At 65.1% G+C, this 41,066-nt stretch carries 24 protein-coding genes and 1 pseudogene; 20 read left to right on the top strand and 5 right to left on the bottom strand.

Annotation, left to right across the window (positions count from 1 at the left end; genetic code table 11):
* Positions 1–88: 88 nt before the first annotated feature.
* The 3 genes from lepB (at position 89) to EMO90_RS11540 (ending at position 3,066) form a co-directional block, all read left to right on the top strand.
* Entirely contained in the window at positions 89–913 is an 825-nt protein-coding gene (gene lepB / locus EMO90_RS11550; RefSeq protein WP_150354880.1) for a signal peptidase I, read from the top strand.
* Between the two features lie 56 nt (positions 914–969).
* Complete coding sequence (locus tag EMO90_RS11545; RefSeq protein WP_190972099.1) at positions 970–1,740, top strand: ribonuclease HII; 771 nt, start codon at positions 970–972, stop codon at positions 1,738–1,740.
* A gap of 210 nt (positions 1,741–1,950) precedes the next feature.
* Positions 1,951–3,066: a LacI family DNA-binding transcriptional regulator gene (locus tag EMO90_RS11540; RefSeq protein WP_223849844.1), complete on the top strand. Its 1,116-nt coding sequence runs from the start codon at positions 1,951–1,953 to the stop codon at positions 3,064–3,066.
* Between the two features lie 129 nt (positions 3,067–3,195).
* Here the strand turns inward: EMO90_RS11540 and rplS are convergent, their stop codons facing one another.
* Positions 3,196–3,564 (bottom strand): 50S ribosomal protein L19, encoded by a 369-nt coding sequence (gene rplS / locus EMO90_RS11535; protein ID WP_150354878.1) that lies wholly within the window; start codon positions 3,562–3,564, stop codon positions 3,196–3,198.
* A 533-nt stretch (positions 3,565–4,097) separates the two neighbouring features.
* Between rplS and EMO90_RS11530 the strand changes: the two genes are divergently transcribed.
* The 8 genes from EMO90_RS11530 (at position 4,098) to EMO90_RS11495 (ending at position 16,089) form a co-directional block, all read left to right on the top strand.
* A complete protein-coding gene (locus EMO90_RS11530) occupies positions 4,098–5,477 on the top strand; it encodes a sugar porter family MFS transporter (protein ID WP_150354877.1) in 1,380 nt (459 codons plus the stop codon).
* A gap of 321 nt (positions 5,478–5,798) precedes the next feature.
* A complete protein-coding gene (locus tag EMO90_RS11525) occupies positions 5,799–7,433 on the top strand; it encodes a xylulokinase (protein WP_150354876.1) in 1,635 nt (544 codons plus the stop codon).
* A gap of 50 nt (positions 7,434–7,483) precedes the next feature.
* Complete coding sequence (locus EMO90_RS11520; protein ID WP_150354875.1) at positions 7,484–8,176, top strand: L-ribulose-5-phosphate 4-epimerase; 693 nt, start codon at positions 7,484–7,486, stop codon at positions 8,174–8,176.
* A 95-nt stretch (positions 8,177–8,271) separates the two neighbouring features.
* A complete protein-coding gene (gene araA / locus EMO90_RS11515) occupies positions 8,272–9,789 on the top strand; it encodes an L-arabinose isomerase (protein ID WP_150354874.1) in 1,518 nt (505 codons plus the stop codon).
* A 392-nt stretch (positions 9,790–10,181) separates the two neighbouring features.
* Complete coding sequence (locus tag EMO90_RS11510; protein ID WP_150354873.1) at positions 10,182–12,749, top strand: SpaA isopeptide-forming pilin-related protein; 2,568 nt, start codon at positions 10,182–10,184, stop codon at positions 12,747–12,749.
* A gap of 144 nt (positions 12,750–12,893) precedes the next feature.
* Positions 12,894–14,666: an isopeptide-forming domain-containing fimbrial protein gene (locus EMO90_RS11505; RefSeq protein WP_150354883.1), complete on the top strand. Its 1,773-nt coding sequence runs from the start codon at positions 12,894–12,896 to the stop codon at positions 14,664–14,666.
* A 117-nt stretch (positions 14,667–14,783) separates the two neighbouring features.
* Entirely contained in the window at positions 14,784–15,641 is an 858-nt protein-coding gene (locus EMO90_RS11500; protein WP_223849843.1) for a class C sortase, read from the top strand.
* Positions 15,622–16,089: a hypothetical protein gene (locus EMO90_RS11495; RefSeq protein WP_150354872.1), complete on the top strand. Its 468-nt coding sequence runs from the start codon at positions 15,622–15,624 to the stop codon at positions 16,087–16,089. Before EMO90_RS11500 ends, EMO90_RS11495 begins: the two co-directional genes overlap by 20 nt.
* A gap of 81 nt (positions 16,090–16,170) precedes the next feature.
* On the opposite strand, the pseudogene EMO90_RS11490 reads toward EMO90_RS11495, so the two are convergent.
* The 4 genes and pseudogenes from EMO90_RS11490 to EMO90_RS11475 form a co-directional block, all read right to left on the bottom strand.
* Positions 16,171–17,993: pseudogene (locus EMO90_RS11490) on the bottom strand (AMP-dependent synthetase/ligase).
* Positions 17,994–18,140: 147 nt separating this feature from the next.
* Positions 18,141–19,745, bottom strand: coding sequence for an ABC transporter ATP-binding protein (locus tag EMO90_RS11485; RefSeq protein WP_150354870.1), 1,605 nt, complete (start codon positions 19,743–19,745; stop codon positions 18,141–18,143).
* A 27-nt stretch (positions 19,746–19,772) separates the two neighbouring features.
* Entirely contained in the window at positions 19,773–20,501 is a 729-nt protein-coding gene (locus EMO90_RS11480) for an energy-coupling factor transporter transmembrane component T (RefSeq protein WP_150354869.1), read from the bottom strand.
* A gap of 18 nt (positions 20,502–20,519) precedes the next feature.
* Positions 20,520–21,137, bottom strand: coding sequence for an MptD family putative ECF transporter S component (locus EMO90_RS11475; RefSeq protein ID WP_150354868.1), 618 nt, complete (start codon positions 21,135–21,137; stop codon positions 20,520–20,522).
* A gap of 248 nt (positions 21,138–21,385) precedes the next feature.
* Between EMO90_RS11475 and EMO90_RS11470 the strand changes: the two genes are divergently transcribed.
* The 9 genes from EMO90_RS11470 to EMO90_RS11430 form a co-directional block, all read left to right on the top strand.
* Entirely contained in the window at positions 21,386–21,895 is a 510-nt protein-coding gene (locus EMO90_RS11470; protein WP_150354867.1) for a hypothetical protein, read from the top strand.
* A gap of 65 nt (positions 21,896–21,960) precedes the next feature.
* On the top strand, positions 21,961–22,830 hold the full coding sequence (locus EMO90_RS11465) for an aldo/keto reductase (RefSeq protein ID WP_150354866.1): 870 nt from the start codon (positions 21,961–21,963) through the stop codon (positions 22,828–22,830).
* 31 nt (positions 22,831–22,861) lie between these two features.
* Positions 22,862–23,662, top strand: coding sequence for an HNH endonuclease family protein (locus EMO90_RS11460; RefSeq protein WP_150354865.1), 801 nt, complete (start codon positions 22,862–22,864; stop codon positions 23,660–23,662).
* A 121-nt stretch (positions 23,663–23,783) separates the two neighbouring features.
* Positions 23,784–25,196 carry an Nramp family divalent metal transporter gene (locus EMO90_RS11455; protein WP_395953359.1) on the top strand — a complete coding sequence of 471 codons (1,413 nt, stop codon included), beginning with the start codon at positions 23,784–23,786 and terminating at the stop codon, positions 25,194–25,196.
* Between the two features lie 1,705 nt (positions 25,197–26,901).
* Positions 26,902–28,425 (top strand): sucrose phosphorylase, encoded by a 1,524-nt coding sequence (gtfA, locus tag EMO90_RS11450; RefSeq protein ID WP_150354864.1) that lies wholly within the window; start codon positions 26,902–26,904, stop codon positions 28,423–28,425.
* A gap of 201 nt (positions 28,426–28,626) precedes the next feature.
* Positions 28,627–30,186, top strand: a complete 1,560-nt coding sequence (locus EMO90_RS11445) for an MFS transporter (protein WP_150354863.1) — start codon at positions 28,627–28,629, stop codon at positions 30,184–30,186.
* Between the two features lie 187 nt (positions 30,187–30,373).
* Positions 30,374–32,068: an MFS transporter gene (locus EMO90_RS11440; RefSeq protein WP_150354862.1), complete on the top strand. Its 1,695-nt coding sequence runs from the start codon at positions 30,374–30,376 to the stop codon at positions 32,066–32,068.
* 119 nt (positions 32,069–32,187) lie between these two features.
* Positions 32,188–33,339: a glycoside hydrolase family 88 protein gene (locus EMO90_RS11435; RefSeq protein ID WP_150354861.1), complete on the top strand. Its 1,152-nt coding sequence runs from the start codon at positions 32,188–32,190 to the stop codon at positions 33,337–33,339.
* Between the two features lie 942 nt (positions 33,340–34,281).
* The coding region (locus EMO90_RS11430; RefSeq protein WP_150395003.1) for an immunoglobulin-like domain-containing protein at positions 34,282–41,066 on the top strand (6,785 nt) is incomplete at its 3' end.

Genomic DNA, 41,066 nt, shown 5'->3' with positions numbered 1-41,066 from the left:
AGTATAGAGGACACAGCGCACATCAGTGACGCGCAACCGGCCTCCCCGCCACCCCGCGCGTATGATGGGAACAACACCAAGGAGGGACATGCAGTCTGATCAGCCTCAGCAGCCCTACGGCCCGGCCGCCGCGGAGCGCGACACCCATACGTTCGCCGTCGCCGACCATGGCGTCGACCCCACTCCGCTGCCCGCCGCGAAAGCCGCCGGATCCGGCCCGGCCCATGCCAAGCCGGGGAGCCGCATCCGAGCCGCGAAGTCCGCGAAGCCCGACAACGCGAATAGCGACAAGTTCGGTTTCAGGGACTTCCTGATCTGGTGCGGCATCCCCGTGGTGGTGGTGCTGCTCATCAGGCTGTTCATCCTGCCGTTGTACTGGATCCCGTCGTCGTCCATGATGAACACGATCCTCAAGAACGATCGCGTGGCCACACTGAGCACGCACATCAGCCCGGCGTCCAAGCTGCAGCGCGGGGACATCATCGTGTTCAAGGATCCGGCCAACTGGCTGGGGCAGGAGGATACAAGCGGGCACAACGGCTACCTGATCAAGCGTCTGATCGGTCTGCCCGGCGATGTGGTGGAGTGCGCCGGAGCCGGTTCCCCGATCACCGTCAACGGCGTGGCGGTGGACGAGAGCTCCTATGTGGCGGAGGGCAGCGATCCGAGCGCCTTCGCGTTCAAGGTCACAGTGACCGAAGGCAACCTGTTCGTGATGGGGGACAATCGCGCGCATTCCGCCGACTCCCGCTTCCATCTGGACGACGGAAACAACGGCCTGGTGCCCATGGCCAACGTGTCCGGCAGGGCGTGGCTGATCTACTGGCCGCTGGGGCGGTTCGGCCTGCTTGATTCACACCATGAAGTCTTCGCCTCGGTGCCATCGGCATCGGCGTCCGGAAGCACCGTCTGATGCCCGAACGCACAACGGAGCGCGCGGGCGGACGCGCAGGGCGCAAAGCCGCCCCGATCCCTGTCCCCACACTGGACATGGAACGCGATCTGGCCGCCGGGGGAGCGGACTACATCGTGGGCTTCGATGAGGTGGGGCGCGGCGCGCTGGCTGGCCCTGCCATGGTGGGCGCGGCGGTGATCCGGTCGGCCGATCTGCTGGCCGGCCGCGTGGACGTGCCGGCTGGTGTGGCCGATTCCAAGCTGCTCACCGAGCGCAAGCGTGAGGCGATCTACGATGAGCTGACCGATTGGTGCGCGGCGTGGGCCGTCGGCTCCGCGTCGAACGAAGAGATCGACGAGTGGGGCATCGGCTACGCGCTGGGCGTGGCGGCGCTGCGGGCGCTTGATGAGGCCGAACGAGCGCTGGGGCTGGGCGACGACACTCAAGCCGGCCGGGAGCGCCAAAACGACCAGGGACATCAAAGCGGCCCGGAATCCCAGAAAGCCCCCAGCATCGGCGCGATTCTGGATGGCCCGTACGACTACATCACCAAAACCGTGGGCACGTTCGATGCCCCGGTGGTTCCCGTGGTCCCGCATGTGGTCACGCGCGTCAAGGGCGACAGGCATTGCGCCACGGTGGCCACGGCGGCCGTGATCGCCAAGGTCACCAGGGATCGCCTGATGGCCGGCATCGCGCACGATCATCCCGAATGGGAGGCGTATGGCTGGGCCGGCAACAAGGGCTATGGGTCGGCGGCGCACCGGGCGGCGATCGCCGAACTGGGCCCGACCCCGCTGCATCGCGTGAGCTGGCATCTGACCGACAACCGGGCCGCCGACTGACTCGCCGGGCGGTCGATTGATTCGCCGGGCGGTCGGCGTACGGCGGACGGGTCATGCGAGCGTTCACGATTCGCCCTGCAAGTATGGTTCAAATGAAAGCGTTTTCTTGGGTTTTCGCTGCCAGCCACGGCAGTGAACGCTCACGAAAAACGTTTGCCGTATGGTATGCTTGAACGTCAATACGCAAGCACACGGAAGAAGTAGTGAACCATGAGCGGTGCCAGCGCAGGACGCGGCGGCAATAAGCGTCCATCCATGTTCGAGGTGGCCCGTCTTGCGGGCGTTTCCCATCAGACGGTGTCGAGGGTGATCAACAATTCCCCGGACGTCTCCGATGCCACACGCGCCAAAGTGGAGAAGGCCATCGCGCAGCTGGGATACCGCCGTTCAAACTCGGCCAGGGCCCTCGCGTCGCAGCGCTCCCGGACCGTGGGCCTGATCGCCTGCTCCATCGACTATTACGGCCCCATCAGCACGCTTGCCTCCATAGAGACCGGCGTGCGCCACCATGACATGTTCCTGTCCGTGGTGATCGTGCCGGAGGAGGAGTTCATCCGTCAGGGCTTCGATTCCGCCGCTCGCAGCCTGAACGAGCAGGATGTGGACGCTCTGGTGTTCATCGCCCCCACCGATGCGACGCTGCTGGCCGCGCTGCGCATGGAGACCGTGGTGCCGCGCGTGATCATCACCTCCACGCACGGGGCGATCACCGTGGAGGAGGCCAAGGCGCTCAGCGGCGCCAAGTCGCCGGTCGTGTTCCTGGGCATGGACCAGTGGACCGCGACCCATGAGGTGGTGCAGATGCTGTACGATCTGGGACACCGCGACACGCTGTATCTGAACGGTCCGTCCAATTGGCGCGATGCAACCACACGACGCCTGGCTTGGGAGCACTACTGCGGCAAGCTCGGCATGGCCACGCGCGCCCTCGACGTGGATTCCTGGGAGGCCAAGGACGCCTACCGTGTGGTGACCACCCTGCTGGATGAGAAGCGGTCCGCCGGTGAGGCTTTGCCCACGGCGATTGTGGCCGCGAACGACAATCAGGCCGCCGCCGCCATGCGCGCGCTCCACGAGCACGGGCTGCGCATCCCGCAGGATGTGAGCGTGGTGGGCTTCGACGACATTCCCAGTGCGGACAACCTCTACCCGCCGCTGACCACCGTGCACCCGCGATTCAGGCAGGTGGGCGTGCTGGCCACGGAATGCCTGCTCGCATTGCTGGGCGAGGCCGAGGCTCCGAAGTTCGATCGGACCGAGCATGGCACCGGATTGGTGACGGCGGAACTGGTCAGGCGCGATTCGGTGGGGCTGGCGAGTCGGTAACTCCGGCAGCCATGGCGGAGGCGTCTGCGGGAACACTCGCAGCCGCCCCACGCAAACGACCCGGTCTCCATGGCGGAGGACCGGGTCGTTGGATATGCGGCGAAGCCGCGAAGGCTAATCGGCCTGGAATCAGGCGTTGGCCTTGTTGTCGCGACGCTCGACGATGCGGGCGGCCTTACCGCGCAGGTTGCGCAGGTAGTACAGCTTGGCGCGACGGACGCGGCCCTTGCGCACGAGCTTGATGGAGTCGATGGACGGGGAGTGCAGCGGGAAGCGGCGCTCCACGCCGGTGCCGAAGCTGATCTTGCGCACGACGAAGGTCTCGCGCACGCCCTCGCCGGAGCGGGCGATCACAACGCCGGTGAAGGTCTGGATACGGGAGTTGTTGCCTTCCTTGATCTTCACGTTGACGTCGACGGTGTCACCGGGACGGAAGGCCGGGATCTCCTCGGCCGGCTTCATGTGCTTGGCGTCGAAGGCCTCGATGTAGTTGACCATGTTGTTCCTCCGCACTGCCGCATGTCAGCGCTGATCAGTGGCCGGGCGGGCGCGGTGGCGCCGGACGGCCGAAGCGAAATCCCCTTGGTTTGCCTTGGGGAAGCCTGCCAATCCGCCGGGAGACGGGGGCTCCCGTATGCGAGCTCCGCCCGGCTGGACCTGTTGAACCATGGGATCATGCGGCCACCCACGGCTCGGCACAGCAACCCATCAATATAGCGACGCGGGTGGACAGCTGTGTGGTCGGCGGTCGGCTCGCGCGGGTGAACGCAGGGTTACGTGTTCAATGATCGTTAATGATTAATCATTTGATGAGAGCGCTGACAATATGCAAGACACGCCGTAGAAACCTTGCGTTTTCAGCGGTTTTTTATCAAATTGACAGTACGAATAGTGAGCGCTAACATAACTGTCGGCTGTTGGGAGTGATCGTACTTGAGCGATCATGATCGATTGCTCGCGGACTCCGGCTCAAGGGCATGGCAGGCTCTCGCGGGGTCCGTGCAAAGGGTGAAACGAATCAAGGAAGAACTATGTCTCAGACTGCTCAGTCGGGCGCTGTTGAGAAGCAGGGCTCTATGAAATACGTGGTCATTCTGGCGGTGAGCGCCGGTCTGGCCGGTCTGCTGTATGGCTACGACACCGTCAGCATCTCGGGCGCCATCGTGTACCTGTCCGCGCTGTGGAATCTCTCCGCGGCCATGGAGGGCTTCATCATCTCCTCCATCATGATCGGCGGCGTCATCGGCGTCGGTGTCTCCGGCTTCATCTCCGATCGCATCGGCCGTCGCCCGGTCCTGCTGATCGGCGCCGCGGCCTTCTTCGTGGCCGCGCTGTGGTCCGCCATGGTCAACGATCCGACCTCCATGATCGTCGCCCGCATTCTGGGCGGTTTGGGCATCGGCCTGGCCTCCTCGCTGGCCATCACCTACATCACCGAATGCGCGCCGGCCAAGTACCGTGGCACGCTTTCCTCCATGTACCAGCTGCTCACCATCCTGGGCATCTTCCTGACCAACCTCATCAACTTCTGGATCGCCGGCATGGGCGGCATCCACTCCGACTTCGCCGACAGCGCTTGGCGCTGGATGCTGGGCATCGGTGCCATCCCGGCCCTGATCCTGTTCGTCGCGCTGGCCCTTTCGCCCGAATCCCCGCGCTTCCTGCTGCAGTCCGGCAACAAGGAGAAGGGCTTTGCCGTGCTTGAGCGCATCGGCGGCACCGCCTCCGCCAAGAAGGAGGCCTCCGAGATCGAGGCCTCCATCGCCGAGAACGCCAAGGGCAAGCTGTCCGACCTGTTCCGCGCCCCGCTGGCCCACGCCATGCTCGTGGGCATCTTCCTGGCCATCTTCAACCAGGCCGTGGGCCAGAACGCCATCTCCTACTACGCGCCCACCATCTTCAAGCCCATCTTCCAGGGCGACACCGCCTCCTTCCTGTGCTCCACCCTGATCGGCCTCGTCGAGCTGGTCTTCACCTTCGTGGGCATGTACCTCATCGACCGTCTGGGCCGAAAGCCGCTGATGCTCGCCGGCTCCCTCGGCATGTGCGTCTTCTACTTCCTCATGGGCCTGTCCATGCTGCTGAACTGGCCCGGCGTCCTCACGCTGATCTTCGCCTGCCTGGTCATCGCGTCCTTCGCGTTCTCCATGGGCCCGGTCACGTGGGTCATGATCTCCGAGCTGTTCCCGACTTATCTGCGCGGCCGTGCGGCCGGTCTGTGCACCGTGTTCCTGTGGGGCGCCAACTTCCTGGTCGCCCAGTTCACCCCGGTCATGTTCTCCGCTTGGGGCGGCGGCACCTTCATCTTCTGGGCCGTGATGGATCTCATCGCGTTCCTGGGCGTGCGGTTCCTCGTTCCGGAGACCAAGGGCAAGACCTTGGAGGAGATCCAGAGCTTCTGGACCAAGTGATCCGATCGGCCCGATCATCCTGTTGCCGCCTCGGCGCGAACGGGGTGGTCGGGCCGATTTTCCCGGCGAATCGAAGACTCGCCGATGCGATTCAAAGCGTTATAAGGTATCCTAATAACTAGGAATTGTGAGCGCTCACAACAACAATGGCGTCTATTGGCGTAATTCGGGAAATCAAGGAGCGCGCAAGGTCTGGGCTATGGCGGAAACGGTCCGTCCGGCAAGGCCTTGCAGCTCCTTGCGATTGTCTGTTAGCGCACACGGTTTCGCATTCCGTGACAGCCCGCCCGCCGCGGGCAACATATAAGGAGTTGAGCGCAGATGGCTGCAAACGCAGAGCCGGTTTCGCCGCAGGAGTTCGCCGAGAAGATCCGCGGTGGCCGCACGTCCCTTGGCATCGAATTCGGTTCCACCCGCATCAAGGCGGTGCTGATCGACGACGAATACCGTACCATCGCCTCCGGCGACTACCAGTGGGCGAGCCACCTTGTGGATGGCCTGTGGAGCTACGATCTGGACGAGGTCTGGAAGGGCCTGCAGACGGCCTACGCCAAGATGGCCAACGACGTGTTCAACGCCTACGGCGAGCGTCTGACCCGCATCGGCCACATCGGCTTCTCCGCCATGATGCACGGCTACCTCGCGTTCGACGCCGAAGGCAACCTGCTCGTGCCGTTCCGCACCTGGCAGAACACCAACACGCACGAGGCCCACCTCAAGCTCTCCGACCTGTTCCAGTACAACATCCCCGAGCGCTGGTCCGTGGCGCACCTGTACCAGGCCGTGCTCAACAAGGAGGAGCACGTCTCCAAGGTCGCGTTCCTCACCACCCTCGCCGGCTACGTCCACTGGAAGCTCACCGGCAAGAAGGTGCTCGGCGTGGGCGACGCCTCCGGCATGTTTCCCATCGACCCCGTCACCAAGACCTACGAGGCCGAATTCATCCGCAAGTTCGACGCGCTGCCCCAGATCGAGGCCCAGCCCTGGAAGATCGAGGACCTGCTGCCCACCCCGCTCGTGGCGGGCACCCCGGCCGGCGAACTCACCGAGGAGGGCGCCAAGCTCCTCGACGTGGACGGCTACCTCCAGCCCGGCATCGTGCTGGCTCCGCCGGAAGGCGACGCCGGCACCGGCATGGTCGCCACCAACTCCGTGCGCGTGCGCACCGGCAACGTCTCCGCCGGCACCTCCATCTTCGCCATGGTCGTGCTCGAGAAGAAGCTCGCCCGCCTGCACCCCGAAGTGGATCTGGTCACCACCCCGGCCGGCGATCTGGCCGGCATGAGCCATGCCAACAACTTCACATCCGACCTCAACGCGTGGGTCGGCCTGTTCGGCGACTTCGCCAAGGCCATCGACCAGCCCATCAGCACCGGCGCCCTGTACGGCACGCTGTTCCGCGCGGCCATCAGCGACGAGGCGGATGCCAACGCCGGCGGCTTGCTTAACTACCCGTTCCGCTCCGGCGAGTTCCTGGCCGGCCTCGAAGAGGGCCGCCCGCTGTTCGCCCGCAGCCCCGAGGCCCACATGAACCTCGCGAACTTCATGCGCGCCCAGCTGTTCAGCGCCTTCAGCCCGGTCAAGATCGGCATGGACGTCATGACCAAGGACGAGGAAGTCAAGATCGACTCCCTCGTGGGCCACGGCGGCATCTTCACCACCCCGAAGGTGGCGCAGAAGATCCTCGCCGCCGCGTTCAACACCCCCATCAAGGTCATGTCCACCGCTGCCGAGGGCGGCGCCTGGGGCATGGCCGTGCTGGCCGACTACCTGTGGCACACCCCGTGGCCGCTGGCCGACTACCTCGACCAGCGCGTCTTCAAGGACGCCCAGTCCACCACCGAGGAGCCCGATCCCACGGACGTCGAGGGCTTCGAGAACTTCTTCGCCCGCTTCCAGTCCGGCCTTGCGATCGAGAAGAGCGCCGTGCGCAACATCGAGCTCGAGAGCAAGTGACTGTCCAAAACTCAACCACATCAACAAACAACGTAGAAAGGTAGCCGAATATGGCAACGTTGGCTGATTACGGTCCCGAAGTGCGGGCCGAGGTCAAGCAGGTGCGCGAGGTCGTCGCGACCCTGCACGAGCAGCTGATCAAGTGGAATCTGGTCGTGTGGACGGCCGGCAACGTGTCGCAGCGCCTGCGCACGGCCGACCTGTTCGTGATCAAGCCCTCCGGCGTGCGCTACGAGTACCTGACCCCGGGCTCCATGGTCGTGTGCGATCTGGACGGCAACGTGGTCGACGGCACCGAGGCCCCGAGCTCGGACACCGCGTCGCACGCGTACATCTACCGCAACATGCCGGACGTGTACGGCGTGGTCCACACGCACTCCACCTACGCGACCGCGTGGGCGGCCACGGGCCAGAACATCCCGTGCGGCCTGACGATGATGGGCGACGAGTTCGGCGGCCCGGTGCCGGTTGGCCCGTTCCGTCTGATCGGCTCCGAGGCGATCGGCGAGGGCGTGGTGGAGACGCTGAAGAAGTACCCGAAGTCCCCGGCGGTGCTGATGCAGAACCATGGCCCGTTCACGATCGGCAAGGACGCGGAGGCCGCGGTCAAGGCCGCCGCGATGACCGAGGAGGTCGCGCACACGATGTGGGCGGCGCGCCAGCTTGGCGACATCATCGAGATCCCGCAGGCGGATATCGATAAGCTGAACGATCGTTATCAAAATGTGTATGGTCAGCACTGAGCTGATCTGAGATCGAACCGGGACTCCCTCCTTTGGGGGTCCCGCCAAATACTTAACGCGAAACAAACCACAACGAAGTAAATAAGGAGCCAATTATGGCAATCGAGAACCCCTTCGAGGGCAAGGAAATCTGGTTCGGCGTCGGTTCGCAGGACCTGTACGGTGAGGAAGCTCTGCGCCAGGTGGCCGCCAACGCCGCCGAGATGGTGGACTACCTCAACAACACCGGCAAGATCCCGGCGAAGATCATCCTCAAGCCCACCCTGAAGTCCTCCGACGGCGTCAAGTCCTTCATGGTCGAGGCCTCCGCCAACCCGAACGTCATCGGCGTCATCGCCTGGTGCCACACCTTCTCCCCGGCCAAGATGTGGATCCGCGGCCTCGAAGTGCTCACCAAGCCGCTCATGCAGCTGGCCACCCAGCACCACAAGGAGATCCCGTGGGAGACCATCGACATGGACTTCATGAACCTGAACCAGGCCGCCCACGGCGACCGTGAGTTCGGTTACATCGTCTCCCGCCTTGGCATCCCGCGCAAGATCGTCGTCGGCCACTACACCGATCCGGACGTCGCCGCTCAGATCGGCACCTGGGCCCGCGCCTGCGCCGGCTGGGACGCCTCCAACAACATGAAGGTCATGCGCTGGGGCGACAACATGCGCAACGTCGCCGTCACCGAGGGCGACAAGACCGAGGCCGAGCGCGTCTTCGGCGCCTCCATCAACACCTGGTCCGTCAACGAGCTCGTCGCCGCCTACGAGGCCGTCAAGGACGATCAGGTCAAGGACCTCATCGAGGACTACAAGGCCAAGTACGACGTCGACCCGGCTCTGCTCGACTCCAAGTACGACTCCCTGTTCATCGCCGCCAAGGAAGAGGCCGCGATGGTCAACATGATGAAGGCCAACGGCTGCACCGCCGCCGTCGACAACTTCGAGGACCTCGGCACCCTGCCGCAGCTCCCGGGCGTCGGCGCCCAGCGCCTGCCCTCCGAGTACGGCTACGGCTTCTCCGCCGAAGGCGACTGGAAGACCTCCGTCCTCGTCCGCATCGGCGCCGTCATGGGCTACGGCCTCGAGGGTGGCGCCTCCCTCATGGAGGACTACTCCTACAACTTCACCGAGGGCAACGAGCTTGACATGGGCTCCCACATGCTCGAGGTCTCCCCGTCCATCGGCACCATCGCCAAGCCGAAGCTGGAGATCCACCCGCTCGGCATCGGCGGCAAGGCCGACCCGGTCCGCCTGGTCTTCTCCGGCAAGCCGAAGGAAGGCGCCGTCGTCGTCTCCATGGCCGACGAGCGCGAGCGCTTCCGTCTCCTCATGGACGTCGTCGACGTCGTCGAGCCTCAGGGCTCCCTCAAGGTCCTGCCCTGCGCCCGCGCCGTCTGGAAGCCGCGTCCGTCCCTGAAGACCGCCGTCAAGTGCTGGATCACCGCCGGCGGCTCCCACCACACCTGCATGACCACCTCCGTCGGCCGTGAGGCTTGGGAGGACTTCGCCCGCATCGCCGGCGTCGAGCTCGCCGTCATCGACGAGAACACCAACGCCTCTCAGTTCGAGAAGGAACTGCAGCTGAGCGAGATGTACCACCGTCTCAACAACCAGCACTGAAATTTTCGCGGTGACGGAGCGTCCTCGGCGTTGTTCCTCGGTCGGCGTACTTAGTACGCCTTCCCTCGGTACGCCTTGAGGCCGCACGCGTCACCGCGAAAATTTCCGTGTCGGTTTGGGGTTATTGAACCCGTTTGGAAACCGCCTGCCCCTGTGGGGTGGGCGGTTTCTTGCGTTTTGGGGGCGTTCGGCGTGTCGTGAAGGGGATAGGGGGTGATGGGGAAGGAAGGGAATCATGGGGCCGATCATGGGGGATCGGGGACGATGATGGAACCCCCTTTGTGAAGGGGATGTGTCACAGGGGCGGTTGATTATGGTGACCAAGGATTTCCGGCGTTGAGGGATAGCCAGGGAACCCAGAATCGGCGCAAGCAGAAGGGGTAGGGATTACCATGCCGACGGCTATCCACATCAACGCACAGAACCATCGCGAGGAACCGGCCCAGGAGCCATACGGGCCTCCCACTCCCGGACCGGAGCCCATCTGGACCGGACTGTCGGACCTCATCGGAGAAATCATCAAGGACGTCCTCAGACGGGTACTCATTGTCATCTCGACCATCCTGCTGATCAGCGGGCTGATCCTCACCCTCGGCAAGGACAAGGCGGAAGCCGCGATTCTGGTCGCCGAGGAAAGCAGCACTCTCCTTCCCGCCACCTGGGAGAACGATCTGCGCGAACTCGTGCCGGACGAAACGCTCCGCGCACTCATCACCAACGAAGTCAAGCGGGAGAACCCCGGCGGCGATCTCAGCGGCACCCCCACCAAGGACGTGCTCAAGGGCTTCACCGGGGACGGTCGCACCAGCGAAGGACGACTGGTATGGGACCTTGGAACCGCATACCGCAGCAGTGGGCTCAAACCCATCCGCATGCTCAACGGCGTGCAATATCTGGGGCGGCTGTACCAGATCAACGCCGAAGGACTCGGACTTGAACTGCTGGCCATGCCCGGCGTGCCCGCGGAAACCAGGATTCCGAACCTGCTGCTGGGTGGCAACGCGTTCCACATCATGCCGGCGAAGCTGTATGAGAAGAACTTTCCGACGACGCGAACTGCAGCGATTACTCCTAATCAGGACTATTACCATCACGCCGGCGTTACCTACGTGCGCGCGGGCGAAGCCCATCCCAAAACCGTGAGGCTGGAAGCGGGTATCCAGCGTCTCAAGGAGGATCCAACTGCCGAACTCGTCACCGAACCGATCTTGGATCAGACCAGGTTCGAGGAGGATCGGAGTTTCAGCACGGCCGTTGGCGCAACCGTGTCGGAACCCGATGCGAGCGCATGGACGGTCTCCGGCTTCGACGCGCAATCCAAGGATGGCGTCATCGTGAAGATGGCCCAATACAGCTACGTCGTGCAGCATACGGATGTCAATAATTCCCCCGACAGCGTCTCCCTCGCCTACTTCTACGGCCTGGGCGTCCGCTTCCTCAGCACCGTCAAGCACACCGCCACAGCCACGGTGCTGGCCGACTTCTCGTTCAGGAAGGTCAGCGCATCCACGCCCTCCCAGGGTCTGGCCGGTGCCAAGTATCTGCTGCAGACCACGGACGGCGCCTATGTGAAGAGTGCCGCGGACTCGGACAATACAGACTCGGACAATACGGGCTCAAACAACACGGCCGCGGTGAACCCCGACGGTACGCTGCAGACCGCCGCCGCGCCCAACGAGGCCGGGGTCATGACGCTCATCACCGGGCCGGATGGCGGTTTCACGGTCCACGGTCTGCCCGCCAGCCCCGAAGGCGTGCCCTATACGCTGACGGAGATCGAAGCCCCAGCGGGCTATCAGCGCGACTCCACGCCCATCCCCATCACGGTCCGGTCGCATGACGTCACCGTGGAAGGCACAGCCGGTGGCGGCGAAGGCACCGAGGCCATCGTGACCAAGGACAGCGTCACCGCGACCGCGGACCGCTGGACCCAGGTGTCCACGCAGAGCACACTGGACGAAAACAACGACTGGCAGGTCGACTACGCCCAATCCGGCGAGGCTATGACGCTCACCGCGCAGGACGGTTCCGAAGCCACGGAGACACGCGCCGCATCCAGCTACGGTGACGCTGACGTGTTCATCGCGAACGGCGGCAAGCAACTCACGCTGGCCGTGGAGGAGTCGGACGCCTCATGGACGCCGGTCAACTCCGTCAGCCGGCTGACCATTGGCACGAGGGCGGACGAGGCGCAGACGTTCTCCGGCGAGGCCTTGGACTCCGTCGCGCAGGTGCAGCGGGCCATCAATGGCATCATCGAACGCGGCGGTATGGAACGGGACGACGATTACTACACGGTGGACACCTCGGTGGTCTACAGGGATGAAGGCAGCATCGAGCTCAACGCCTTCAGCCAGGCCGACGGATTCAACCCCGTGGAAGTGACCGTGCAGGCGGACAAGCACCTCAACGACGCATCCGGTCCGCAACCCGTGGAACAGGGCCGTTTCCGCTTCACACTCGAACCGCAGGGCGGTGCACCGAAGCCGGTGGAAGGAACGACCGTGGACGTGGACGGCGACGGCACCGCCTTCTGGACGTTGCCGCAGCTGGACTGGCAGACCTATCTGCAGTCCGCCAAAAACGATCAGGGCGAGGCGACGCTGACCTACCGGGTGCTCGAGGAGGACACCGGCGAACCCGGCATTGTGTACGACGACACCGTGCACACGCTGGAGATCCGCATGCGCGAGCGCGAGAGCGAACCGGGAACCGGCGTCACCAACGGTCTGACGGTCAGCGCGCTGGTGGACGGCCGCGAAGTCGCCACCGGCGACGGCACGCGAACCGCGGTGATCCTCCCCACAGACAGCCTTCCCTTCACCAACACCGTCCAAAGCCCGGAGCGTCTGCCCGTCACCGGCGGCGGAGGCATCCTCGCCTTTTCGCTGATCGGCGGCCTGCTGTTCGCAGGCGGCGCGGCGGCGTTGATCATCACCGTAAGGAGGCGACACCGGTAGACGGCACAGACACATACGGACGGGCGGCCATTGGGGGAGCTCGCTGCCGCCCGTCGCGGATTCCGTCTTTCTCCGCCCCATGGGCGAGCGCACGAAGCAGTGCACCAGATCACAATCACGCAACCGTCTTGAGAAGGAGACATCATGCGTAACCACACCATCGCAACCATCCAGACCATCATCCGCGCGGGCGCGCGCACCGTTGCAGCGGGCCTCGCCGCAGCCGCAGCCACCGCCGTCGCGCTCGCGGGCCTCACCGCGCCGGCCATGGCCATCGGCCACGACGACACCGCAACCATCACCATCAACAACGTGGAACCGGGGGCCGTAGTCACGGTCCACAAGGTCATCGACGTCCACTACGATTTCGACGCCAACCGGCCCATCCAGCCCCAGTACACGTGGGTCGGAGGCGTCGCCGAATGGGTGAAGGCCAACCATGCCGGATACGCGGATGACGCCGGCGCCGTGGCGGATCCATACGCGGACCTTGAGGACGATCCGGTGGCCGATCCCGCCAACGCCACGGACATCGCCACGTTCGCCGACGGTCTGTCCGCCGCCATCGCTCAGGGCACGGCCACGGCCGAAGCCGCCGGGGAAAAGACCGTGGGGGAGCAGGACGATTCAGCCGTTTTTAATCTGCCCATGGGTGGCTACCTGATTCACATCACCAACGGCACCTACGTGTACCGCGCGGTGATGGCGAGCATCGCGCCTGGACTCGACGATCCCAAGGCCGGCTGGCAGCTCAAGCCGGTGACGATCGATGCGAAGCGATCGCTGCCGGGCATCGACAAGTCCGTGAACGAGCAGACCGAGGGGCATGTGAGTGGCAGGGGCAGCAAAGGCACCGGCTCCGATTCGGCGGGCATCGGCGAGACGGTGACGTTCGATCTGCGCGCCGATGTGCCCGTATTCCCAGCCAAGGCCCTCAGCAAGCGATTCGTGATCGCCGATCGGCTGGATGCGGGTCTTACGCTCAATCCGGATTCGATCGCTGTATACGGTTCGGCCGGCCGGACGGGCGGCCAGGACAACGGCGGCCAGGCGGACAGCGGCGAGACCAAGCTCGAATCGGACGCATACGGGCTCACCGTCACCGATGCCAAGGATCTGGACGGCAACCCGGTCAGCTTCCTTGTGGATCTGGGCGGCGATCATTATGCGTCGGTGCGGGGCTTTAAGACCGTGCATGTGCGCTACACCGCCACCGTGAACAAGTCGGCGGTGATCGGTCCGGGCGGCAACCGCAACGAGGTGAAGCTCCAGTATTCCAACAACCCCTACAAGGCTGAAGGCCACAGGAACGAGGACGATGAGGTGGTGGTGTACGCCTACGGCCTGCGTCTGCTCAAAACCGGTGCCAGTGGCGAGCCGCTGACCGGCGTGACGTTCTCGCTCGCCACCGTCGATGGTCAGGCACTGCAGGTGGTGGAAGTGGATGGGGTGAAGGGCCACTATCGGATGCCGGAACCCGGCGAGACCGGCGATGCGGGCGATGCCGGGGAATCCGGGGCCCCGGGCGGAATCGTGCTGGTGGACGAGCTGGCCGTGTCCTCCGATCTGGCGAATCTGGGCCGTCTGACCATCGACGGTTTGGATCAGGGCGGATACACGCTCACCGAGCAGCAGGCCCCGGACGGCTATGTGATCGCCTCCACCGCCGTGTCCTTCACCATCACGGACACCGGCGCCACCGGGGACGGCTCCGGCGAGCTCACCGGTTCGGTGGCGAACGAGGAGAAGGGCCATCCGGGCTACGCGTTCGGCAGCGTGGCGAATTTCAGGGGCGGTCTGCCGAACACCGGCGGCGTGGGCACCGTGATGTTCGTGGCGGTCGGTCTGCTGCTGGTCTCCGGCGGCATGATCCTGATCGCCACCCGGATCAGGCGCAACGGCCCGGCTCGCGCCTGATTTCGCGCAACGGCATGGATGGAAGCGGCGATGACGGGACGGCATGCGCGCCGGATGCATCGGAACCGGCGCAACGGCGGAACGACGCTTAGCCGCGTACGCCGCATGCTGCCCGTCATGGCCGCCATCCTGCTTATCATGCTGGGCGCGGGCGTGGCCCTGTACCCGATGGCGGCGAACTTCGTCGCGCAACGGGCACAGGCGGCGGCCATCGCCGACTACGGCAATGCCGTCGCCCATCTGGGTCGCGACGATCTGGATGAGCAATGGCGGCTGGCGCGGGCATACAACGATTCGCTGGCAGCTGGCGGCGGCGCGGGCGGAAGGGACGGTGCGGGCGCTGCGATTGGGTACGGTTCCGTGCTCAACATCGACGGCAGCGGCGTGATGGGGTATCTTACCATTCCACGGATCGGCGCACGTTTGCCCATCCGCCACGGCACCGGCGAAACCGTGCTGGCCGAGGGTGCAGGGCACCTGGAGGCAAGCGCGCTGCCGGTGGGCGGTCCGGGGCTGCACAGCGTGCTGACCGGGCACCGGGGGCTGCCCTCGGCAGAATTGTTCACCCGGCTGGACGAACTGGAACGCGGCGACGCATTCACGGTCACGGTATTGAACGAATCGCATCGCTACCGGGTGAGCGACATTCAGGTGGTGGAACCGGACGATGTGGCGAAACTCGCCGCGCAACCTGGCCGTGATCTCATCACACTCGTCACCTGCACGCCCTACGGCATCAACACGCATCGGCTGCTCGTCACCGGCGAGCGGGACGGCGATGCGGCGGAAACCAACAGCGCAATATCCGGTGGCGTGACCGTGCGGCGGCAGGCGGATCCGGTCGGCGTATGGCTGCGCCGGGTAGGACTGGCGTTTGCCGCGCTGGCCGCAGTGGGATCGGCCGCCGCAGTCGGCGCACTATCCATAAGCAAGAAATCACAAGCAAGGAAGCACAATGAACACCGAATTCGATGACGAACAAATGGCACTGCTCAACCGCATCCCCGCGGTGCGCATGGTGTCGCGCCGGCGCATCTACTACACGGATGCATTCCGCGAGGAAATCCGGAGGAGATCGAAGGCCGGCGAGTCGGCCAAGGCGATCTTCGAGTCCGCCGGTCTTGGGCCGCGCGTGATCGGCCTCAAACGGATCGAACGCTGCGCGGCGCGATGGCTGCAGGAGGACGATGAGGACGAGAGTGAGCCGGGTGCGGAGGACTCGGGCATCGCATGCGGCCACGGATTGGGCGCGGACGAACGGCAGTCGCCGCCGATGCCGCCGTATCCGCCCTACAGGCCCCGCGTCACCTCCAAATACTCGGTGGAGGCGGTGCTGCTCGCCTATCGCGAGCGGATCGACCGGCTGGAGAAGCGGGTCGAGGAGCTGGAACGAGTCGCCCTGGCGCGCACGGCCGCGAGGTGAACGCCGACGTGCGCGCCAAAGCACTGACGGGTCAGCACGTCGGCGCCGATCGTCCCAGTTCTGGCCGGGGCATGCCGATTCTTACCGCTTGCCGCCGTAGATCTCCTTGTCGATCACTTCGGCGAACACGCGGTTGACGGCCGGGCGCACCACCTTGAGCGACGGGGTCAGGCAGCCGTTGTCCTGCGTGAACCGGCGGTCCAGCACCACGAACTTGCGCACGGATTCCGCGCGGGAGACGGTGGCGTCGGCCTTGTCTACATAGGTCTGGATTTCGGCGCGCACCTCGTCGTTCACGGCGGCTTCGTCGATCGGCATGTCCGCGGGCAGGCGGCGGGTGGGCAGCCAAGCCGCCAGGCCCTCCGGATCGAGCGTGACCAGCGCGCCCACGAACGGGCGGGCGTCGCCCACCACCACCGCATGCTCCACGATCGGGCACTTGGTGATCTCCTCCTCCAGCGGGATGGGCGAGACGTTCTTGCCGCCGGCCGTGATGATGATGTCCTTCTTGCGGCCGGTGATCGTGATGCGGCCCTCGTCGTCGATCGACGCGAGATCGCCGGTCTTGAGCCATCCATCCGGCGCGAACGCCTCGGCGGTCTTCTCCGGCAGATTGTGGTAGCCGCGGAACACGTTCGGGCCCTTGACCTCCAGCTCGCCGTCGGCCGCGAGCCGCACCGAGGAACCGGGCGCGGGCTGGCCCACCGTGCCGATCACGTTGTCCGTGACGCGGGTGGCGGCAAAGGGGGCGCAGGTTTCGGTCATGCCATAGCCCTGAATCATGGGCAGGCCGATGCCGTTGAAGAAGTGCGCCAGATCGGCGGACAGGGGTGCGCCGCCGCACGCCACGTACCGGATCTTCGGACCCAGGGCGCCGCGGACGGTGCGGTAGACCAGCGCCTCGTACATCGCGTGCTCGCTGATCTGCTTGGCGGTGTGCTTTTCGCCGGCCTGCTCGGTGCGCGACCAGACGCGCGCGGCCTCGGCGGCCTTGGCGAACAGACGGCCCTTGACGCCGGTGCCGGCCTTGCGGGAGGCCGCGTTATAGACCTTTTCGAACACGCGCGGCACGCCCAGCAGGTAGGTGGGCTGGAAGGATCGCAGGTCGGGCAGCAGCGAGTGCGTGTCCGGCAGGTATCCCACCACGCCGTCATCGGTGCCGATCGACACGTACTGGATGAAGCGTGCGAAGCAGTGCGCGAGCGGCAGGAACAGCAGCAGACGGGGGTGGTCGTCGGCCACCATCTCGTGCAGGCACTCGGTGGCCGCGCGCACGATCGACAGGAAGTTGCGGTGGGTCAGCTCCGCGCCCTTGGGGGCGCCGGTGGACCCGGAGGTGTAGACGATCGTGGCCAGATCGTCGGCGCGGCCGGCCGCGATGCGCTCGTCGAGTTCGGCGTCGGTGATGGAGGCGCCCAGTCCCTGCAGCGCGCCCATCGCGTTGTTGTCCAGCATGAGGATGCGGCGCAGTGCGGGGCAGTCGTCCATCACCGTGTACAGGCGGTGGAATCGCTCGGCGTTGTCCGCAATGGCGAGTTTGACGGTCGAATCGTTGAGGATGCGCTTGGCCTGCTCGGCGGAGTCCGTGTCGTAGATTGGCACGCTGACCGCGCCGATCGCCGCCAGCGCGAAGTCCAGCACGCCCCACTCCCAGCGGGTGGGGGAGAAGATCGTCACGGCGTCGCCGCGTTCGATGCCGAACGCCATGAAGCCCTTGGCGGCCTGACGCACCAGTGCCAGAAACTCGCCGGAGGTGATGTTGGCCCATGAGCCGGGGCCGGTTTTGCGGCTTGCGATCACCGTGTCCTCGCCGGTGCGCGCGATGCGCTCGGTGAGCAGCGAGAACAGCGTCTCGTCATCCTTGACGATCATCGACTCGCCCGGGTGGTGTATTCCTGCAGCATGCCTGTCATTCCTTCGATTCGGAAGCTATACGGTTATCCACACTCAAGCATAGGGGAGGATGGGCGCGCGCGCATTGTGGAAACCTACAAAAAATGCACGGTTGGGTTGGCGCGGCGCGGTTGGCCGCTTGCCGCGATCGCCCCGCGTCACACCTTCGCGGTGAGGAACCCGGCCAGCCGCACGGCTCCGGCGGCGTCGAGCGGATAGGCGTCCACCACCCGGCCCTTGTCGATCGCAAGCACGTCATCGGCGCAGGCCAGCGCGAATTCCGGATCGTGCGTGACCACCACCACGGTTTTGCCGTCGTCCGCGAGCTGGCGGATCAGTCCGGCCACCTCGCGCATGTGGCGCATATCGAGACCGCTGGTCGGCTCGTCGAAGATGATCACGTCACGGCCGGAGGCCAGTGCGGCCGCGATCGCCACGCGCTGCTTCTGCCCGCCGGACAGCGACAGCGGATGGCGATCGGCCACCTCCGCCAGATCCAGACTGGCCAGGATCTCGCGGACGCGTGCCTCGCGATCAGCCTCGCTGCCGAGTTCGCCGTCCTCCGGCATGGCGAGCAGCACCTCGTCGAGCACCGATTCGGTGAACAACTCGCAGTTGACGTCCTGCAGCACGGTGAAGCAGGCGTTGAGTCGGGCCTTGCGATCGAGCGGCTTGGCGGAAGCGGCGGGCGGCACCAGATCGCCCTTGCAGCGGCGGTCCAGCCCCTGCAGGCAGCGCACGAACGTGGACTTGCCGGCGCCGTTGAACCCGGTGACGGCCGTGACACGGTCCGCGGGGATGCGTGCCTCCGGGACGTCCAGCGTGGGGGCCTTGGCGTGGCGGTACGTGTAGGAGAAATGGTCGATGGCGTATGAGGCACCGGGCATGGAAAGTGCGTGCGCGTCGCCGGCGGCCTGCGTGGAGCCGGCTCGTGTGGCGTCATTCCGCGTGAGGCCTGCCCGCGTGGATCCGGCTGGAGACGCGATGCCGGCCATTCGTGCGGCGCCGGCGATCTGCTCGGCCCTCACCGGTCGCAGACCCAAGGCGCGGCGCTCGTCGTCCGGCAGATTGCGCAGTTCGTCACCACTCATTTCGCGCTCAAGTCGCCCGCCACGCAGATACCAGGCGCGGTCGATCAGCCCGTCGAGCCAGTACAGGCGGTGCTCGGCGATCACCACGGTCTTGCCCTGTCGCTTCCACAGGGCGATGATCGCGCGCAGCTCGGCGATCGCCCGCGCGTCCAGATTGCTGCTCGGCTCGTCCAGCACCAGCACGTCGGGTCCGGCCGTGGACACCGACGCGCAGGCCACCTTCTGCTTCTGGCCGCCGGACAGGTTGGTGATCGGACGGTCCAGCAGGTCCTCCATATGGAAGTCTTTGGCCACTGCGGCGATGCGCTCGCGGATCTCCTCCGGCGGCATCTGGAAATTCTCGCAGGCGAAGGCGAGCTCGCCGGTCACGTCAAGGGTGAAGAACTGGCTTTTCGGATTCTGGAACACCGACCCCACATGCCTGGCGATCGCGGCCAGACCGCCCGGCGCGGCGGCGGTGTCCAGTCCGGCAACGGTCACATGCCCGGTCAGCTCGCCGTCGAAGTAGTGCGGGGCGAGGCCGTTGATCAGGCGGGTCACGGTGGTCTTGCCGCAGCCCGAATCGCCGCACAGCAGCACGGTCTGGCCGGCGTGGATCTCCCCGTTGAGGCCGTAGACGCCGGTGTGCGTGCCGCCGGCATACTCGAACGTCACGTTTTCAAAGCGAATCATGGTCGTTCCTCTTTTCCGCGGGGGACTTTAGAACAGGCCCTGCGCCGCAAGGGCCGCGAAGCAGGCCGCGCAGCCGGCGATCAGCAGCCAGTCGGCCCATCCGAAGCCGATGCGCGCGATGGATGTGCGCGTGGGGGCCGCGCCGAGCCCGCGCGTGAGTGCGGCCTGGCTCAGCTCGTCGGCGATCTTGACCGAATTGGTGACCATCGGCACCACGCGGTATTCGAACATCTCCGATGCCTTGCCGCCGCCCAGATGCACGCCTCGCATGCGCATGGCATCGTTGATCTGACGGACCTCGGAGACCACGGTGGGGAAGAATCGGAACATCACGGCCAGTGGGATGGTGACCGACTGGGGGACGCGGGCCCGCTGCAGGGCGGCGATCAGCTCACCGGCCGTGGTGGTGAACAGCAGCCAGTACGAGGCGACCGCGCTGGGCAGCGTCTGCGTGGTCATGCCCAGCGTCGCATAGATGAACCAGCCCAGAAAGCCGCCAACATGGGGCAGCACCCATTCCGCCGCCGCCCAGGCCAGAGCGAACCAGAGCAGGAACACCATGGCCGACCTGGGGCGTCCGCTCACGGCGAGCAGCACGAACGAGACGGCCGTGAGCACGCTTCTGATCACCGTGGCCGCGGCGCCCGATCCGCCGAGCATGGTCAGGCAGAACGCGCCCACGGTGAGGGTGAACAGGATCTTGGTGCGCGGGTCCAGCCGCAGGATGCCGCGGTAGCTGGCGGTGGCGAAGTTCATGGGGCGCCGGAACCGCGATCAGACCAGACCGGCCCGCTGGAAGTGCTTGCGCATGAGCAGCTTGGCGATCCACGCGCCCACGAAGCCGCCGACCACGCCCATGATGATGATCACCGGCAGCATCCAGGTGGGGAACAGGTTGGCCATGTTCTCGGCCCATTCGGCGCCCTTCTTGGCGGCTTGCGCGGCGAGGTAGTCGTTACGGCCGATGTAGAACGGCAGGAACAGGCCCAGATTCCACAGGTTGAACACACCAGCGGACAGCACGTTGAGGGAGAGCTTGCGGTAGCCGCCGGCGCGGGCGATCAGATCGGCAACCACGCCGGAGACCACGGCGGTCACGATGGTGTACCAGTTGCCGTGGATGACGCCCATGATCAGGGCGAGCAGGACGCCCACGATCGTCACCGCGCCGAAGTGGCGGGACTTCATGAGCACCAGCATGTACGGCACGCCGCCCAAGATGCCGCACGCGAGGCCCATGAACAGTTGGCCGCCGGGAATGAGGTTCGCGATCATGGCGGCCACGCAGATGAGCACGAAGTAGAGGACGGTGTAGACGCCGATGTAGATGTAGTCGCGGGTGTTCAGCTTGCCCTCGCCGGACTTGGCCGCGGGCGCAGTGGTATTGGTCATGGTTGCTCGTTTCGTTTCGCTGGATTGAATGGAAAAAGGCGTACTGAAACCAAACTGTAGGGGAACGGGAAGTAAAAGTCACTACTTGTTTTTGACGGATTTTTATGCTACGCGAGTCGCGGTGCGGCGGGCTTTCGACTTGCGGCGCGGTGGGCTGTCGACGGGCGGTCCCGCGCGCCGCCCGGTATGAGGGGCCGGCATATAATCGCATCCGGAACCGTGGTGAGACTTGAGCTAAGGGGAGACCAATGACCGATCATCTGTCCGATGTGCTGGCGAACATCGCGCCGAATACGCCCGCCCGCGATCTGGGCCTGCTGCTGTCCGGCGTCACCAGCGGCACGCCGATGCGCATCGTGCCCGAAAGCGCCCTGCCCCACACCGTCGCGTTCCCCGAGTCCGTGCCCGAAGACTGGCGTGAGCTGGCCGATGATCGCGCCCGCAGGTACGGCGCCACGGAGGACGACATCCAGGCCGCCAACCGCTTCGAGCATGATCTGGACGAGCACCGCGCGTGGGGCCTGTGCTTCTTCGGCTGGTCCAACGCCGCCGGCTACGGCTACACGGACGATCACGACACGCACGCGACCGCCGAGGACGGCTGGAACGCCTACGCCCACTTCGCCGCGCTGCCCTTCGGCGCGCAGACCGTGATGGCCACGCGCGTGCTTATGGGCGACACCGACGCCGATCGCGTCTCCGCCTGGTGCTTCATGAAGCACGAGCGCCACATCACCTGGGACGTCGACTACCGCTGAACCGGCGCTGAACGACCGTCGCCGGAACCGTTGAAACCGCTGGAACCGTTGAAAAGGAGCAGAGCATGAGCGAACTGGACAAGGACGCGGCCAAGGTGCCGATGATCGAACTCGCCGACGGCAACCGCATCCCGCAGGTGGGACTGGGCGTGCTGCGCATCGACGACGAGGGCGTGGTCCCGGTCGTCGAATCGGCGCTTGCGGCCGGCTACCGCCACATCGACGGCGCTGCCGGGTACAACAACGAGGGCGGCGTGGGCCGTGCGCTTCAGGCCGCCGGCTTCACATCCGGCGAGGCGCGCAAGTCCCTGTGGGTCACCACCAAGCTGCGCGACTCCGAGCAGGGCTACGATTCCGCGCTCAGGGCGTTCGATCGTCAGATCGGCCTGCTCAGGCTCGACTACGTGGACATGTACATGATCCACTGGCCCACCCCGTTCGACTGGCGCAGCGACACCAGCTGGAAGGCCATGGCCAGGCTGCGCGACGAGGGCCGCATCAGGACGCTCGGCGTGTGCAACTTCCTGCCCGAGCATCTGGAGCGCCTGCACGAGGAGACCGGCGAATGGCCGGCCATCAACCAGCTGGAGATCCACCCCACCTGGCAGCAGCGCGAGACCGTCGCCTATTGCAAGGAGCACGGGATCGCCGTGGAGGCCTACTCGCCCATGGCCCGCGGCAAGGATCTCGAGGCCGGGAACGGCACGATCGAACGCATCGCCGCCTCCCACGGCAAGAGCCCGGCGCAGGTGATCCTGCGCTGGCACATCGAGAACGGTACGATCATCATCCCCAAGTCCGTGCACGCGGAACGCCAGCGCGAGAACATCGAACTGTTCGATTTCGCGCTGAGCGCCGAGGAACATGCGGCGATCAGCGCCCTGGACGGCGACGGACGCATGGGCCATGATCCGATGACGTTCTCCTACGCCTGACAGCCTGCATCGGCATGCGGCGGCTGGGATCATGACCGGGCGGTTCGGCGGCGGACGGGATCGCTGGCCATCCGGGCGATCGCCTAGGCGTCCGTCCGGGCGATCGGCCCGATACCGCCGCGCCCCGTGGGGGACCACGCCCGTCGAACGCCTGCTGATCCTCATGCTTGCCGCCGCGATCGTGGGCGTTCTGGCCGGTCTGCTGCTGCCCAGGATCAGCCCCCAAATCGGCGCGATCACCGGACGGTACGCGGCCACGGGCGAGGCGGCCGACCGCCTGTCCACGCTGAAGGTGGCGGATGATCCACGGCCTGCGGCGCAATACGATCGCGATGCGTTCGGATTCCGATCCACGGATGCCGACGGCGACGGATGCGATGTGCGCGAGGCCGTGCTCAAGCGGGACATGACCGACGTGACCACCACACCGGGCGGCTGCAAGGTCAACACCGGTCTGCTGGCGGACCCGTACACCGGCCGGATCATCCGGTTCACGCGCGGCGCGGGCAGCAGCGCGGCCGTGCAGATCGACCACGTGGTGGCCCTCGAGAATGCTTGGAAGTCCGGGGCGAGCGACTGGTCCGCGGCCAGGCGCATCCAATTCGGCAACGATCCGTACAACCTGCTCGCCGTGGACGGTCAGGCCAACGAGGACAAGGGCAGCGCGTCGGCCGCGTACTGGCTGCCGGAGAACCGGGCGTACCGATGCGCGTACGTGGCGCGGCAGATCGGCGTCAAGGCCAAATACGGGCTGAGCGTGACGAGCGCGGAGAAGCGGGCCATGCTGGGCGTGCTGCACGGGTGCCCTGGGCAGACGGTGCCGAAGGACTGAGGACTGGAGGATACGCGCGCGAACACGCGCCCGGGTTACACATTTGCATTCAAGGTGCGGTACAACAGGGGCAGCACTGGGAAGGAAGCGATCGGAATCAGGTATGGAGAGCGAGAATAACATCACGAACAGAACGGTCGACGGGGAAGGCGAGACCGAGCAGTTCCCCAAGCAGCGCAGGCGTTCCCGTGGCAATCGGGCGGACCGCATCGTGCTGGCCAGTTCGGGAAGCCAGCTGGGCGTGGACGTGGGCGTGGAGGGGCACGCTGCGGAGATCGACGTGGAGCGAGGCCGTGCGGGTGAGGCCGGCGAGGGGAAGCACAAGGGTCACGCGCTCGCCAGCATTCTGGGACCGGCCTTCGTGGCGGCCGTGGCCTACGTGGATCCGGGCAATGTGGCCGCGAACATCACGTCGGGCGCGCGGTACGGGTTCCTGCTGGTGTGGGTGCTGGTGCTCGCCAACATGATGAGCGTGCTCATCCAGTACCAGTCCGCCAAACTGGGCATCGTGACCGGCAAATCGCTGCCGCAGATCCTGGGCGAGCGGATGAGCGACGCCGGACGGTTCATGTTCTTCATGCAGGCCGAGGTCATCGCCATCGCCACCGATCTGGCCGAGGTGATCGGCGGCGCGATCGCGCTCAGCCTGCTGTTCAATCTGCCCCTGTTCGTTGGCGGCTGCGTGATCGGCGCCGTGTCTACCGTCATGCTCATGTTCGAGGGCGGCAAGACCCAGCGCGTGTTCGAGAAGATCGTGATCTCGCTGCTGCTGGTGATCACGTTCGGATTCATCGCCGGTCTGGTGATCGCTCCGCCCGATCCCGGCGAGGTGCTGGGCGGGCTGGTCCCGCATTTCAGCGGCACGGACTCGGTGCTCATGGCGTCCTCCATGCTGGGCGCCACGGTGATGCCGCACGCGATCTACCTGCATTCCACGCTGGTCAACGACCACTACGCGGGCGGTCAGGAGAAGCCGAGCGTGCGCAGACTGCTCAACGGCTCCAAGGTCGATGTGGTGTGGGCCCTGCTGCTGGCCGGCACCGTGAACCTCTCGCTGCTACTGATCGCCGCGAACAGCCTGTACGGCATGCAGGGCACCGATTCGATCGAAGGCGCGCAGCGTGCGATCGTCACGGTTCTGGGGCCCACGGTGGGCGTGATCTTCTCGATCGGCCTGCTCGCCTCCTCGCTGAGCTCCACGTCGGTGGGCACGTATGCGGGCGCGGAGATCATGCGCGGCCTGTTGCACGTCAAGGCGCCCATGTGGGCGTGCCGCGTGGTGACGCTGGTGCCCGCGCTGGTGGTGCTGTGGTTCGCGCCGAATCCGACGATGGCGCTGGTGGTGGGCCAGGTGATCCTGTCGATCGGCATCCCGTTCGCGATCATCCCGCTCATGCGGTACACGCACGATCGCGCGCTGATGGGCGAGTATGTGGACGGCATGGTGAAGCATGTGATCTTCATTGTGGTGGCGGTGCTGATCATCGCGCTCAACGTGCTGCTGGTGTTCCTGACCATGACCGGCCGCGCGTAGGACCGGGTGGCGGTGTGGCCTTTCCGCCCGTGGGGCTTTTCGCCATCCTGCCTGAACGGAGCGGGGCCTCTTTCGTCATCCTGAGCGTAGCCTGGTAGGGCGAAGCCGAAGGATCCTTAATCCTCTCGCTCCGATCGATACTGGTCGTAGATCGGGCGTCACATGGCGCGGTGGGCATCACATGGTGCGAACGCGGCGTCACGGGGTGCGAACAAATCGTCACGGGGCGCGACTTGCGTCACTTGGCGCGGCCTGAACGTCACGCGGCGCGATCGCTCCCGGTGACGCGGTCCAGAAGGCCTTGTGCCGCAACGGTTTTCGAGGCCCGTCACCGGGCGCGCCCGCTCCGCGTGACGTGATTCGCTCCAGGTGACGGGGTGCCCGCTCCCGGTGACGCTCCGATGGCCTCGGCCTCGGGAGTCGTGCTCGGGCCGTTTTCGCGTTGGTGTCCTGTTCTGCCCGGTCGTCCCGGTCGGCCCGGTCCTGTTTGGCCCGGTCCTGTTCGGTCCGGTTCCGTTTGGCCTGGTTCTGTTTGGCCTGGTTCTGTTTGGCCCGGTCCTGTTCGGTCCGGTTCCGTTTGGCCTGGTTCTGTTCTGCCCGGTTCCGTTCGGTCCGGTCCTGTTCTGCCCAGTTTGGGGGAAGGACGATTCCAGTGTGCCCAGTTTGTGCCCGGTTTCCGACGCCAACTGGGCAGATCGGGATCTCCGCTGTGCAAACTGGGCAGATCCGTCCTTCTGGAGGTCGATTTTGGGCTCCAAATGACCGGATCTGCCCAGTTTGCGAATTCAGCGTCCGGATCTGCCCAGTTTGCGAATTCAGCGTCCGGATCTGCCCAGTTTGCGAATTCAGCGTCCGGATTTGCCCAGTTTGCGATATAGGCTGGGTCAATCCGGTCGCAGATCTGGGTGCATATCCGGTCGCGGAGACGTCGATCGTCCCTCTGCCGCATCCGATTTGCTCATCCTGCGTACGATCGGACTCAGAATGAGTAAATCGGATGTGCTGCGCCATGAATGATGCTTGTGCCGTATCCGATTTGCTCATTCTGTGTCTGCCCAATCTCAGAGTGAGCGAATCCGATGTGCTGCGCCATGAATTAGGTCCCTACCGCAATGGATTTGCTCATCCTGCGTACGATCGGCCGCAGAATGATCGGATTCGATGTCTTAAGTGCCGCATGGGGCCGGCATGGGGCTGGCCCGCATCAGCCCCGCGCTTTCCATCATCCGCGGGTGTTCGCGGTCGTCCGCGGAACTCGAATTTCCCGATTCGACCGTTGAAATCAAGCCGGTCCTGGGAAGAAATTCGAGTTCCGTTGACAGAGGGCGGACAGAGGGGCGCCCGCCAGGGGCGTGCACGTCATGGTCGACGAAATTCGCGTTCCGCGGACAGGGGCGTCAGCGGCCCCCGCACAGCCCCGATCCGCGACACGCCCGGGCGCCACGATTTGCTCTGATCGGCGTGTCCGCGGTATTATCGAACCGGTTCGATACACAAGGGTGTGTCAGTCACAAGCAGTACCCAAAACCGAAGCCGCAGAAAGCTTCGGACGATTGCCTGCCCCTGTCATCGAACCGGTTTGATACGATTGTCCGCACGCATCGCACGCCTGGGCGCGTCGGATCGGGCCAAAGGCCGCCAAGGCCAACAACTCAAGACTTCCAAACAACCATCCACCAAACCCATCACCAATGGAGGAGATGCCATGAAGAACAAGGTCCAGCTCATCACCTACGCGGACCGTCTGGGCGACGGCACCCTGAAGTCGATGACGGACATCCTGCGCACCCGCTTCGACGGCGTGTACGACGGTGTCCACATCCTGCCCTTCTTCACCCCGTTCGACGGCGCCGATGCCGGCTTCGACCCGATCGACCACACCCAGGTCGATTCCCGCCTCGGCTCGTGGGACGACGTGGCCGAACTGAGCCGCACCCACAACATCATGGTCGACGCGATCGTCAACCACATGAGCTGGGAATCCAAGCAGTTCCAGGACGTTCTGGCCAAGGGCGAGGAATCCGAGTACTACCCGATGTTCCTCACCATGAGCTCCGTCTTCCCGAACGGAGCCACCGAGGAGGATCTGGCCGGCATCTACCGCCCGCGCCCGGGTCTGCCCTTCACCCACTACAAGTTCGCCGGCAAGACCCGTCTGGTGTGGGTGAGCTTCACCCCGCAGCAGGTGGACATCGACACCGACTCGGACAAGGGCTGGGAATACCTCATGTCCATCTTCGACCAGATGGCCGCCAGCCACGTGAGCTACATCCGCCTCGACGCGGTGGGCTATGGCGCCAAGGAGGCCGGCACCAGCTGCTTCATGACTCCCAAGACCTTCAACCTCATCTCCCGCCTGCGCGAGGAGGGCGTCAAGCGCGGCCTGGAGATCCTGATCGAGGTGCATTCCTACTACAAGAAGCAGGTCGAGATCGCCTCCAAGGTCGATCGCGTCTACGACTTCGCGCTGCCGCCGCTGCTGCTGCACTCCATCTTCTCCGGCGACGTCAAGCCGCTCGCCGAGTGGACCCGCATCCGCCCGAACAACGCCGTCACCGTGCTGGACACGCACGATGGCATCGGCGTGATCGACATCGGCTCCGACCAGCTGGACCGCAGCCTCAAGGGCCTCATCCCCGACGAGGACGTGGACCGCCTGGTCGAGACGATCCACGCGAACACCCATGGCGAGTCCAAGGCCGCCACGGGTGCCGCGGCGAGCAACCTGGACCTCTACCAGGTCAACTCCACGTACTACTCGGCCCTCGGCTGCAACGACCAGCACTATCTGGCCGCCCGCGCCGTGCAGTTCTTCCTGCCCGGCGTCCCGCAGGTCTACTACGTGGGCGCGCTCGCCGGCTCCAACGACATGGAGCTGCTGCGCCGCACCAACAACGGCCGCGACATCAACCGCCACTACTACTCCACCGCGGAGATCGACGAGAATCTGGCCCGCCCGGTCGTCAAGGCCCTGAGCGCCCTCGCGAAGTTCCGCAACGATCTGGACGCCTTCGACGGCGAGTTCTCCTACGAGCTCAAGGACGACGGCAAGGCGATCGTCCTGCGCTGGAACAACGCAGACTCCGGCACCGCCGCCGAGCTCACGTTCGAGCCGTCGGCCGGCATGGGTGCGGACAACACCGCCCCCGTCGCCGCCTTGGCTTGGACCGACGCCGCCGGCAGCCACGAGACGCGCGATCTGCTGGCCGAGCCCCCGGTCGCGGCCTGAGCCCGATCGGGCACGATCGCCCGGCCAGATCCGGCCAAGTCCGATCAAGCCCGATCGCATCCGGCGGCCATCGCGCCGCCACAAACCTGTACCGTCGCCCCGACCCGCGCCACAGCGGCCGGGGCGGCGGACCGGGGATGCCCGCGGCAGCCCGCACCGCCCGGAACCGACAATGCAGTCAACACAAGAGAAGGAACCCCAATGACTGAAGAGAACAAGCCCGGTCAGGGTCTGCCCGGGGACAAGTTCGTACGCCCCGGCATCGACGACCGACCGGATCTCAATAAGGCGCTCACCCCCGAGCAGAAGGCCGCCGTGGAACGTCTGGCCATGCAGCCGAGCGACACCAAGAACATCGAGGGCAGCTCCACCGAGGCCAACGTGGCCACCGCGCAGGCCAGCGCGGCCAATCTCGCCACCGCCGTCGCATCCGTGGACGCCGCCGCCCCGGACCTGAATTCCGCGTTCAACGACATGCGCGACCCGATGGTCTCCGCGGACGGCCACCGTCCCACCAAGGCGGAGATCGTCCGACTGGGCGTCGGCTTCACGCTGTCCGCCGTGGCCTGCGCCATCTCGTGGGTGGCCCTGAGCTCGCTGATCCTGCCCGAGCTGCTCGACCAGATCGACCCGTCCTCGCGCGACGCCATGATCGGCTCCCTGAACGCGGTCGGCTCCGTGGTGGCCCTGCTCGCCAACGTGATCTTCGGCACGTTCTCCGACCTGACCCGCTCCCGCTTCGGCCGCCGCACCCCGTGGATCATCGCCGGCGGCGTGGTCACCGGCCTGTGCGCGCTGCTGCTGGGCGCCACGCACTCGCACGCCGTGATCATGGTGGCCTGGTGCGGCATGCAGCTGGGCTACAACGTGATGCTCGCCCCGTTCGTCGCCACCATGTCCGACCGCGTGCCGGACAAGGTCCGCGGCACGGTCTCCGGCTTCTACGGCGCCGGCATCGCCTGTGGCCAGACCCTCGGCTCCCTGGTGGGCGCGCAGGTCATCAAGGCCGCCGGCCTGTCCACCGGCTTCATGATGGCCGCCATCATCTTCGGTTGCATCGGTCTGGTGACCGTGGTGGTCTGGCCGCGCGAGAAGTCCAGCAGGGATCTGCCGCGCGAGCCGTTCAGCGCCAAGATGCTGCTCATGAGCTTCCGCCCGCCGCGCAACGCCCCGGACTTCTACTACGCCCTGTTCGGCCGCACCATGATGATGGCCGGCTACAACATGATCGTCATGTACCAGCTGTACATCGTCAAGTACTACACGCTGGCCGATTCCGGGCTCAAGGAGCAGGCGCTGGCCGACGAGGCCGCGAACATCATCGCCATCATGGCCACGATCACCCTGGTCGTCTCGCTGATCGCCGCCCTGATCGCCGGCCCGCTGACGGACAAGATCGGCATGCGCAAGGTGCCGGTCGCCATCGCCAGCTGCCTGTATGCGGTGGGCGTGCTCATGCCGTGGCTCATCCCGAGCGCCATGGGCATGTACCTGTTCGCCGCGATCGCCGGCTTCGGCTACGGCGTATACAACGCGATCGACCAGGCCCTTAACGTCTCCGTCCTGCCCAACCCGGACGAGGCCGGCAAGGATCTGGGCATCCTGAATCTGGCGAACACGCTGTGCACGGTCCTCGGATCGTTGCTTGGCTCCATCGTGGTGGTGATCTCCGGCCAGAACTACATGTGGATCTTCCCGGTCGCCATTGTTCTGGTGCTCGTGGCCGCGTTCCTGATCATGCGCATCAAGAACGTGAAGTAATGCTTGCGTGAGTAAGCTCACGCACTCCTTGGTTTCCCGTCCCGAGGCCCCGGCCGATGGTTTCCCTTCCATCGGCCGGGGCCTTTTGCGTGCGCCGGGGCGAGCGGGGTGATCGGGGCGATCGGGGCGCTGTCTGAATCGGCTCCTAGGCTCGGGGCTGGAAGAGGAATCATAGAGAGGAACCATCATGACCGAGGAATCTCCGAAGCCGGCCGAACAGCCCGATGAATCGTCTCAGACGCCGGCTGGGCGACCCGCCGAACAGCCCGCCGAGCCGAAGCAACCCGCACAGACGCCCGCCCCGCAGCCGCGCAAGTTCGTCATGCCCGGCGACGTGTACATCCGTCCCGGCATCGACGACCGCCCCGATCCGGACAAGGTCCTGTCCGCCGAGGACAAGGCCGCCATCGCCCGCTTGGCCGTCCGCATGCCGCAGCAGAAGAACGAGACCTCGCTGTCCCAGGCCGATCTGCAGGCCACGCGCATGGCCACCGAGGGCACGCCCGCCGTGGCCGCGGCCACCATCGACGCCGCCGTCCCGGACCCCGAATCCGCCTACATGGACATGCGCGACCCCATGGTCGCCGCCGACGGCACCCGCCCCGACAAGGCGGACGTCCTGCGCCTCAAGATCGGCTTCGTGGTGGCCGCGCTGATGTGCTCCGTGCCGTGGGCCGCCGCCACCGGCATCTTCCTGCCCGAACTGCTCGCCCGCATGAACGGCGGCCTGCCGGCCTTCGCGGTCCTGTGTCTGCTCAATGCGCTGGGGGCGATCGTGGCCTTCTTCTCGCAGAACTTCTTCGCCGCCGCCTCGGACGACACCCGCTCCCGCTTTGGCCGCCGCACCATCTGGATCATCGCGGGCGGTCTGCTCACCGGTCTGGTGATGTGGTGGATGAGCGCGCTGGGCGGCGACGCGATCCACCTTGCCTCGCACTTCGTGATGATCGTCTGGCTGGTGGCCCAGCTGTGCTACGGCCTTATGCTCGGCCCGCTGGTGAGCGCCATGTCCGATCGCATGCCGGACAAGTTCCGTCCCAGCGCCGACGCCTGGTACGGCACCGCCCTTGCCGTGGGCCAGATGCTCGGCGGCTTCGCGGGCGCCCTGTTCGTCGCCAATCTGCCCAAGGGCTTCACGTGGGGCGCGGCCGTGCTGGCGCTCGCCGGCATTGTGACCGTGGCGGTCTGGCCGCGAGAGAAGTCCAGTCTGGAGATGCGCCTGCCCGGCAACACCATGGACGACGCCTTCGCCTCCCTGCGTCTGGGGCAGATGGCCCCGGGCTTCCGCCGCGTGTTCTGGTCCCGCATGTTCATGATGGCCTCGGTGGCCAGCATCACGATGGTCGCGTTCTACCTGGTCAAGTACGGCGTGTACGCGATGTTCAGCCTTTCGGGCGTGTTCACCAGCATGCCGGCATCCGTGCCCTCCGCGATGCTCGTGGCATGGATGGGCCTTATCGCGATGATCGTCTCGCTGCTCGCCGCGTGGCTGTCCGGCCCCATCTCCGACCGCTTCGGCGCGTGGGGCCCGTCGCTCGCCGCCGCCGGATGCGTGGCGCTGGGCGCGCTGATGCCGATCCTCATGCCGGCCACCGCGCTCGGTCTGCTGCTGTTCTCCGCCTTTTCCGGATTCGGATTCGGCCTGTTCAACGCGGTGGGCCAGGAACTCGCCACGGCCGTGCTGACCGATCCGCGCGATGCCGGCCACGCGCTGGGCACGCTGAACCTCGCCTCCACGCTGGGTGTGGTTCTGGCCGCCGTCGTGACCGGCATCGCGACCACCGTGGGCGGCTGGGCGTGGCTGTTCGCCGGGTCGATCGTGATGGCAGCGGCGGCCGCCGGATTCGTGGCCAGCGTCCGGGGTGTGATCGCCGACCGGTAGCGAATGGTCGCAGCGGACGATCATGCCGTGCGCCTAAACTGCGGGTAAGGAGATAAGCGCCGTCCCGGGCCGCGCGACGTTGCCGCGAGACCCGGGCGGCACCCAAGGAAAGGGTTCCCATGAGCAGTGCGATCTGTGATCAGCTCACCCCCGAAGACGCCCAGTGGGCGGCTGTGACCGCCGCCAAGCTGGAGGCCAAGTTCGCCGCCGAGCGAGACCGCGAGGGCGCCAAAATCCCGTACATCGCCGTCGACGGCAGGTACGAGGAGAATCTGGCCGAAACGTTCCCCAGCTGGTGGACCAATGGGTTCTGGCCGGGCATCCTGTGGCAGATGTTCCATGCCACCGGAGATCCCGGCTACATGGCCACCGCGCGTACCATCGAGGAGACCACGCTGGACGGCGTGATCTCCGCGTACGAGAAGCTGGACCACGACGTCGGCTTCCTGTGGCTGCTGTCCGCCGTGGCCGATTGGAAGCTCACCCGCAACGAGGCCTCCCGCACGCGCGGCTTGCATGTGGCTACCGTGCTCGCCGGCCGGTTCAACCCGATCGGGCGGTTCATCCGCGCCTGGAACGAGATGGGCCGCGAGGGCTGGGCGATCGTCGACTCGATGATGAACGTGCCGCTGCTGTTCTGGGCCACCGATGAGACCGGCGACCCGCGCTTCGCCGAGGTGGCTCGTCTGCATGCGGACACGATGCTGAAGAACGTGGTGCGCGCCGATGGGTCGTGCAACCACATCGTGTGCTTCGATCCGGCCACCGGCGAGTTCGAGGAGGCTCCGGCCGGCCAGGGCTATGAGGCCGGTTCCAGCTGGAGCCGCGGGCAGGCGTGGGGCATCTTCGGCTTCGCGCGCGCCTACCGCCACACCGGCGACGAGCGGTATCTGGATGCCGCCAAGCGCATCGCGCACTACTTCTGCTCGCAGGTCGCGCTGACCGGCGGCATCGCGCTGGTGGACTTCCGTCAGCCCGCCGAGCCGAAGGTGTTCGACGCGATCGCCTCCTGCGTGGCCGCCGACGGTCTGATCGAACTGGCCGAGCTGGTGCCCGAGGCCGAGCGCGCGTTCTACCGCCAGTGGGCGATGCTGATCCTCAGGGCCGTGGCGGACAAGGCCTGCGACTTCGATCCCGCTCGCGACGGTCTGGTCCAGCTGTGCTCGGACAAGTACCACGACGGCCGCATCCACGTGCCGATCGTCTACGCCGACTACTTCTTCCTCGAATCCGTGCTGCGCCTGCAGGGCCGCGCGGTGGATATGTGGTGACGCGCCGGGGCATAGTGCGTTCGCGGGGCTGGTGACAATGGGTGCACAATGTGCCCACGATGTGCACCCATTGTCACCACCGGCTTTGCCGGTATGCCGTCGTTCGGTTGAGCGCTGTCATCCTGAGCGAGCGCGATGGTCCTTCCCATCCTGAGCGGAGCGCGATGGTCCTTCCGTCATCCTGAGCGGAGCGTAGCGGAGTCGAAGGATCCTTCGTCATTTCGCATTGGTCATTGACACGCAAGGTTAAGGATCCTTCGCTGCGCTCAGGATGACCGAGGTGGCCTGCTCGGGATGACGTTGGAAGACGCGAGATCGCGCCAAACTGGGCAGATCGGGACGTTTGTTTTGCAAACTGGGCAGATCGGTTCATCTGGAGGCCTAAATCGGGCTGCAAATGTGCGGATCTGCCCAGTTTGCGAAAAATGCGTCCGGATCTGCCCAGTTTGCGGGGCTTGGCGTCACGGGGAGCGGGCCGACCGTCACGGGGCGCGAACTGGCCGTCACACGGCGCGGATGGCGTCACCGGACCCGGCCGCACCGCGTGACGCAAGTCGCTCCCTGTGGCGCGCCTCACTCGAGTACATCAACATCATCCTGAGCGAAGCGAAGGATCCTTCGTCATTTCCCATTGGTTCATTCGTTGGTGGGGGAGGTGTAGGGACCCTTCGCTGCGGAACGCCCTCGCTACCTTTTCTGGGTCGTTTCATGTATTCCCAATGCGCACAATCCATCATCTGCCAACGTTTTCATCCCTGCATGATCGTTTCTGATCATTTGCGCTCAACATCGTTCATGGTCTATTCTGTGCATATCGGCAGGTTTTCCCAAGGTTGGGGTGCCGGCCGATCCGCATCGTAACAGCTGCTGGGGCGCGTAGGGGCGTACGTCGACTGGGGCGAGGCGGCACAAGGTAGTGATGGAAATAGGAAGTAGGAGCATATGGAACAAGGGAAGAGTTTCTTCCGCCGAAACAGCGGGGGAGGTGGATTCGTCAAGAAGGCGACCGTGGCGGTTGCGGCCATGGCTATGTTCGCACCTTTCGTGGTTTCGGGCACCGCGGCCTATGCGGCTCCGACCGATCCGGTCGAGGTCGTGGTCAATGGCGCTGACGTAGATGCAGCCAAGGACAAGCCCAATGGCTTGAGCTTCAAAGGCTTCGGCGTGCTGAGCGCCAACTCCACCAGTTCTCTGCTGATGGACTACAAGGCCCAGAATCCGGAAGCCTATTGGCAGATGATCAACGTGCTGTTCGGCGGGGACAACCCGATCATGAACACCGTCAAGATCGAGATGGGCAACGACCAGAACACGTCCACCGGCCCGAACGCCGCTACCATGCGTTCCGCGGACGAGTACCCGAATGTGGCACACGAGCCCGGTTTCCAGTTGGCCGCCGATGCTCTGAAAGTCAACCCGAATGTCAAGGTGAGTATTTTGCGCTGGCGCGCGCCCGCCTGGGTCAAGAGCAACGACGATGTGTACCACTGGTACAAGAATACGATTCTTGCCGTCTATCGCCAGTATGGCTACATGGTAGACTCCGTCAACCCGCACATCAACGAATCCGGCCCCAATCTTGCGTGGACCAAGGACTTTGCCAATCGCGTGAAGACGGATGATGCGGGCTTCATTGGAACCAGCGAGGATGATCCGAACGCCGGGTTCAAGAGCACCACCGAAAAGGAGCTCTTCCACAAGATCCGCACCATCATCTCCGACGAGGTGGGCACCGGTTCCTTCGGTGACGACATGCTCAAGGATAAGGATCTGCTGGCTGCGGTCGACATCGCCGGCTACCACTACAACACCGCCGATCAGGGCAACAACTTCAAGACTCTGGCCGACCAGTACGACAAGGAGATTTGGAATTCCGAGGCGCAGGCCTCCTTCTCCGTGACGGCCGATCGTCCGAACAACACCATGAACCTCGGTTCCGGTGAAGGCAATGGCACCAACAATGGCCAGAACAATGGCACGTCCGGCACCGGCATCGGTGGCATCAACTCCGCCTTGGAGATGGCCAACACCTATGTGAAGGGCTTCACCAGCTCCCGCCGCACCAACTTCGTATATCAGCCGGCCATCTCCGCGTTCTACGATGGTTTCCAGTATTCCTCCAAGGAAGTCATCACCATGCATGATCCGTGGAGCGGCGCGATCACTTGGGATGGCGCACTCGCAGTGCTCGAGCAGGTTTCCCGCTTCGCGAAGACGGGCTACGACACCGCCAACAACAACGCGGACATCTGGCGTGGCGTCCCGCAGGCATCCCGCAGCGACATCACCGACGGCAACCCGCCGGGACGCGGCAACGGTGCGAACAGCTCTCGTGGTGGTGCGACCAGCTACATGACGCTGGCCGCCCCGGACAAGTCCGACTTCTCCACGGTAATCGTCAACGACTCCCAGTACGTCAAGACGTACCGCATCAAGGCCCAGGATCTCAACCTCGGCACCGATACGACCATGGAGCTGTGGGAGACCCGTGCCGCGGACAACGGCCAGGCCTACAACGCCAACTACGTCAAGCCGTTCACCGAACTCCAGCCTGGCGCCGACGGATACTACGAGTTCCAAGTCAAGCCGTGGAGCATCGTGACCGCCACCACGCTGGACAACGCCGAGAACAAGGGCGGTGCCCTGACCGCTCGCGATGGCAAGGGAAGTCAGCTGCCTTCCAACAAGGAGTATGCGGAGGGCAACGATTTCGCCGTGCTCGACACCGACGATTCCGGCGATAAGAACGGAGACACGGGTAACGGTCTGCTGTACGCGGACGACTTCGAGTACACCGGCAAGACGGTCACGTCCTACGATCCTAAGACCGGCAAGGACGTCACCGAGGATTACCTCAAGTCCCGCGGCGGCGATACGGGCGCGACCCCGCGCTACACCAACGACACCAACGGCGCTTTCGAAGTGGTCAAGCAGTCCGATGGCAACCACGTAATGCGTCAACAGGTGGGTCCGGGCATGTATAACGGCTCGTTCAATGGTGGCGCGTGGAACTACAGCGAACCGGTCACCACGATCGGTGACTACCGTTGGGCCAACTACGAGGTATCCACTGACGTGCTGTTCGAAGCCAACGCCGGCTATGCAACCGTCGGCGCCCGCCAGTGGGGCAACAGTAGCACGGGCAAGGATGACTCGCCCGCACAGCTGCGCGTCAGGCCTGATGGTTCATGGGATCTCATGCGATTCGGCACGGTGCTGAAGTCCGGCAAGAAGACCGACAACTTCAAGACCGGCGCAAACCAGTGGAACAACATTGCCGTCAAGGTGCTCGGTGACGTCTACACCGCGTACATCAACGGCGACGAGGTGGCCACCTACACCGATGCTCAACCGCAGGCCAACGGCCGTGTCCAGCTCGGATCCTCCTTCAATTTTGTCCAGTTCGACAACCTGAAGGTGAAGTTGATTGACGGTGCCACGCCGTACTTCACGGACATGATCGACAACATGCACCAGCGCAGCTGGGAGGACAACTCCACGGCACTGCTCGCCTACAACGAAAAGTGGCAGCACCTCAACGGCCAGGGCATGTATGTCTACAAGCGTTCCGTTTCCAACTCCACCGCCAAGGGCGCGACCCTGACTTACACGTTCAGCGGCACGGGCATTGACCTGCTCGGCGGGAACAATGGCAAGGCCAAGCTCAACGTGACCGTGGACGGTGTGAAGATCGCCGCGAACGCCGCGACCATCGTCTCCGACAGCGGCAAGCCGACTACCTTCCTGTTGCGTGGCCTCAAGAACGGCCAGCATACGGTGACGTTCGAGACCGCCGACGATAATGCGATCTCCATCGATGCCGTGGGCGTGGTCAAGGCCACAGCCGATTCCAACAAGGTGGACACCACGGCACTCAGGACTGCGGTCGATTCCTATGCGGATCTCAAGGCCGAGGATTGGAACGCCGCCACGTGGGCCGTGTTCGCGGCCAACCTGGCGGAGGCCAAAGCCGCGCTCGCCGATCCGGCTGGCTATGGTCTGGATGTCGAAGGCGCGCAGGCGATCATCGCCCGTCTTGCCGCAGCCCGCAAGGCGCTGGTGGACGGATCCATCTCCGATGAGGTGATTAACCTTGGCTTCGCTGGTGTTGCCGCGACCAAGACCGATGCCTCCACGCTTCCGGCCAAGCTCACCGTCAAGGGTTCCGAGACCGCGGTGACGTGGGACGAGGATGCGGCTTCCAAGCTGGCTGCTGCCGCCGACTACACGAAGGTGACACTTTCCGGCGTCACCACCGACAAGCAGGCCGATGGCTTCAAGTACCGGTTCACCATCGAGGTGGAGGCGTTGCCCGCCAACGTCGTCTACTTCATCGATTCCGGCACCAACGGCACGGACTCCCCGGAGTACACGGCCGTGAAGAACCTGCTCGGCGCGGCATTGCTCAACGACAAGGTGGACCAGACGTCCGATGGCTCCAAGTGGGGCTATGACGCCAATGCCATGAAGGTCAAGGGCAATGTGGACATCAACGACAAGCAGGCGACCGGCCTATACTCCGATGATGACGATGTGACCTACTACCTGCCTCTCAAGGCAGGTGTGTACAAGCTCACCGCCGGCTTCCGTGAGTGGTGGGGCCAGAACAATCGTGAGTCCGCGCAGGCCGTGATCGCCGCCGATGGTTCCACGCTGGCGACTGGCGAGAACGTCAAGCTTGGCAAGGACAATCCGAACCTGACTGGTACGGTGACGTTCACTGTTCCGACCGATCAGACCGTCAAGTACGTGGTCTCCAAGGTTGGCGATGCCCAGAAGCCCGTCATCAGCTGGGTGGCCGTGGCCGAGAGCCTCGATTATGGTTTCGCCGGTGCTGCGGTCAAGGGGACGGAACTGCCCAAGACCATCACTGTCGGCGGCATGACCGTTAACGTAGCCTCCTGGGATGCCGATGTCGCCGGCAAGATTGCGGGTGCCACTGACTACACCAAGGTGACCGTTTCCGGCAAGACCACTGCGAACAAGGCGTTCACCGCCGAGCTTGAAGCCCTGCCTGAGAGCCTGCAGTACTTCATCGATTCCGGTACCGGTGGCAAGGATTCCCCGGAATACGCCGCCGTGAAGGCCGCCGTGCCCACGCTGCTCAACAACAAGGTGGATCAAGAATCCGATGGCACGACTTGGGGTTACAACAAGGATGGCCAGTCCGTCTATGGCTCCGGTGACATCAACGATAAGTTCTCCACCGGCCTGTGGGCTGGCAAAGGCAAGTCGACGATCTACTATCTGCCGCTTGAAGCGGGCACCTACACGCTGACCGCGGGCTTCCACGAGTGGTGGGGCGTCTCTCGCAGCATGAAGGTGTACGTGCTTGGCGCTGATGGCAAGGAACTGTCCAACGGCAACGCCGATCTGTCCGGACAGGCGCCCAATGTGACGTCCTCCGGTATCTTCACTCTGACGACCGCTCAGACCGTAACCCTCAAGGTTGACGGTGTGAGCGCGGATCCGGTGATCTCTTGGCTCGCCGTCTCCGGCAAGGCCGAAAAGCCCGTCGAGACGACCGATCTGGGTGTGTTCGCCGCCGTCTCCGGCAAGGATCTGCCGACGGAAGTCGCGGGCAAGACCGTGGCTTGGTCCGAGGATTCGGTCGCCGCGTTCAAGGGCGCTTCGGCATATCAGACCGTTGCGGTCACTGGCACGACGGGCGAGGGAGAAGCGCAGCAGGCCGTCAAGGCCACCGTCGAGGTGATCCCCGAGGGACTGACCTACTTCATCGATTCCGGTACGGACGGCACGGACTCCCCGGAGTACACCGCCGTCAGGAACGCGGTCGCCGATCTCGCCAACGACAAGGTCGATCAGACCTCTGATGGCTCCAAGTGGGGCTATGACGCCAATGCCATGAGGGTCAAGGCCGGAACCGACATCAACGATAAGCAGTCCACCGGTCTCTACTCGGATGACGACGACATCGTCTACTACCTGCCGCTCAAGGCCGGTACGTACACGCTGGATGCCGGATTCCGTGAGTGGTGGGGTCAGAACAATCGTGAGTCCGCGCAGGCCGTGATCGCCGCCGATGGTTCCACGCTGGCGGCCGGCGAGAACGTCAAGCTCGGCAAGGACAATCCGAACCTGACTGGTACCGTGACGTTCACCGTTCCGACCGATCAGACCGTCAAGTACGTGGTCTCCAAGGTGGGCGATGCCCAGAAGCCGGTCATCAGCTGGGTGGCCGTTGCCAAGCAGAAGGATGCGCCTGCCGTGGACAAGACCGCTCCGGTGTTCACTGGTGTGGAGGATGCGTCGGTCGCGTTCGGCGGGGACTTCGATCCTCTGGCCGGGGTGACCGCGTCCGATGACGTGGACGGCGACGTGACCAAGTCCGTCACCGTGTCGCCCGAGTCCGTGGATACGTTCAAGGCTGGTGACGTTGAGCTGACCTACACGGTTGCGGATGCGGCCGGCAACACGGCCACCGCCAAGCGCAAGGTCACGGTCAAGGCCCAGGACCTGACGGCCCTGAAGGCCGCGGTCGACGAGGCTGGCAAGCTGGTCGAGTCCGACTACACGCCGGAGTCGTGGTCCGTGTTCGCCGAGAAGCTGGAGTTCGCCAAGGGATTCCTCGGCGATCCGCTGGCTTCCCAGCATGACGTGGACGCCGCGGTCGCGGAGTTGAAGAAGGCTCAGGACGCTCTGGTGAAGGCCGACAAGCCGTCCGTGGACAAGTCCGATCTTCAGGCCGCGGTCGATGCCGCGGGCGAGCTCAAGGAGTCCGACTACACGGCGGAGTCGTGGGCGAAGTTCGCGTCCGCGCTGGCCATGGCCCGGGACGCGTTGGGCAACGCCCAGTCCCAGGACGAGGTCGACCAGGCGCTCTGGCAGCTGGTCGAGGTGCGCGACGCTCTGGTGAAGGCGGACAAGCCGTCGGTGCCGGACACGTCCGCGCTGACGGACGCGGTCGCGAAGGCCGATCAGGTGGATCCGGATGACTGGGTGGCCGATGAGGCGTGGCTGGCGTTCGAGAAGGCCCTGTCGGGCGCGAAGACGATCCTGCTGGACCCGTCCTCGTTCACCCAGGCCCAGGTCGACCAGGCGCTCAGGGACCTGACCGACGCGCAGGCCAAGCTGACCCCGGCCGCCAAGCCCCAGCCGGTCCGCAAGCACCTGCTGGCCGCGCAGATCCAGGAGATCCAGGATCTGATCGACGCGGGCCAGCTGGCCGCCTCCGACTGGACGGCTGATTCCTGGAAGGCGCTCGAGGACGCGTTGGCGCATGCCTACGACGTGTACCGCGACCCGTCCGCCACCCAGGAGCAGGTCGACCAGGCCCGCGAGGCTCTGGTGGGCGCGTGGAAGGGCCTGGTGAGGGCCGACAAGCCGGTGGTGGACAAGTCCAGGCTGGCCGCGCTGATCCAGGAGATCGACGACCGCATCGCGGAGGGCTCGCTGGCCGAGTCCGACTGGACGGCCGGCTCGTGGAAGGCGCTGCTGGACGCGAAGGATGCCGCGCTGGCCGTGTGGAAGGACCCGTCCGCCACCCAGGAGCGTGTTGACGCCGCCCGTCAGGCGCTGTCCGACGCGTGGAAGGGCCTGGAGCCCGCCAAGGGCGAGCCGGTCGTCAACAAGACCGCTTTGCAGGCGCTGGTGGACGAGTATTCGAAGCTGACGGCGACGGATTACACGGGCGTCTCGTGGAAGCCGTTCGAGGCCGCGCTCGAGGCCGCGAAGACGGTGCTGGCGAAGGCTGACGCCACGCAGTC

It is taken from the genome of Bifidobacterium vespertilionis (assembly GCF_008698145.1).
In the GTDB taxonomy this organism is placed as follows: Bacteria; Actinomycetota; Actinomycetes; order Actinomycetales; family Bifidobacteriaceae; genus Bifidobacterium; species Bifidobacterium vespertilionis.
This window is presented reverse-complemented; position numbering and strand designations above follow the sequence as displayed.

Coding starts and splice junctions, on each gene's coding strand:
- lepB (WP_150354880.1), top strand. CDS start 89: ATGCAGTCTGATCAGCCTCAGCAGCCCTACGGCCCGGCCGCCGCGGAG.
- EMO90_RS11540 (WP_223849844.1), top strand. CDS start 1,951: ATGAGCGGTGCCAGCGCAGGACGCGGCGGCAATAAGCGTCCATCCATG.
- rplS (WP_150354878.1), bottom strand. CDS start 3,564: ATGGTCAACTACATCGAGGCCTTCGACGCCAAGCACATGAAGCCGGCC.
- EMO90_RS11530 (WP_150354877.1), top strand. CDS start 4,098: ATGTCTCAGACTGCTCAGTCGGGCGCTGTTGAGAAGCAGGGCTCTATG.
- EMO90_RS11525 (WP_150354876.1), top strand. CDS start 5,799: ATGGCTGCAAACGCAGAGCCGGTTTCGCCGCAGGAGTTCGCCGAGAAG.
- EMO90_RS11520 (WP_150354875.1), top strand. CDS start 7,484: ATGGCAACGTTGGCTGATTACGGTCCCGAAGTGCGGGCCGAGGTCAAG.
- araA (WP_150354874.1), top strand. CDS start 8,272: ATGGCAATCGAGAACCCCTTCGAGGGCAAGGAAATCTGGTTCGGCGTC.
- EMO90_RS11510 (WP_150354873.1), top strand. CDS start 10,182: ATGCCGACGGCTATCCACATCAACGCACAGAACCATCGCGAGGAACCG.
- EMO90_RS11505 (WP_150354883.1), top strand. CDS start 12,894: ATGCGTAACCACACCATCGCAACCATCCAGACCATCATCCGCGCGGGC.
- EMO90_RS11500 (WP_223849843.1), top strand. CDS start 14,784: ATGGCCGCCATCCTGCTTATCATGCTGGGCGCGGGCGTGGCCCTGTAC.
- EMO90_RS11495 (WP_150354872.1), top strand. CDS start 15,622: ATGAACACCGAATTCGATGACGAACAAATGGCACTGCTCAACCGCATC.
- EMO90_RS11485 (WP_150354870.1), bottom strand. CDS start 19,745: ATGATTCGCTTTGAAAACGTGACGTTCGAGTATGCCGGCGGCACGCAC.
- EMO90_RS11480 (WP_150354869.1), bottom strand. CDS start 20,501: ATGAACTTCGCCACCGCCAGCTACCGCGGCATCCTGCGGCTGGACCCG.
- EMO90_RS11475 (WP_150354868.1), bottom strand. CDS start 21,137: ATGACCAATACCACTGCGCCCGCGGCCAAGTCCGGCGAGGGCAAGCTG.
- EMO90_RS11470 (WP_150354867.1), top strand. CDS start 21,386: ATGACCGATCATCTGTCCGATGTGCTGGCGAACATCGCGCCGAATACG.
- EMO90_RS11465 (WP_150354866.1), top strand. CDS start 21,961: ATGAGCGAACTGGACAAGGACGCGGCCAAGGTGCCGATGATCGAACTC.
- EMO90_RS11460 (WP_150354865.1), top strand. CDS start 22,862: ATGACCGGGCGGTTCGGCGGCGGACGGGATCGCTGGCCATCCGGGCGA.
- gtfA (WP_150354864.1), top strand. CDS start 26,902: ATGAAGAACAAGGTCCAGCTCATCACCTACGCGGACCGTCTGGGCGAC.
- EMO90_RS11445 (WP_150354863.1), top strand. CDS start 28,627: ATGACTGAAGAGAACAAGCCCGGTCAGGGTCTGCCCGGGGACAAGTTC.
- EMO90_RS11440 (WP_150354862.1), top strand. CDS start 30,374: ATGACCGAGGAATCTCCGAAGCCGGCCGAACAGCCCGATGAATCGTCT.
- EMO90_RS11435 (WP_150354861.1), top strand. CDS start 32,188: ATGAGCAGTGCGATCTGTGATCAGCTCACCCCCGAAGACGCCCAGTGG.